Here is a 57,406-nt window from a genome sequence, read left to right as displayed (position 1 = left end):
TCGCCCAGGATCTGCACCTCGATGTGACGCGGCTTGATCACCGCCTGTTCGAGATAGACCGTCGGGTCGCCGAACGCCGACTCGGCCTCACGGCTGGCGGCCTCGATCGCCTCGGTGAGTGCGTCGATGTCGCTGACGCGGCGCATTCCTCGTCCCCCGCCACCGGCGACGGCCTTGACGAACAACGGAAACCGCATGTCCGCTTCCCCGGACTCCAAGGCCGACACCAGCTCGTCGACCGACGCCGACGGAGCCGAGGAGGTGAGCACGGGCAACCCGGCTTCGCGGGCGGCCTCGATTGCCCGTGCCTTATTTCCGGTCAGCTCAAGGATTTCGGCGCTGGGGCCGACGAAGGTGATACCGGCGGCCGCGCAGGCCGCGGCCAATTCGGGGTTTTCCGACAAGAAGCCGTAGCCGGGATAGACCGCGTCGGCGCCGGCCCGGGCGGCCGTTTCGACGATCTCGTCGACGGACAGGTAAGCCCGGACGGGATGACCGACCTCGCCGATCTGATAGGACTCATCGGCCTTGAGCCGGTGCACCGAATTGCGGTCCTCGTACGCGTAGACGGCCACCGTGCCGACGCCCAGTTCGTAGGCCGCGCGGAACGCACGAATCGCGATCTCGCCGCGATTGGCCACCAGCACCTTGGAGAACACTGCGACTCCTTACAGAAGCGTCGACCAATAGTCCCAGAACCGCACCATGATCAGTAGAAACACGGCGGTAAACCATAGCGCGGTGAGCGACCACCGCCATTGATAGAGCAGCCGCACCGCGGTGCTGCCGCCGTCGAGCATCGGGCGAAACGCGATGGACCCGACCACCACCAGCAGCGTGATGATGAGCGACCAGACCACCATGCAGTACGGGCACAACGCCCCGATCCGGTACAGACTCTGGAAGATGAACCAGTGCACAAACCCCGCGCCGACCAGCAGACCGGCTGCCAGCGCAAACCAAAACCATTGGGGTATAGGCACTTTCGTCACCGCCAGGACGCCGACGACCAACACCAGGGTGAAGCCCACGATGCCCAGCAGCGGGTTGGGAAAGCCGAACACCGACTCCTGCGGGGTGGCCATCACCGACCCGCACGAGATGATCGGGTTGATGTTGCACGGCGGCACGTACGACGGGTTCTCCAGAATGTCGATCTTTTCGACGGTCAGGGTCATGGAGGAGAACAGCCCGACCACCCCGGCGATCAGCAGCCACCACGCGCTGAGCGTCGGCACTCGCACGTCACGCGTCGAAGCCGGTGCCGGGTCGCCGGATCGCTCGGCGGGGTCGGCCGACACCGCGACCGTCACGAACCCGCGGGAGGAACGGGTGCGTCGATGCCCGGAACGTCACCGACGATGGTCTTGATCTTGGCGACCAACGCATCCGGTGTCGACGGGTCGTAGTTCTCGCCGTTGATCTTGATCGTCGGGGTCGCGGTGATGCCCGCGTTCGAGGCTTCCCCGGTGACCTTGGACAGGTACTTCCCGCTGTTGATGCAGTCCGGCACCTTGCCGACGACCCCGGCTTCGCGCGCCAGCTCGATCAATTTCGCGTTATCGGGGAACTTGGGGCCCCGCTCGTCCGGCTGGATACCGCTGCTGAACAGCGCGGTGTGGAAACGACGGAACGCATCCATGTTCTCGTCGGCGACGCACAGGGCCGCCGCGCCCGCTCGCGACGAGTAGTTCTGGTTCTTGGAGCTGTCGAGAATGGCCACCATGGCGTAGTCGGCCGCAATGGCGCCGGAGTCGATCAGCTTGGAGACCGTCGGCCCGAAGGTGCGCTCGAAGTTGCCGCAGGCCGGGCACAGGAAGTCCTCGTAGAAGGTCACCACCGCCTTGGGATTGTTGGTCCCGGGTTGGTTGACCACCTTGCTCGACGTCACCCGGACGGTGTCGCCCTGACCGGCGACGCCGCTCTTCTTGTCGTGATGCGACGTCACGATGTAGAACACCAGCGCGACCGCGAAGACGATGATGAACGCGGTCCCCCCGATCTGAATGAGCCGGCCGGACTTTCCGTCTGACGCCTTCAGGTCGAATCGGGGGGGACGTTTCGATTTGTCGGCCACAGGCTCGGTGATCCTTCTGTGTATGGGTCGGCTGGCGGAAGACGGCGCTTCTAGATTACCGGCGAACGCGCTCGAGCAAATCAAGCCCGGCTCAGGTGCGCGCGCAGGGCAGAAATCAGATCGCTGGTTGCGGCCGCGCTGCCGCCCCCGAGCTGAAACAGGCTGGCGAAACCGTGCGTCAGCGAACCCAGGCGCCGCAAATCCACCGCGGTGCCGGCCGCCTGCAGCGCCGTCGCGTAGCGCTCACCTTCGTCGCGCAACGGGTCGAATCCCGCGACGGCGATCAGCGCGGGCGCCAGCCCGGACAGCGACCCGGCCAGCTGCGGCGACACCCGCGGGTCCGACGCGTCGATGCCGGTACCGCGCAGGTACTGGGCGGTGAACCAGTCGATGTCCCGCTTGGTCAACAGGAAACCGCGGGCGAACAGGCTCAGCGACCGGGTCTGCGCGGTGAAGTCGGTGCGCGGATAGATCAACCACTGCAGCAGCGGCGCCGGGCCATCCTCGGCGCGGGTCAGCTGGCACACCAGCGCGGCCAGGTTGCCGCCCGCGCTGTCTCCGCCCACCGCGACACGCCCGGGAGCGGCGCCGAGTTCGCCGGCATGCTCCCAGGCCCACTTGAACGCGGCGTAGGCGTCGTCGATCGCCGCCGGCGCCGGATGCTCGGGGGCCAGCCGGTAGTCGATCGACAACACGTGCACACCGGCGTCACGGCAGGTCAACCGGCACAGCGCGTCGGCGGTGTCCAGGTCGCCGAGCACCCAGCCGCCGCCATGGTAGAAGACCAGCAAATCGGTGGCGTCGCCGCTGGCCGGTCGGTAGTGCCGCGCCCCGATGCCGCCTGCGGGCCCGGGAATCGTCAGGTCGTCGACCATGACGTGAATCTGGGGACCGGGCAGCGACAGCAGCGACTGTCGCATCAGCGCCCGCGACGCCACCGGGTCGCCGTTGACGGCCAAGCCGTCGATACCGCCAAGCCGCAGACCGGACAGCATCAGCTGCAGGGTGGGATCGAGCGTGTTGCCGTCGATGATGATCGACCGGCCGCCGAACATGACCCGCTTGGCGGGGGTCGGGATCCACGGAATGGCCTTGACGCCCACGGTGGTGACCACGTCCTGCATGCGAGTCGCCCAGCGAGTCGATCCACGCTTGGCGTCGACATGCAGGTCCGGTGCGCCTGGCAGACTCTGTGTCATGTCCGGCCCCCTTGAAAAAAACGTAGTCACCCTCAATGACGGTCATGCGATCCCCGCCGTCGGGTTCGGAGTCTTCCAGGTCCCTCCGGCCGAGACCGAGCAGGCGGTGAGTGCAGCGCTGCAAGCCGGGTACCGGCATATCGACACCGCCGCCGCCTACCGCAATGAACGGGAGACCGGGCGTGCGGTTGCCGAATCCGACGTGCCGCGCGATCAACTCTACGTGGTGACCAAACTGTGGAACTCCGAGCAGGGTTACGACAGCACGTTGACGGCCTTCGACGCCAGCATGGACCGGCTGGGCCTCGACTATCTCGATCTCTACCTGGTTCATTGGCCGATGCCGGCGCTGGGAAAGTTCGTCGAAACCTTCAAGGCGTTCGCCCATCTGCGCGACCAGGGCCGGATCCGCTCCATCGGAGTCAGCAATTTCGAGCCCGAACACCTGATGGTTCTGATCGACACCACCGGCATTGTTCCCGCGGTCAATCAGATCGAGCTTCACCCTCGTTTTCCGCAGACGGAATTGCGAAAGGTGCACGCCCAGCACGGAATCGCGACCGAGGCGTGGGCACCGCTGGGGCAGGGGGCGCTGCTGACACATCCGACCGTCACCGGCGTTGCCGAAGGATGTGGGCGGACACCCGCCCAGGTGTTGATCAGATGGCATATTCAGCTCGGTAATATCGTGATCCCCAAGTCGGTGAACCCTGCACGGATTGCGAGCAACTTCGACGTGTTCGATTTCGAACTCAGCGCCAAGGAAATGGCGACGATTTCCTCGCTCGACGACGGAACTCGGCTTGGTCCCGATCCACGAACCTTCAGTTTCACAGGTAGGTGAATGACGTTGACTGGCGACGCGGGCCTCGCCGTGCCCTCGATCACTCTCAATGACGAAAACACGATGCCGGTGCTGGGCCTCGGCGTCGCCGATTTATCGGACGACGAGACCGAACGTGCCATCTCGGCGGCGCTGGCGTCCGGCTGCCGACTGATCGACACCGCCAAGGCGTACGGCAACGAAGCGGCCGTCGGTCGCGCGATCGCGGCCTCGGGGATTCCCCGGGCGGAGCTGTTCGTCACCACCAAGCTCTCCACCGCCGACCAAGGACTCAAGGGCGCACAGGATGCGTGCGAAGCCAGCCTGGAGCGACTGGGCCTGGATTACCTCGACCTGTACCTGATTCACTGGCCGGCCGCTGCGCACGGCAAGTATGTGGATTCCTTCGCCGGGCTGCTCCAGCTCCGCTCGACCGGACACACCCGCTCCATCGGTGTCGCCAACTTCACCGCGGAATACCTGGAGATGGTCATCGACCTGGTCTTCACCACGCCGGCGGTGAATCAGATCGAACTGCACCCGCTGCTCAATCAAGACGACATGCGCAAGACCAACGCTCAGCACACTGTCGTGACGCAGGCCTATACGCCGCTGGCACTGGGCAAGCTGAACGACAACCCGACCGTGACCTCGGTCGCGAGCGAATACGGCAAGACGGCTTCGCAGGTGCTGCTGCGCTGGAACCTGCAATTGGGTAACGCGGCCATCTTCCGCTCGGGCAATCCCGAGCACATCGCTTCCAACTTCGACGTGTTCGATTTCGAATTGGCAGCCGAGCACATGGACGCGATCAACGCGCTCAATGACGGAACCCGGCTACGCCCGGACCCCGAGACCTACGAAGGCATCTAGGCAGTCGGCCGTCACGACCCCGTCGGGCAAGTGGCCGCGGCCTGACGCAGCACACCGGCCGACGCCTGATCCACCGGCAGCTGATAACCCCGCAGCACCGCGATGAACTGCATCGCGTACTGGCAGGCGAAGGCCTTGTTCGGCGGCATCCACGAAGCGGGCGGCAGGTCCCCCTTGTCCTGATTGACCTGACCCTGCACGGCCAGCAGGTTGGCCGGATCGTTGGCGAAGCGCAGCCGCTCGGGATCCGGCCAGCCGAAAGCTCCCATGTCCCAGGCGTAGGCGAGCGGGACGATGTGGTCGATCTGGACCGATTCGCCGACCTTGGCGCCCCGCTGGAACGCGATGGTGGTGTTGGTATAGGGGTCGTGCAGGGTGCCGGTGGCCACGGCGCTGGGGCAGCGCTTGATCGCCACGTAGGTCTTGTCGACGAGGTCGCGGTCGAGGATGTCGTCGCGCGTGTCACATCCGTTGTGGCCGCCCGGCGCGTCGTTGTCGTCGTCCCACGAATCGCCGAAGGCCGCCCGACGGTAGTCGTAGCGGTGCACCCGAAGTGGTGCCACCGCAATGCCGGCCAGCACATCGGTTCCCGGCACCACCGTGGGCACGTCGGCGCGCGCGGCGACCTCCGCGTGCTTGGCGGCCGTGGACCCCAGCGTCTGATAGGCGACCAGTACGGCGAGCAGCGCGGCCGCCGACAACCACAGCAGCACTTTGCGATTCACTTGCGCCACTTCTCCTCATCGCTCCGCTCTGCATCGTCGCTGGCGCGTCACGACTTGTCCAGGTATTCGATGCGATCGGTATCGGTGAACCGCGCTGCCAGCGCAGCCAATCCGGTGTTCTGGCTGTCAGCCTCATACGTCCGGGTGCAGAAGTCCCGCGCCGCTTCGATGTACGCCAGATGGTCGGCCAGCGACAGCAACCGCAGATTGATCGCCCGGCCGGACTGGTTGCGGCCCAGCACATCTCCCTCCCGTCGCTCTTTGAGATCCAGCTCGGAAAGGGCGAAACCATCCAGGGTCCCGGCGACGGCACGCAGGCGCCGGCCGGCGGGCGATTCCGGCGAACTCCAGGTGGCCAGCAGGCACAGGCTCGGATGCCGGCCGCGGCCGATGCGGCCACGCAGCTGATGCAACTGACTGATCCCGAACCGGTCGGCGTCCATCACCAACATGACCGTGGCGTTGGGGACATCGACACCGACCTCGATGACGGTGGTGCACACCAGCACATCGGTCTGGCCGCTGCGGAAAGCCGCCATCGCGGCGTCCTTCTCGTCGGCGGGCAACCGTCCGTGCATCAGCCCCAGCCGCAGGTTCGACAGCTCACCGGAGCGCAACCTCTCGAACAACCCTTCGGCGGTTTCGGTCGGTCGCGCGTTGTCCTCCTTCTTCTCCGGCTCGTCGGTCTCGTCGATGCGGGGCGCCACCACGTAGGCCTGCCGGCCGGCCGCGACCTCCTCACGGATGCGCTGCCAGGCGCGATCGAGCCAGGCGGGTTGGTCCTTGACGAATATGACGTTGCTGGTGATGGGCTGGCGACCGCGCGGCAGCTCGCGCAGCGTCGAGGTTTCCAGGTCGCCGAAGACGGTCAGCGCGACGGTGCGCGGGATCGGCGTCGCCGTCATCACCAGCAGGTGCGGCGTGATGCCCTCGGGGGCCTTGGCGCGCAACTGATCTCGTTGCTCGACACCGAATCGGTGTTGCTCGTCGACGACGACCATGCCCAGGTTCTGAAATTGCACCACGTCCTGCAGCAGGGCATGCGTGCCGATGACGATGCCCACCTCACCACCGGCGATCTCGCGGCGTACCTGGTTCTTCTGCGCGGTCGTCATCGATCCGGTCAGCAGCGCGGCCCGCGTTGCGTTGTCGGCCCCGCCCAGCTGGCCGGCCATCGCGAGCGGGCCGAGCACGTCGTTGATCGACCGAAGATGCTGTGCGGCAAGGACTTCCGTCGGGGCCAGCAGCGCGCACTGGTAACCCGCGTCCACCATCTGCAGCATCGCCAGCACCGCGATGATCGTCTTTCCCGACCCGACCTCGCCCTGCAGCAGCCGGTTCATCGGGCGATTGGCCGCCAGCGCCCCGGATAGCACGTCGAGCGTCTCGCGCTGTCCTGCCGTCAGCTCAAAGGGCAAGCGCTGCAATAGTTCTGCTGCCAAACCGGCTGACTGTCGGGGCGCCGGAGGCCCCGATTGCGACAGCTCGCCGTGCCGACGCGACGCCAGCGCCCATTGCAAGCCGACGGCTTCGTCGAACGTCAACCGCTCGCGCGCACGGCGGCGCGTCGCGTCGTCCTCGGCCAGATGGATCGCGCGCAGCGCATCGTCTTCGGCCATCAGATCGTGTTCGGCGAGCAGCTCGCCGGGCAGCGGGTCGATCACCGGGTCGAGGACCTCGAGCACTTGGCGAATGCAGGCATAGATGTCCCAGCTCTGCAGCTTGGTGCTGGCCGGGTAGATCGGAAAGAAGTGGCCGTCGAACGCCGACATCAGTTCCTCGCCGCGCAGCGCCGGCGCGGTGTCGGCGATGGTTTTCAGCGATTTGCTGCCGCGGTTGCGTCCACTCGCCGAATTCAGGATGAGAAAGTCCGGGTGCGTCAGCTGCATCGCGTTTCTGAAGTAGCCGACTTCACCGGACAGCATCACCCGGGTGCCCTCGGTGAGGCCCTTGCTGATGTAATCCGCGTTGAAGAACGTCGCGGTCACCTTGCTGCGTCCGGAGCCCACGGTGATGCGCAGGCATTTGCGCTTCGGGTTCTTCTTCATCGGGAACGAGTGGGTGCCGGTGATCGTGTCGACGAGGGTGATGTGCTGACCCACTTCCGGCCGCTCGGCCCCACCCTCTCGGGCATCCCATTTCGCGGCGGTCTCGGTGTAGCTGCGCGGGTAGTGGCGCAGCAGGTCGTCGACCGTCCGGATGCCGAACACCTCGTCGAGCGACTTCGCGGCCTTGGCGCCCAGCACGTAGTCCAGCCGATCGCTGCACGACGCCACGGCTACTCGACGCCGATCAGTAGGGCGTCGCCGCGATGGCCGGTGCGGTAGGTCACCAGCTCGGTACCCGGGTGGTGGTCGTGCACGTGCTCGTGCAGCACACCGGTGACCGACGCGTCGTCCAGGCCGGCACCGACCAGCACGGTCACCAGGTCACCGCCGGAAGCCAACAGCAGATCCAGCAAGCCGATCGCGGCGCCCGCCGCGTCGGCGGCCACGATCAGCACCTCGTCTCCCGCGATGCCCAGGCCGTCGCCCGGCTGACAACGACCCGCCCAGGTCAGCGCGCTTTCGGTGGCGATGCGCACCGATCCGTACCGAGCGCTGCCCGCGGCACGGGCCATGGTGTAGCCGTCGTCGACCGCCTGCCGGTCCGTCTCGTGCACGGCCAGCGCGGCCAATCCCTGCACCATCGACGCCGTCGGTATCGGCACCACGTCGATGCCCCAGCCGATGGCCGCGGTACAGCCGGCCACCAATTCCTCGGCGGCCACATAGCCGTTGGGCAGCACCATCACCTGCGCGGCACCGGCGTCGACGACGGCCCGCATCAGCTGGTGGGCGCTGATGCCGGTGGCCTGATCGCCCGCATCCGGGGCGGGCTGCAACACGTGAGCGCCCTCGCCGGCGAACAGCTCGGCGGCCCCGTCCCCGTCCACGACGGCCAGCACCGCCCGTTCCTTGGTCCAGCCGCCCGCGGGCAGCCCGACGACCCCGGAGCTCAGCGCCGAGATCACGATCCGGCTCAGCCGCCCGGCTCCCAGTCCGGCCTCGACCGCGGCGCCGGCGTCGTCGGTGTGCACGTGCACGGAGTAGCTGCCCGACCGCGCGGCGGCGATCGCCACGGATTCGCCCAGTTCCTCGAGCCGCTGTCGCAGACGGTCGGCGGCCGCGGCGTCGCAGCCGTCCAGCCCGTACATCACCTCGAACTGCGGCGCGGGCCGTTCGGTGGCGCCCGGCGTGGGTTGGGCGCGCGGCGAGAGCTCGTAGACCGTGCGGGCGGGCGGCTGACCGCCGACCGTCGAGCGCAGCGCATCGAGCAGGACCAGCAAACCCCGCCCGCCGGCGTCCACGGCACCGGCGTCGGCCAGCACATCCAGCTGCTCCGGGGTCTTTTCCAGCGCGACGACGGCGGCGTCGCCCGCGGCGGTGATCGCCGAGGCCAGCCCGTCGTTCGCGCACTCCTCGACGGCGTCGGCGGCCGCGCGCAGCACCGAGACGATGGTTCCCGGGACTTCCTGTCCGCCCATCGAGGTGATGACCAGCTCGACGGCGCGCTGCAACGCCGCCCCGAGCAGCACCGCGTCCAGGTGCGACAGTTCACCGCCGGACTCGGCCGCCGCGGTCGCGGTGACGTCGGCGATACCGCGCAGGATCTGCGACAGGATCACCCCGGAGTTGCCGCGGGCGCCGTTGAGCGCGCCTGCCGACAGCGCGGACGCCACCCGGGCAACGCATCGCGGGCCGCCGTCGGCACCGATGCCGGCGTTGGCTTCGGCCAGCGCGGACCGCATCGTGAACAGCATGTTTGCCCCGGTGTCGGAGTCGGCGACCGGGAAGACGTTGAGGCGGTTGATCTCGTCGATGTGGGTGATCAGGTCGCTGACCGCGGTGTGCGCCCAGTCCCGCAGGGCCGGTGCGTCGAGCAGACGATCCGAACTGCCCACTTCTGACCCACCTCCTCCGCCGACCGGCCTATTGAGCCTAGCCAGCGGCTGCGACACCGTCAGAGGTAAGCCGACGCTCTGTTGTGGATCGTTTTGGTGGTTGCCCACCACAGTCGGTATCCTGGGCTGTCGCGGCGCGATCTCTACGCGCCGAACCCCGAACATCTGAGGAGCTTGAACGATGGCCGCTGTGTGCGATATCTGCGGGAAAGGCCCCGGCTTCGGTAAGTCGGTGTCGCACTCCCACCGGCGCACCAGCCGGCGCTGGGACCCGAACGTCCAGACGGTGCACGTCGTGGCGCGGCCCGGCGGCAACAAGCAGCGCCTCAATGTCTGCGCGTCCTGCATCAAGGCCGGCAAGGTCGTCCGCGGCTAGCCGCCGCCCTCACATCACGATGTGCCCGGCGTCGACGGGTATCGACACGCCCGTCACGTAGCGCGCCCGGGGACCGGCCAGCCACAGCACCGCTTCGGTCACGTCTTGCGGCTCGACCAGCGGCACGTCGGGCAACAACATCTGGGAGACGGCCGGATTCGGATTCTCCAGCATCCGGTTCACCACGAAGTCGTTGAGGATCATCGGCGTCGTCACACCGGCCGGGTGGACCGAATTGACCCGAATCTTGTGCGGCGCATAGGCATTGGCGGCCGAACGCATCAGCCCCACCACGCCGTGCTTGGACGCGGCGTAGGCGAACATCGCCGCACTCCCGTCACCGCCTTTGCCGGTCAGCCCCTGCGACGAGCTGATCATCACGATCGAGCCGCCGCGGCCCTTGCGGACGATCGACGGCACCGTCGCGAGCAGCGTGTGCCAGACCCCCTTGAGGTTGGTGTCGACGATCGAGTTGAACACCGGCTCGCTGCGGGCTTCGGTGTCGCCGATCGCCACCACCCCCGCGTTGGCGATGACGATGTCCACCTCGCCGAGCTCGTCGACGCCGGCCTGCACCGCGGCCTCCAACTGCGCCAGGTCGCGGACGTCGGCAACGCCGGGAACCGCCCTGCGACCTGCGGCTTCGACCAGCTTTACGGTCTCGTCGAGGTCGGCTTTGGTCCCCAATGGGTAGGGAATCGCGTCGATATCGGCGCAGATGTCCACGGCGATGATGTCGGCGCCCTGCTCGGCGAGCGCCACCGCGTGGCTGCGGCCCTGGCCGCGCGCCGCACCGGTGATGACGGCGACCGAGTGGTCGAGTTCGCCCATGCCTATACCTCCAGCCTGGTTCCGGTCTGTTCTTCGGCGAACGCCACCAGGCGGGCGGCCACGTCGTAGTCGGACGCCAGCGGTGTGCGGCCGATCAGCGCCGGCTCGCCGCGCAGGCCGAACCTGCCGCTGACACCGACGAAGCTACCCGGCGGCACCGGTTCGCTGATGCAGTACAGGGTGGTCGCCGCGCCTTCGTCGATGTCGTTGGCGAACCGGTCGGCCACCACCGTGACACCCTTTTGCACCAACGACATCAACGGCGCGTCCGAGATATTCGACAGGTTCGAGGCCACCCATCCGGGGTGAGTGAGCTGAGTGACGATCGGCGATCCGGCGGCACGCAGCCGCCGGTCAAGCTCGAGCCCCCACAGCATGACCGCGAGCTTGGACTGCGCGTAGGAGCCCAGCCGCGTCCACTTGTTGCGCCGCAGGTGCATGTCGTCGAGTCGCAGGGTGGCCGACTTGTGCGCGTCGGAGCCGACGTTGATGATCTGCGAACGCACCCGGGGCAGCAACAGATTGGTCAATGCGAACGGTCCGAGCAGATTGGTGCCGATCGTCATCTCGAAGCCGTCGACGGTTTCCTTGCGACGGTCGGTGAGCGTGCCGGCGTTGTTGATCAGAATGTCGATGTCCCCGTCGACCTGATCGACGAAAGCGCGCACCGACGACAGGTCCGCGAGATCGAGCTCGATCACCGACGTCAGGCCGTCCATGTTCGCGGCCCGCTGCTTACCCAGCTCGGTGTTGCGCACGGCCAGGATCACGTGGGCGCCGGCCTTGGCCAGCGCGTGCGCGGTGCCCAGCCCGACGCCGTTGGTCGCGCCCGTCACGATGACTCGTTTGCCGGTCAAGTTGCCGAGGCGGCTCGGCGTCCAAGGTATCGTCACGGCGACTAAGAGTAATGGCCGGTTCTATGTAAGTTGGGTCAGTTCTGCCAACATGGTCTGCAAACGGCACAGGAGTGGCTTGGCATGAGCGACAGCGGGCGCGAAATCACCAACCTGATCTACACCTACGCCGAGCTTCTCGACGGCGGTGATCTCGACGGGGTGGCCGGGCTTTTCGAGCATGGGCGCATCTGCGGCGTCCAGGACGGTCCGCCGGAGACGGTGTTCGAGGGGTCCGCGCGGGTGCGGCAGATGTACGAGATGGCCACCCGGATCTACGACGACGGCACCCCGAAAACCAAACACCACACCAGCAATGTGCAGCTGCACATCGACGAGGCCGCGGGCACCGCGCGCAGCACCTCCTACTACTGCGTCACGCAGGCCACCCCCGACCTTCCGCTGCAGGTGATCGTCACCGGCCACTACAAGGACACCTTCCACCGGGTGAACGGCGCCTGGTGGTTCGACAGCCGCATCATGTTCGTCGACCAGATCGGCGACGTCAGCCAGCACCTGAAGTTCTGAACGCGTGGACTCCTCGTTCGACTTCGACACGGTGCTGGGCGATGCCCAGCGCAAGGAAGCGCTAACCGATTGGGGCCCGGGCGAATTCGAGGGCCCGCTGCGGGTACTGCTGGACGACTACGCACGCGCCGACCTCAACACGATCGGCGTGCACATCCTGCGCTCGGGTCTGGTGCACAGCCTGCGGATGCGACTTCGAACCCAGGAGTGGATCCGCCGCCACCCGGAGATCCTCGCCGAGCGGGTCGCCGCGCCGATCGTCGTCGTCGGGATGATGCGCAGCGGCACCACCCTGGTGCAGCGACTGCTGGCCGCCGACCCGCGTTTCGTCTGCGCCTACGGCTGGGAGGTCGTCGAGGTCGCGCCCAAACTCGACTATCAGTTCGGTGCCGCCGCCGATCCGCGCATCGCGATCAGCGAAGCGCGAGAGGCGAAATCGCGTGAGTTGGCGCCGGATCTGTTCGCCATCCACCCGATGTACGCCCGCGAGGCCGAGGAAGAGATCGTGTTTCTGGCCGACGCATTCCTGTCGCATGTCCCCGAATCCGGTGCGCACCTTCCGTATTACCGGTCCTGGCTGGACGAGCAGGACTTCTCCCCCGCCTACGACTACCTGCACCGGATGCTGCAGTTCATCGGTTGGCAGAAGCGGCAGCAAGGCCTGCAGGCACAGCGCTGGGTGCTCAAATCGCCGGCGCATCTGGGTTATCTGGATCTGCTGCGGGCACGGTTTCCCGACCTGCACATCGTGCACATGCACCGCGACCCGCGCACCACGATCGCGTCGGGGGCCAGCCTGAACGCCACCCTGCACGCGATGCACGCCGACACCGTGGACGTGCAACGGGTGGGCGCGCAATGGTTACAGCGGATGGGCTGGACCAATGACCGGGCCATGTCGACCCGCGACGGCTGGGCCTCGGAAACCGGCGGAGAGGCCGCGGTGGTGACCGACATCGGATTCGACGACGCGGTGGCCGATCCGATCGGGCAGGTGGCCCGCGTCTACGACGCGATCGGCCTGCCGCTCGACGCCGCCGCCGAGGACGCGATGCGGGCCTGGCTGCGGGAGCGTCCCCGCGAGGCCGCGCGCCCGCCCTACGGCCTGGCGAACTATGGCCTGCGCCCCGAGCAGGTTGACGAGCGATTCACCTTGTACCACAAACGTTTTGGACAGCACATCGGAGGAACAGCGCATGCCTGACGATCCCGTCGCGACGGTATCCCAGCACGAGCAGGAGCTCGCCGCCCTCGACCTGATCGAACACCCAGTAGTCAAGGCCGCCTATCGAAAGGTGGCCGAAACCTGGCTGGGCCGGGCCAAGGCGTCCGACGCGATGCGCGAGCGCTTCGACGATTCCTTCGCCGAGGTGATGTTCTCCGCGGCGATGTGGTCGTCAAACCAGGACAAGCTGCGGCCCAAGGTCACCTGCATCACCCGGCTGGCACATCCGGTGGGGGGCCGGCGCATTCCCGGATCACGTTGGGGCATCGACAATCCCGACAGTGTGTATCGGGTGATCCCGATCTCCGGCGACGAGCGCTACGAGATCCGCGGCCGCGTCGGCGCGCATCGCATGACCGAGAACTACTTCACGCTGTGGGACGCGCACATGGGCACCGTCAACGTGCTCAACGGCCGCACCATGGCGGTCGATTCCGACGGCAGCTACACGATCACCGTCGACGCCGACCCGGCCAACGGGCGGGAAAACCACGTGCAGACCTCGCCGGAAGCCCACGAGTTCTACATCCGCGACGTGCTACTGGACTGGGCCCGCGACGACCCCAATCATATTGAGGTGCAACGACTCGGCGGCGCACCGACGACTCCGGCGCGCACGCTCGACGAGCAGGCCGAGGCGACCGCGGCGATGATGTCGTATTTTGCGAACTTCACCGGCAAACTCAGCCATGGCGTGTACAAGATGCCGGCCAACCACTTCGACCTGGCCTGGTCGGCGGACAAGGTCGGCGCGATGCGTAACCAGGTCTACGTGATGGGCCGTTTCGAACTCGAGCCCGACGAGGCGTTCGTCGTCGACCTCAGCGACGGTGGCGCCGAATACTTCACGGTTCCGCTGAGCAATATCTGGGGCACCACACTCGATCTCGTCGACCGCACCGGCAGCCTCAACAAGGCGCAGTCGATCCCGAACGAGGACGGCACCTACACCTACGTGATCTCGCCCGTCGACCCCGGCGTCGCGAACTGGATCGACTCCGACGGCCTGCGCGAGGCCATCCTGACCCTGCGCATGGCGGAGTTCGGCGACAACGGCCCGCGCGAGGACCTGGGTGCCCGCGGACGGGTGATCAAGCTGGACCGACTCGACACCGAGGTGCCGCATTTGCCGCGGGTCAGCGCCTCGCAGCGGGCTACCGAACTGGCCGAGCGGCGCAAGGCCTATCTGCGCCGCCTGCCGGAAGGGACGGCCTAGCGATGGCACGCTGGCTGATCACCGGCTGCTCCACCGGCTTCGGCCGCGAAATCGCGCGCGCCGCTTTGGAAGCCGGCCACAGCGTGGTGGTGACCGCGCGCCGGGCCGAGGCGGTGACCGATCTCGCCGACGAATTCGGCGACCGGGCCGTGGCGGTGGCTCTCGACGTCACCGATGCCGCCCAGATCGCCGCCGCGGTGTCGGCCGCCGACGACGCGTTCGGCGGGATCGACGTCCTGGTCAACAACGCCGGTCACGGCTACCTGTCCTCGGTGGAAGAGGGTGAGGACGCCGAGGTGCGAAAGTTGTTCGACGTCAACTACTTCGGGGCCGTCGACATGATCAAGGCGGTATTGCCCGCGATGCGCGCCCGCGGCGCCGGCCACATCATCAACATCTCGTCGATGACCGGCCTGGTGGCCAACCCGCCCAACGCCTATTACTCGTCGACCAAGTTCGCGCTCGAGGCGGTGACCGAGGCGCTGGCCGCCGAGGTGCGGCCGCTGGGCATCAAGGTGACCGCGATCGAGCCGGGCGCCTTCCGCACCGACTGGGCAACGCGGTCGATGAAGGAGTCGGCCAGCCCGATCGCCGCCTACGCCGACGTGGCGGCGCGTAAGGACCTGATCAAGCAGTTCGCCGATCACCTGCCGGGCGACCCGAAGAAGGTGGCCGAGGCGGTGCTGATGGTGACCACGCTGGACGAGCCGCCGCTGCGGCTGCTGCTGGGCCGCGACGTGCTGAAGGCCATGCGCGACAAGATCGCCGCGATGTCGGCGTCGATCGAAGAGTGGAAGGCCGTCACGAAGGACGTCAACTTCCCGGAGTCGTAGGATCCTTGCGGCCCGCTGGCTCGCGACACTCAACCTGCGCACACGACACGCCGCAGGACGTGTACGACGTTTAAGTCTCGCGTAACAGCAGACGGGCGTAGCCTAGGGCAGCCGCCAGTCGACCGGCTCTGCTCCCATCCCGGCGAGTAATTCGTTGGCGCGGCTGAACGGACGCGAGCCGAAGAATCCGCGTGAGGCCGACAGCGGCGAGGGGTGCGGCGACTCGATCGCCACGCAATTGCCCTCTGCCAGCACCGGTTTGAGCGTCGACGCATCGCGACCCCACAGGATCGCCACCATCGGCTGCGACCGCCCGACCAGTGCGCGGATGGCGCACTCGGTGACGGCCTCCCAGCCCTTGCCGCGATGCGACGCCGGGTTGCTCGGCCGCACCGTCAGAACCCTGTTCAACAGCAGCACCCCGCGCTGCGCCCACGGCGTCAGATCGCCGCACGAGGGCTGCGGGTATCCCAGGTCGGCGGAGTATTCGTCGAAGATGTTGGACAGGCTGCGCGGGAGCGGACGCACCTCAGGGGCCACCGAGAAGCTCAGACCCACCGCGTGGCCGGGTGTCGGGTAGGGGTCTTGCCCGACGATCAGCACCCGCACCTGATCGAATGGAAAGGTGAAGGCGCGCAATACGTTCGGCCCTGCGGGCAGATACCTGCGGCCGGCCGCGAGCTCGTCTCGCAGAAACTGCCCCATCTTGGTCACCTGCTCGGCCACCGGCTCGAGTGCGGCCGCCCACCCCTGCTCGACGAGTTCACTCAACGGTCGTGCGGTCACCGCGCAACCCTAACCCGCGAACGACTGCCAGCCCGCGTATCCCTGCCACTCGGCGCCGTCGACGAGCACCCGGGCCGGCCCGTCGAGCACCTGCCCGATGACGCGCCACCCGGACGGCACCGGGCCGGCGAAACAGGCCACCAGGGCGTGATCTTCGCCGCCGCCCAGCACCCACGACCATGGATCGACGCCGGCCGCCGCGGCCGCCGCGCTCAGCGCGTCGCGGTCGGGCTGCAGTGCCGCGGTGGACAAGTCGATACCCGCACCCGAGGAGTCGGCAACGTGCCGCAGATCGGCGACCAGGCCGTCGGAAATGTCGATCATCGCCTGCGCGCCCGCAACCGCGGCCACCGCGCCCTGGCCGTACGGCGGGGCGGGCACCAGATGGCGGGCACGCAGTTCGTCGAATCCACCAATCGCCTTGTGCCACAGCGAGTATCCGGCAGCCGAGCGGCCCAGTTCACCGGCGACGGCAACCACGGCGCCGGGTTTTGCCCCCGCGCGCAACACCGGCGCCCGACCGCCCAGGTCGCCCAGCACCGCCACCGACAGCACCCACAGCGGCGCGCTGACCAGATCGCCGCCGACGATGCCGGCGCCGACTCGCGCCGCCTCGTCCCACATTCCGTCGACCAGCGCGGCCGCGTGCGCCGTCGGCGTATCGGCCGGAGCACCGAAGCCGACGACGAACGCCGTGGGCCGCCCGCCCATCGCCTCGATGTCGGCGGCGTTTTGCGCGATGGCCTTGCGGCCGACATCGTGCGGCGTGGACCAGTCCAGGCGGAAATGCCGGCCTGCCACCAGCATGTCGGTCGACACCACGCTGCGGCCGTCGCCGGCCGACACCACCGCCGCGTCGTCACCGGGCCCGAGCAGCACGGCATCGGGCTGACTGCGGCCACGCACCAGCCGGTCGATGACGCCGAATTCGCCGAGCTGCCCCAAGGTGGGCGACTCCCCGGCAGCGTCTTCGCCCACATCACCTCCTGCACCGCCCAGGTGAGGCTCTCGTACAGCGGTCCCACCTGCGGTAAGTTTGGTCCCTGCCCGCGCGAGCGGACGGCGCCAGTGTATGAGATGGGAGGTGCCCGGGTGGTCGATGCCACGGGCGTCGACGGCCCGGCGATGATGACCGGTTCGGACTCCGACGACCCAGGCGGACCACCGCGGGCACTGTTGATCGCCGCGGTCCTGGTGGCGGTCGTCGCGATCGGAGTGGTGCTCGTCATCGCCGCCACCCGCGAGGCTCCACCGGAGCCGGTCGCCCTGCCCACCGTGCCGGCGCCGCAGGCCGGCAGCTCCGCATGCGACGCGCTGCTGGCGGCCTTGCCGCAGCGGCTCGGCGACTATCAGCGCGCGCCGCTGGCGGCGCCGGCTCCCGAGGGTGCGTCCGCCTGGCGCACCGGAACCGGCGACCAGCCGGTGGTATTGCGCTGCGGACTCGAACGTCCGACCGCCTTCGTGGTGGGATCCGCGATCCAGATCGTCGACCGGGTGCAGTGGTTCGAGGTGGCGGCCGATCAGCAATCCGCCGGTGACGCAGGCAGATCCACCTGGTACACGGTGGACCGGCCGGTGTATCTGGCGCTGACCCTGCCGCCGGGATCCGGGCCGACACCGATCCAGCAGCTCTCCGAGGTGATCGATCGCACCATCACGGCGGTGCCGATCGACCCCGCCCGGCCACCCGAGCGTTAGCGCAGACCCGTGCCCCGGGCGATGGCGGTCTCGACCATGGTCGCCAACAGACTCCGATAGTCGATGCCGCTGGCCGCCCACATCCTCGGGTACATCGAGATCGTGGTGAACCCCGGCATCGTGTTGACCTCGTTGATCACCGGTCCGTCGTCGGTGAGGAAGAAGTCGACGCGGGCCAGGCCCTGGCAGTCGATGGCCTTGAACGCCCGGATGGCCAACTGGCGCACGCCGTCGGCGATGTCGTCGTCGACCTTGGCGGGCACGTCCAATTCGGCTGCGTCGTCGAGGTATTTGGTCTCGAAGTCGTAGAAGCCGTCCTCGCGTCCGCGCACACCGGCCACCCGGATCTCTCCGACCGTGCTGGCTTCTATGCTGCCGTCCGGCATTTCGAGCACACCGCACTCCAGCTCGCGACCGTTGATCGCGGCTTCGACGATCACCTTCGGATCGTGGCGGCGGGCATCGTCCACCGCGGCGGCCAATTCGTCCCAGCTCGTCACCCGGTTCACGCCGATCGACGAACCCCCGCGTGCGGGTTTGACGAACGCCGGCAATCCCAGCCGCTCACGCTCCTCGGGGGGCAGCGTCTGCGCCGACGGGCGCAGCACCGCATACGGCCCGACCGGAATTCCCTCGGCGGCAAGCAGCTTCTTGGTGAATTCCTTGTCCATCCCGACCGCGCTGGACAACACCCCGGCCCCGACGTAGGGCACGCCGGCGAGCTCGAGCAGCCCCTGGATCGTGCCGTCCTCGCCGTAGGGGCCGTGCAGCACCGGGAACACCACGTCGACGGATCCCAGAACCTCGCCGGCGCCCGGCGGCAGCGACACCAACTGGCCACGGCGCCGCGGATCGGCCGGCAGCGCCAGCTCGGTTCCCGACTCGGTGGTCACCCCGGGCAGCCGGCGATTGCTGATCGCCAGCGCATCCGGGTCGCCGTCGGTGAGTACCCAGGACCCTTCGGGGGTGATGCCGATGGCGACCACATCGAACCGTTGCGGGTCCAGGTTGCGCAGGATGCTGCCCGCGGACACGCACGAAATGGCGTGCTCGTTGCTGCGTCCACCGAAGACCACGGCGACGCGCACCCGGCTGCTGGCGTTCACAACCTGGAGAGGCTACCGCCTGGGCCCCCGACGGGTCCGGGCGCCGACCCGGAGCGGGGATTTGCCGAACCGCCGGCCCGCATCGAACTCATTCCGGTTTGGTGCTGCGACCGAGCAGCAGGGCCATCGCCTCGTCGACCGAAAGCCCCCTGTGACAGACCCGGTGCACGGCGTCGGTCAGCGGCATCTCGACGTCGTAGCTGGACGCCAGCGCGAGCACGGATTCGCACGATGTCACGCCCTCGACGACGTGGCCGTCCTTCCCCTCGAGCGCCGACTGCATGCTAGCGCCCCGCCCCAGCCGCTCCCCCATCGAACGGTTGCGCGAATGCGGTGAGGTGCAGGTAGCGACCAGATCGCCCACCCCGGCCAGGCCGGCCAGCGTCGCGCCCTTGGCGCCCAGCGCGATGCCCAGCCGCATGATCTCGGCCAGACCGCGGGTGATGATCGCCGCGGCGGTGTTTTCGCCGAGGCCGACGCCGGCCGCCATCCCGCACGCGAGCGCGATGACGTTCTTGCAGGCTCCGCCGATCTCGGTGCCGACCACATCACTGTTGGTATACGGGCGGAAATAACCGGTGTTCAGCATCCGCTGCAGGGCGACCGCCCGGCCGGAGTCACTGCATGCGACCACGGTGGCGGTCGGTTGACACTCCGCGATTTCACTTGCCAGGTTCGGCCCGGAGATCACCGCGACCTGCGACGTGTCGGCGCCGGTCACCGAGACGATGACCTGGCTCATGCGCATCAGGGTGCCCAGCTCGATGCCCTTGGCCAGGCTGACCAGCGTCGCGCCGTCGGCGATCAGCGGAGCCCACCGCTCGAGGTTGCTGCGCAGGTTCTGGGCCGGGACGCCCAGCAGCACCGTCGTCACACCTCGCAGCGCCTCGCCCGCGTCGGCGGTGGCCCGGATACCGGCAGGCAGCAAGGTGCCGGGCAGGTAGGCGGGGTTGTAGCGGGTGGTGTTGATCTGCTCGGCGACGTCGGATCGCCGGGCCCACAGCCTGATCTCGGCTTCTGGTCCGCCGGCCTCGGCGAGCACCTTGGCCAGCGATGTTCCCCATGCTCCGGCGCCCATCACCGCAATGGCGCCCGCTGTGCCGGCCATTTCCCATCCCGATCTGTCAGTCGCATCCGCAGCCGCTACACCCTAGAACGCCGGACGGGCGGACGCCACCATGTCCCCCGCAAGCGGGGGCGATGCCCCCAGCTCGTGACGGGGTGACATCGCCCGCTGGCAGGATTGACGTCATGAGCGGCACACGAGGGGACGGCGTCGGCGATGTCGCGTTGATCATCGCCGTCAAGCGGCTGGCCGCCGCCAAGACCAGGCTGGCTCCGGTGTTCTCGGCGCAGACCCGCGAGACCGTGGTGCTGGCCATGCTGGTCGACACCGTGACGGCCGCCGCGGGAGTCGGCTCGGTCGGCTCGATCACCGTCATCACGCCCGACGACGCCGCGGCGGCCGCGGCGGCAAGACTCGGAGCGCAAGTGATCGACGACCCGACGCCCGACGGCGACGACGATCCGCTCAACCAAGCGATCGCCACCGCGGAACGTTCGGTCGCTGAATCGTTTCCCAACGTTGTTGCGCTGCAAGGTGATTTGCCCGCACTGCAGACACAGGAGCTGGCCGAGGCGATCACTGCCGCACGCGGTTACCGGCGCAGCTTCGTTGCCGATCGGCTGGCGACCGGCACCGCCGCACTGTGCGCATTCGGCACCGCGCTGGATCCCCAGTTCGGGTCGGATTCGGCGGCGCGGCATCGTCGTTCGGGTGCGATCGAGCTGACGGGTGCGTGGCCCGGGTTGCGCTGTGACGTCGACACCCCCGCCGATTTGGTGGCCGCGCGGCGACTCGGCGTGGGAGCGGCAACCGCTCGCGCGATCGCCCACCCGTGAGAAAGGCAGCGTGGCAAACCTGTCCGGGGGGTAAACGGCATGCCAACGGCGAATGGATCTCTACCGAGCGCTAGCAGCACCGAGGGGTGATGAGCAATGATTCCATCGTGACCGAAATCGAAGCTGAAGCGCGGCTTGACGAAACCGAGTGGCAACCCGGCGACAGCGCCCTGGGAGCGCCTCCCGCGACAACCCCCGCCATGATCGACGATGCGCTGCCGGAGGACCGGTACCTCAACCGTGAACTGAGCTGGCTGGACTTCAATGCGCGGGTGCTGGCGCTGGCCGCCGACACCTCGCTGCCGTTGTTGGAGCGCGCCAAATTCCTGGCGATCTTCGCGTCGAACCTCGACGAGTTTTACATGGTCCGGGTCGCCGGCCTCAAGCGTCGCGACGAGATGGGACTGTCGGTCCGTTCGGCCGACGGCCTTACGCCGCGAGAGCAACTGGCCCGCATCGGTGAGCAGACGCAGCGAATCGCGACCCGGCACGCGCGCGAGTTCCTCGACTCGGTGCGGCCGGCGCTGGCGCAAGAAGGCATCTATATCGTCACGTGGGCCGATTTGGATCAGGCCGAGCGCGACCAACTGTCGACCTATTTCACCGAGCAGGTCTTCCCGGTCCTGACCCCGCTGGCCGTCGACCCGGCGCACCCGTTCCCGTTCGTGAGCGGGCTGAGCCTGAACCTGGCCGTCACGGTCAAGGACGACGGCGGCCAGCACTTCGCCCGAGTCAAGGTGCCCGACAACGTCGATCGCTTCGTCGAACTCGGCAGCGAGGACGGGAACGAGGGGCAGGTCGTGCGCTACCTGCCGACGGAAGAGCTGATCGCGGCGTTCCTGCCGGAGCTGTTCCCGGGCATGGAAATCGTCGAGCACCACGCGTTCCGCATTACCCGCAACGCCGACTACGAAGTGGAAGAGGACCGCGACGAGGACCTGTTGCAGGCGCTGGAGCGGGAATTGGCGCGCCGGCGCTTCGGTTCGCCGGTGCGGCTCGAGGTCGCCGACGACATGACCGAGAGCATGCTGGAGCTGCTGCTGCGCGAACTCGACGTGGATCCCGGCGATGTCATCGAAGTTCCCGGGCTGCTCGACCTTTCGTCGCTGTGGCAGATCTACGGCATCGACCGGCCGGCGCTGAAAGACTGGACGTTTGTTCCGGCCACCAGTCCCGCCTTCGCGGACCGGGAGACACCCAAGAGCATTTTCGCGACGCTGCGCGAAGGCGATGTGCTGCTTCACCATCCGTATGAATCGTTCTCCACGAGCGTGCAGCGATTCATCGAGCAGGCCGCCGCCGACCCCAACGTGCTGGCGATCAAGCAGACGCTGTACCGCACTTCCGGTGACTCGCCGATCGTCCGGGCGCTGATCCAAGCCGCCGAAGCCGGAAAGCAAGTCGTGGCAATGGTGGAGATCAAGGCTCGCTTCGACGAGCAGGCCAACATCCGCTGGGCACGCACCCTCGAGCAATCGGGCGTGCACGTCGTCTACGGCTACGTCGGACTCAAGACACACTGCAAGACCTGCCTGGTGGTGCGTCGCGAAGGTTCAACCATTCGGCGCTACTGCCACATCGGGACCGGCAACTACAACGGGAAGACCGCACGGCTGTACGAAGACGTCGGTCTGCTCACGGCGTCCCCCGATATCGGGGCGGACCTGACGGACTTGTTCAATTCGCTGACCGGCTACTCGCGCAAGGTTTCCTACCGCAATCTCTTGGTTGCCCCGCACAGCATCCGGACCGGCATCATCGAACGTGTCGAGCGCGAGATCGCCGCGCACCGCGAGCACGGCGGCGGCCGGATCCGGATGAAGATGAACGCTCTGGTCGACGAGCAGGTGATCGACGCCCTGTACCGCGCGTCGCGAGCCGGGGTGCGGGTCGAGGTGGTGGTGCGCGGGATCTGCGCGCTGCGCCCTGGCGCGGAAGGCTTCTCGGAGAACATCTCCGTGCGTTCGATCCTCGGCCGGTACCTGGAGCACTCGCGGATCATGCATTTCAGTCGCATCAACGAGTTCTGGATCGGCAGCGCCGACATGATGCACCGCAACCTCGACCGTCGCGTCGAGGCCCTGGTTCAGGTCAAGGATCCGAAGCTGACCGCCTATTTGAACGACTTGTTCGACTCGGCGCTGGACCCGTCCACGAGGTGCTGGGAGCTCGAGTCCGACGGGCAGTGGGTCGCATCGCCGCGGGAAGGTCACTCCGTGCGCGACCACCAGGAATCACTGATGGAGCGCCACCGCGGCGCATAACGCCGTGTGGTAATTTTCCAAGCCACCCCTTGGCCGGCGTGGCGTTGGCCGAATTGACCTGCAGGAGTGAGGTGTCGGACCAGAACTCGTCAGGCGGTCGGCGCTCAGGGAAGCGGATCGTCTACGCCGCGGGCGCGGTGCTGTGGCGACACAGCAGTGCTGATTCGGACAACCCCGAGCTCGAGATCGCTCTCATCCACCGTCCCCGCTACGACGATTGGTCGCTGCCCAAGGGCAAGGTGGACCCGGGCGAAACCGCACCGGTGGCCGCGGTACGCGAGGTGGCCGAAGAGACCGGACACCACGCCATCCTCGGCAGACGCCTGAACAAGGTGAGCTACCCGATCGACCAGGGTGTCAAAAAGGTGTACTACTGGGCGGCGCGCAGCACCGGCGGCAAATTCGTACCGGGCAAAGAGGTCGACGAATTGATCTGGTTGCCCGTCGCCGATGCGATGAAGAAACTCGACTACGCCCAGGATCGAAATGTGTTGCGGCGCTTCACAAAACAACCAGCAGACACCCGTACCGTGTTGGTGGTGCGGCACGGCACCGCGGGCCGGAAGTCGCGCTTTTCCGGGGACGACACCAAACGCCCGCTGGACAAACGAGGACGCGCCCAGGCGGAGGCGTTGGTCGCACAGCTGATGGCGTTCGGTGCCACCGACGTGTATGCCGCCGACCGGGTGCGCTGCCACCAGACGGTCGAACCGCTCGCCGAGGAGCTCGGTGTGCGAATCGAGAACGAGCCCACGCTCACCGAGGAGGCCTACGCCAAGAGCCCCAAACGGGGCCGGCACCGGATGCTGCGCATCGCCGGCCACAAGGGCACACCGGTGATCTGCACGCAGGGCAAGGTGATTCCGGATCTGATCAGCTGGTGGTGCGAACGCGACGGGGTGGACCCGGACAAGTCACGCAACCACAAGGGCAGCACGTGGGTGCTGTCGCTGTCCAAGGGCCGACTGGTGGCCGCCGACCACATCGGCGGTGCGCTGGCCGCCAACGTTCGGGCCTGACACGCGAAATACCCTTCGGGGGCAGGAATGCCGCCGAAGGGTACTCGCGTCTGAACCCGGTTGACTTACTTGCGACCGCGCTTGGCGGCGGCCTTCTTGGCCGGCGCCTTCTTCGCGGCCTTCTTGGCCGGAGCCTTGGTCGCGGCCTTGCGCACCGGAGCCTTGGCCGCGGTCTTCTTCACGGCCTTGACCGCTTTCTTGGCGGGAGCCTTGGTGGCGGCCTTCTTGGCGGGAGCCTTGGTGGCGGCCTTCTTGGCGGGAGCCTTGGTCGCGGCCTTCTTGGCCGGGGCCTTGGTCGCGGCCTTCTTCACCGCGGCCTTCTTGGCGGGAGCCTTCTTGGCAGCCTTCTTGGCTGCGCCTGCAACAACACCACGTTTCACGGCCGGTCCTTCCGACGGGAGGCGCTGTGCGCCAGCAACAACCGCTTTGAATTGAGCACCCGGGCGGAACGCGGGGACGGACGTCGGCTTTACCTTCACCGTCTCACCGGTCCGCGGGTTGCGGGCCACACGCGCTGCGCGGCGCCGTTGTTCGAACACACCGAACCCGGTGATGGTCACGCTGTCGCCCTTGTGCACCGCACGCACAATGGTGTCGACAACATTCTCGACGGCGGCGGTCGCCTGCCGACGGTCCGAGCCCAATTTCTGTGTGAGCACATCTATGAGCTCTGCTTTGTTCATCCAAACCCTCCGAAGCCAGTGGTCCCATTTTGGGAACCGACTAGCGAACACGGTAAACCCTCACCTAGCAAATTTCCAAGCGCCACGCGCAATTTCACGGCCAAGCGACAGGAAATTCCGGAATCTGGTTGCCGCCCTTGGTCGGTGACGCGGGCGAAAAATAAGCCTTGCTACCTAAGGCGATCGGGGTGAATTCCCGCCCCGATCATTCGCTCACGGGGCGGGCAGGGTGCCCGGTTTCCAGTCCGGACGGGCCGCCTCGAAAGATTCGATCTGGTAGAGTTTCTGCAGCGTAAGGGCTATATCGTCGAGTCCTTCGAGCAGTCGCCACGCGGTGTGGTCGTCAATCTTGAACGGCAGCACCGTCGTTCCCGCGGTGATATTTCGATCTTGAAGATTGGCAGTGATTTCCAGTCCTGGACTCTGCTCGATCAGCTTCCAAAGCAGTTCCACACCGTCCTGGCTGACTTCGGCGGCCAGCAGCCCCGCCTTGCCCGCGTTGCCCCGGAAAATGTCACCGAATCGAGACGAGATGACTACCCGGAACCCGTAGTCCATCAACGCCCACACCGCGTGCTCGCGCGACGATCCGGTCCCGAAGTCGGGTCCGGCGACCAAGACCGAGCCTCGGTCAAATGGACTGAGATTGAGCACGAATGACGGATCTGAGCGCCACGTCGCGAACAAGCCGTCCTCGAAACCGGTTCGGGTGACCCGCTTCAAATACACCGCGGGAATGATCTGATCGGTATCGACATTGGACCGCCGCAGCGGCACGCCAATCCCGGTGTGGGTGTGAAAGGCTTCCATCTTCGTCCTCGATTTCGTTTTCAGTTCAAGTCGGCCGGGGTAGACAATGTGCCGCGGACCGCGGTCGCCGCCGCGACGGCCGGTGATACCAAATGCGTACGGCCGCCTTTGCCCTGCCGCCCTTCGAAGTTGCGGTTGGACGTGGCGGCGCAACGCTCGCCGGGCGCAAGCTGATCGGGGTTCATGCCCAGGCACATCGAGCAGCCGGCCTGCCGCCATTCGGCGCCGGCAGCGGTGAATACCTCACCTAGCCCTTCGGCTTCGGCTTGCGCCCGCACCCGCATCGAGCCCGGGACGACCAGCATTCGCACGCCCTGGGCCACTGTGCGACCGCGCAGCACATCGGCAACCACCCGCAGATCTTCGATACGACCGTTGGTACAAGACCCCACGAACACCGCGTCGACGGCGATTTCGCGCATCGGCATACCCGGCCGAAGGTCCATATATGCCAACGCTTTCTCCGCGGCCTGGCGCTCGTCGTCGTTGGTCATCAATTCCGGATCCGGCACGGCCGCACCCAGCGGTACGCCCTGGCCGGGGTTGGTGCCCCAGGTGACGAACGGGGTCAACGACCGCGCATCGAGATAGACCTCGGTGTCGAAGACGGCGCCGTCATCGGTGCGCAGCCGTTGCCAGTACTGCAGCGCGGCGTCCCACTGCGCGCCGGTCGGCGCGTGCGGCCGGCCGCGCAGGAATTCGTACGTCGTCTCGTCCGGTGCCACCATTCCGGCCCGCGCCCCGGCCTCGATACTCATGTTGCAGACCGTCATCCGGCCTTCCATGGATAGCGATTCGATCGCGCTGCCCCGGTATTCGATGACATGGCCCTGCCCCCCGCCGGTGCCGATCTTGGCGATCAGCGCGAGGATGATGTCCTTGGCGCTCACGCCGGGCGGCAGGTCGCCGTCGACATTGACCGCCATTGTCTTGAAGGGCCGCAACGGCAGGGTCTGGGTGGCAAGCACATGCTCGACCTCCGAGGTGCCGATGCCCATCGCCAGTGCGCCGAATGCGCCGTGGGTGGACGTGTGACTGTCCCCACAGACAATCGTCATTCCCGGTTGGGTCAGCCCCAATTGCGGCCCGACGACATGCACGATGCCCTGCTCGATGTCGCCCATCGGATGTAGCCGGACACCGAATTCGGCGCAATTGCGCCGCAATGTCTCGACCTGAGTGCGCGATACCGGGTCGGCGATCGGCTTGTCGATGTCGACGGTGGGCACGTTGTGGTCCTCGGTGGCCAGCGTCAGATCCGGGCGGCGCACCGGGCGGCCGGCCAGGCGCAGGCCGTCGAACGCCTGCGGGCTGGTGACCTCGTGCACCAAATGCAGGTCGATGTAGATCAAGTCGGGCCCGCCGCCCCCCTCGCCTGCCGAGCCGGATACCACAACGTGGTCCTCCCATACCTTTTCGGCCAGGGTGCGCGGCTTACCACCTGGTGCGTCGGTTCCCATCGTGAACTCGCCTCTATTCGCCTCATTCGCGGCTCGCCGATCAATCTTGGCTGTGATCTCAGAATGCGAGACGCTAGTATCTCTTTATGAGACAGCATAGCGGCATCGGCGTGCTGGATAAAGCCGTGGATGTGCTGCACACGATCGCGGAATCTCCCTGCGGGTTAGCCGAACTGTGCGAGCGAACCGGTTTCCCCCGCGCCACCACGTACCGACTTGCCGCCGCGCTGGAGGTACATCGCCTGCTAGCGCGCGACGACGAAGGACGTTGGCAGCTGGGTCCGGCGCTGACCGAACTCGCCGCCCACGTCGACGATCCGTTGCTGGCGGCCGGTGCGGCGGTGCTCCCCCAATTGCGGGAAACCACCGGCGAAAGCGTGCAGCTGTACCGCCGCGAGGGCACCTCGCGGGTCTGCGTGGCCGCCCTGGAACCGGCTGCGGGCCTTCGCGATACGGTTCCGGTCGGCGCGCGGCTGCCGATGACGGCGGGTTCGGGGGCGAAAGTCTTGCTGGCACACAGCGATGTCGCCACGCAAAAAGCGGTGCTGCCGACGGCGAAGTTCACCGACCGGACGCTGGCCGAGGTACGCCGGCGCGGGTGGGCGCAAAGCGTTGCCGAGCGCGAGCCGGGGGTGGCGAGTGTGTCGGCGCCGGTGCGCGATGGCCGCGGAGTGGTCGTCGCGGCCATTTCGGTGTCAGGGCCCATCGACCGGATCGGCCGGCGGCCCGGGGCGCGCTGGGCCGCCGACCTTCTCTCGGCCGCCGACGCCATGGCCCGGCGCTTGTAATCGTCTCGAATGTGTGTCCAGGGCGGCGAGTGTGCGTGTGGGACGCCCATGACTTCGGGTGTGCACCCACGGCTTCGGGTGTGCACGCACGGCTTCGGGTGTGCACCCACGGCTTCGGGTGTGCACCCACGGTGGGCCCGCCCGGCGTGTCGTCGCCGCACGGCGCACACTCAAAGCCACCAGCGCACGGTCACCGCTGGGCATTTGACAGACTGACGCCATGGGAACCAATCAGCGCGCGACCATCGTCATGTCCGACGATGAGATCGCCGATTTCGTCGTCAAGAGCCGCACCGGAACTATGGCCACCATTGGCTCCGACGGCCAGCCGCATTTGACCGCCATGTGGTACGCCGTCGTCGACGGCGAAATCTGGCTGGAGACAAAAGCCAAGTCGCAGAAAGCGGTCAACCTGACCCGCGACCCCCGGGTGACCTTCCTGATCGAGGACGGCGACACCTACGACACGCTGCGCGGGGTTTCCTTCGAGGGCGTCGCGGAGATCGTCGACGACCCCGAGGTCGCGCACCGGGTCGGGGTCAGCGTATGGGAACGCTACACCGGTCCCTACACCGACGAGATGAAGCCCTTCGTCGAGCAGATGATGAACAAGCGGGTCTGCGTCCGGATCGTCGCGCGGCGCACGCGCTCGTGGGATCACCGCAAACTTGGATTGCCGCCGATGCCGGTGGGTGGTTCCACCGCACCGGCAGTGCTGGGGACCGGCCAGTAAATATGTAGCCCCGATGGGATTCGAACCCACGCTACCGCCGTGAGAGGGCGGCGTCCTAGGCCGCTAGACGACGGGGCCAGAACCGATCCGAGCTGCCAGCATAGCTCACCCGACGGGGGCCACCTAATCGCTGACAGCGTGCCGGATTTTGCTGGGGTACCAGGACTCGAACCTAGAATGGCTGAACCAGAATCAGCTGTGTTGCCAATTACACCATACCCCATTGGCTGCCTAAAACCGCTGCTCAGAGCAGTTTTCGCGGGCTAGTGCCAGCGTCTGAAGCCGCTCTGTCAGCCGTTGTGGGCCGACGAGCAGAGTACCAAAGATTTAGACGGCGCCCGCGCGCGCGGCCCGCAACCGCGCCAGGCTGCGGTCGCGGCCGAGCAGCTCCAGCGACTCGAACAGCGGCGGGCTGATCGTCGTCCCGGTCGCGGCGACCCGGATCGGGCCGAACGCCTTGCGCGGTTTGAGCGCCAGACCGTCGATCAGCGCGGCTTTGAGGGCTTCCTCGATCGCGGCGGCGGTCCAGTCCGGCACGCCGTCCAGGGCCGCCACCGCGGCCTCCAGTACCGCGACTCCGTCCGGCCCGAGTTCTTTCGCGGCCGCCTTGGGGTCGATCGCGTATTCGTCGTCGTTGAGGAAGCGCAGCAGGTCCCACGCGTCACCGAGCACCACGATGCGGGTCTGCACCAGCTCGGCGGCCGTCGCGAATCCGGCGTCGTCCAGTCCGGTGTCGTGGCCGTGCACGGCGAAGTAGTCGCGCAGCCTGCCGGTGAAGTCGGCGACGTCGAGCATCCGGATGTGTTCGGCGTTGAGCGCGTCGGCCTTCTTCTGGTCGAAGCGGGCCGGGTTGGAGTTGACGTCGACGACGTCGAACGCGGCCACCATTTCGGCCAGGCTGAACAGATCGTGGTCGTCGGCGATCGCCCAGCCCAGCAGCGCAAGGTAATTCAGCAGGCCCTCGGGGATGAAACCCCGGTCGCGGTGAGCGAACAGATTGGACTGCGGGTCGCGCTTGGACAGCTTTTTGGTGCCCTCCCCCAATACCGTTGGCAGGTGCGCGAATTCCGGAATGCGTTCGGCCACCCCGATCCGGATCAACGCCCGGTACAACGCCAGCTGACGCGGCGTCGACGGCAACAGGTCCTCACCGCGCAGCACGTGGGTGATCTTCATCAACGCGTCGTCACACGGGTTGACCAAGGTATATAAGGGATCTCCGCTGGCGCGGGTCAGCGCGAAATCGGGCACCGAGCCCGCCGCGAAAGTCGTGGTCCCGCGCACCAGGTCATTCCAGGCGAGATCCTCGTCGGGCATCCGCAGCCGCACCACCGGCTTGCGACCCTCGGCCAAAAACGCCGCGCGCTGCTCCTCGGTGAGCTCGCGGTCGAAATTGTCGTAGCCCAATTTGGGATTGCGGCCGGCGGCGACGTGGCGGGCCTCGACCTCCTCCGGCGTCGAAAACGCGTGGTAGGCCTCGCCCGCGGCGAGCAGCTTGTCCACCACCTCGCGGTAGATGTCGCCGCGCTGCGACTGCCGGTACGGGCCATGGGGACCCCCGACCTCGGGCCCCTCGTCCCAATCCAGCCCGAGCCAGCGCAACGCGTCGAGCAGGGCCAGATAGCTTTCCTCGCTGTCCCGCTCGGCGTCGGTGTCCTCGATGCGAAAGACGAAGGTGCCCCCGGTGTGCCGGGCGTAGGCCCAGTTGAACAGCGCGGTGCGAACCATCCCGACGTGCGGGGTGCCGGTGGGCGACGGGCAGAACCGGACCCGAACGGCGCCCGGGGAGGTCACGACTTTCCTTTTCGGACCACGGGATTGGACAGGGTGCCGATGCCCTCGACGGAGATGGCGACGGTGTCGCCGTCCTCGATGGGCCCGACGCCGGCCGGCGTCCCGGTGAGGATGAGATCACCCGGCAGCAGGGTCATCACCGCCGAGATCCATTCCACGATCGCACCGACGTCGTGAATCATCAGCGAGGTGCGGCTGTCCTGTTTGACTTCGCCGTTCACCTCGGTGCGCAATGCGAGGTCGGCCGGGTCGATGTCGGTGACGACCCAGGGCCCGACCGGGCAGAAGGTGTCGTGCCCCTTGGCGCGAGTCCATTGGCCGTCGGCCTGTTGCTGATCGCGCGCCGACACGTCGTTGGCGATCGTGTAGCCCAGGATGTTGTCGGCGGCCTGGGCGGCGGGCACGTCCTTGCACGGCCGGCCGATCACCGCGGCCAGCTCCCCCTCGAAGTGCACCGGTGATGCGTTGGCGGGCAAGCGAATCGGGACGTTCGGCCCGATGATGGCGGTGTTGGGCTTGAGGAAGATGATCGGATCGGCCGCGGCCGGGCCCGTCGCGAAGCTTGCCATCTCCGCGACGTGGTCGGCGTAGTTCTTGCCGACGCACACCACCTTGCCGGCCAGCATCGGGGCCAGCAGCCGGACGTCGGCGACCGGCCAGGAGCGGCCGGTGAACGTCGGGGTGCCGAAGGGGTGCTCGGCGATCTCGCGGGCAGTCATCGCGCCGGGGTCCTCCAGCGGACCCTCGATGCTGACGAAGGAGACACCGTCCGGGCTGGCGATTCGACCTAGGCGCATTCATTTGAGCCTAGTGACGGTCGCGAGCCCGGCAGCAGCCGGGCGCTGCCCGGCACGTGACCGCTGACTCTTACCCGCTTGTGCCGCCACGACCACGGCAGCGGCAATGGCGGCCCGACTCGGCGCGTTGATCACCGCCGCCGGCCTGGAAAGCTAGAGCCCGGCTGCGATCCGTTCGCCGACTTCGGTGGTGGAAAGCCGTTCGTCCCCGCGAGACGCCAGATGCGACTCGACCGCCCGGTCCACCCGGCTGGCAGCCTCGGTCTCACCAAGGTGGGCCAGCAGCAGACCCACCGAGACGATGGCCGCGGTCGGATCGGCGATGCCCTTGCCGGCGATGTCGGGCGCGCTGCCGTGCACGGGCTCGAACATCGACGGGTTCGTCCGGGTGGCGTCGATGTTTCCGCTGGCGGCCAAGCCGATTCCGCCGGACACCGCGGCGGCCAGGTCGGTGATGATGTCGCCGAACAGGTTGTCGGTGACGATCACGTCGAAGCGCCCGGGGTCGGTGACCAGGAAGATGGTGGCGGCGTCGACGTGTTGGTAGGCGACCTCCACGTCGGGATAGTCCGCACCGACCTCGGCGAACACGCGCGACCACAGTTTCCCGGCGAAGGTCAGCACGTTGTTCTTGTGCACCAACGTCAGATGCTTACGACGCCGCTGGGCCCGCTCGAACGCGTCCTTGACCACGCGCCGCACCCCGAACGCGGTGTTGACGCTGACCTCGGTAGCCACCTCGTGGACAGTTCCGACGCGGATCGCGCCACCGTTGCCGGTGTAGGGGCCTTCGGTCCCCTCGCGTACCACCACGAAATCGATCTCGGGATTGCCCGCGAGCGGGCTGCTCACGCCCTTGTACAGCTTGGCCGGCCGCAAGTTGACGTGGTGGTCGAGCTCAAAGCGCAAGCGCAGCAACAGCCCTCGCTCCAGCACGCCGCTGGGCACCGACGGGTCACCGATCGCGCCGAGCAGGATCGCGTCATGCTCGCGCAACTCGGCCAGCGCCGACTCCGGCAGCAGCTCGCCGGTGGCGTGGAAACGCCGTGCGCCCAAATCGTATTCGGTCTTCTCGACGCCCGGCTTGACCGCATCAAGGATCTTGACCGCCTCGGCGACTACCTCCGGCCCGATACCGTCGCCGCCGATGATCGCCAATTTCATGACAGGTCAACCACTTCCAGCTTGTTCGCGCCGACAGCATGCGAGATCGCCGACCGTACGTCGCCGGGCACGTCTTGGTCGAGCCGAAGCAGGATCGTCGCGCTCGGACCCTCGGCGTCCTCGGAGAGTTGCGCGGCTTGGATGTTCACCCCGGCCTCGCCCAGTATGGTGCCGATCTTGCCCAGCGCGCCGGGCGCATCGGCGTAGTTGATCACCAGGTTCGTGCCCTGAGCGCGCAAATCGAAGTTGCGCCCGTTGATCTGAACGACCTTCTCCACCAACTGCGGACCCGACAGCGTGCCGGCGACGTTGACGCTGGAGCCGTCGTGGGCCACGGCGCGCACGTCCAGAACGCTGCGGTGGTTGGGACTCTCGGTGGCCGTGCTGATTTCGGCGGTCACGCCGCGTTCGGCCGCCAGCGCGGGCGCGTTGACGAAGGTGACCGGGTCCTCGATGATCGCCGAGAACAGGCCACGCAGGGCCGAAAGCTTCAGCACCTCAACGTCTTCGGACGCCAGCTCGCCGCGCACCTGCACCGACAGCGACGCGGGCAGACCGTCGGACAGCGCGGCGGCGAGCACGCCGAGTTTGCGCGCCAGGTCCAGCCAGGGCGCCACCTCCTCGTTGACCACGCCGCCACCGACGTTGACCGCGTCCGGCACGAACTCCCCCGCCAGGGCCAGGCGCACACTCTCGGCGACGTCGGTACCGGCCCGGTCCTGCGCCTCGGCCGTGGACGCACCCAGGTGTGGCGTCACCACCACCTGCGGCAACTCGAAAAGCGGGCTGTCGGTGCACGGCTCGGAAGAGAACACGTCGAGGCCGGCCGCGCGCACGTGGCCGCTGGTGATCGCTTCGGCCAGCGCGGCCTCGTCCACCAGGCCGCCGCGCGCGGCGTTGACGATGATGACGCCGGGCTTGGTCTTGGCCAGCGCCTCCTTGTCGATCAGGCCCGCGGTCTCGGCCGTCTTCGGCAGGTGCACCGAGATGAAGTCGGCGCGGGTCAGCAGTTCGTCCAGGGGCAGCAGTTCGATGCCGAGCTGGGCGGCGCGCGCCGGTGCGACGTAGGGGTCGTAGGCGATGATGTGGGTGCCGAACGCCGCGATGCGCGACGCGACCAGCTGGCCGATGCGGCCCAGGCCCACGATGCCGACGGTCTTGTCGAAAAGTTCGGTGCCCGAGAACGACGATCGTTTCCAGGTGCGTTCACGCAGGGTGGCGTCGGCCGCCGCGATCTGGCGCGACGCGGCCAGCAGCAGCGCGATCGCGTGCTCGGCGGCGCTGTGGATGTTCGACGTCGGGGCGTTGACCACCAGGACGCCGCGCTCGGTGGCGGCGTCGACGTCGACGTTGTCCAGTCCGACCCCGGCACGGGCGACGATCTTGAGTTTGGGGGCGGCTGCCAATACCTCGGCGTCGACGGTGGTCGCGGACCGCACCAGCAGCGCGTCGGCCTCTGGCACCGCTGCCAGCAGCTTCTCCCGGTCCGGACCGTCTACCCAGCGCACCTCGACCTGGTCGCCCAGGGCGGCGACAGTTGATTGAGCGAGTTTGTCGGCGATTAACACAACAGGCAAGTTCACCCGACCAGGTTATAGGCCAGCCTCTCCGCTGCAATTGGGCGATGGACGTCACCGTCGTCGGCGGCCGTGATCCGCGCCCGGGTCGGCCTCAAAGTGCAGGTCGCCGAGCCGCAGCCGACGTTGGGCGCGGGCGCCCGCCCTGCTCGCGACATTGAGTTTTCCGGAGTCGAACACCGTGCCCGGCGGCGGCGTTGGCGTCGCCGTTCCTCGCGCGGTTCGACCTGCCCGCGCGCGGCGTGCGACTGGCCGTCGCGGACATCGCCTACAGCAACCGCTGCCGGGCCGACCTGCGCCCGCACGGCGGCGAGGTGACGGCCGGGGTCGAAATCACTTCTCCGCCTGGGCCGCCAAAGCATTGCGCGGCTACCGATCTGGCCCCTGCCGCCAGGGTCGATTTCGTGCTCAGCGACGACACCGGCTCCCAAGGTCGGCGGCCACGCAGCCCGTTGCTTCCGATTTCGGCGTCGACAAAATGCCCGCCCGCCGACCAAGCTAACTGCGTGACCAAACTCGCGATCATCTACTACTCGGCCACCGGCCACGGCACCACGATGGCCAACCGTGCCGCGGCGGCGGCCGCGGCGGCCGGCGCCGAGGTCCGGGTGCGTCCCGTCGCCGAGACCCGCGACCCGGAATCCTTCGCGCAGAACCCGGCCTGGACGGCGAACTACAACGCCACCAAGGATCTGCCCGCGGCCACCGGTGACGACATCGTGTGGGCCGACGCGGTGATCTTCGGCTCGCCCACCCGGTTCGGTTCACCGGCGGCACAGTTGCGCACCTTCCTGGACTCGCTCGGCGGATTATGGGCCGACGGCAAGCTGGCCGACAAGGTGTACGCGGGTTTCACCTCGTCGAACACCGTGCACGGCGGCCAGGAGACCACGCTCGTCGCGCTCTACCTGACGCTGATGCACTTCGGCGGCATCCTGGTGCCGCCGGGGTATACCGATCCGTGCAAGTTCGTCGATGGCAACCCGTACGGCGCCAGCTTGGTCACCACGCACGACAACATCGAAGACATCGGCGACGTCACCGGCAACGCGCTCGAACACTTGGCGCGCCGGGTGGTGACGGTCGCCGACCGCCTGACGGCATAGCGCCCGCCGCGACACTCAAGCCACGCACACGACACGCCGAAAACGATCGCCATGGTTTAAGTTTCGCGGCCGCGACGGGCGGCGAGAGCGAAAAGCGTTATGCCGTCTCGGTGATCGGGCGGTCCACCCAGCTCATCAGGTCGCGCAGCTTCTTGCCGGTGACCTCGATGGGGTGTTCGGCGTTCTCCTTGCGCAACTGCTCGAGCTGCTTGTTGCCGCCCTCGACGTTGGCGACCAGTTTCTTGGTGAACTCGCCATTCTGGATGTCGCGCAGGATCTCTCGCATCCGCTCCTTGGTGCCGGCGTCGATGACCCGCGGGCCGGACAGGTAGCCGCCGAACTCCGCGGTGTCGGACACGGAGTAGTTCATCCGGGCGATGCCACCCTCGTACATCAGGTCGACGATCAGCTTGAGCTCGTGCAGCACCTCGAAGTACGCCATCTCCGGCGGGTAGCCCGCCTCGACCATCACGTCGAAACCGGTCTTCACCAATTCCTCTGTGCCACCGCACAACACGGCCTGCTCGCCGAACAGATCGGTCTCGGTCTCGTCCTTGAAGGTGGTCTTGATGACGCCGGCCCGGGTGCCGCCGATGGCCTTGGCGTAGGACAGCGCCAGCGCCTCGCCCTTGCCGGTCGGGTCCTGGTCGATCGCGATCAGGCAGGGCACGCCCTTGCCGTCGACGAACTGCCGGCGCACCAGGTGCCCGGGGCCCTTCGGGGCGACCATCGCGACCGTGACGTTGCCGGGCGGCTTGATCAGGTCGAAGTGGATGTTGAGGCCGTGTCCGAAGAACAGCGCGTCGCCGTCGTTGAGGTTGGGCTCGATCTCGTTCTTGAAAATGTCGGCCTGCGCGGTGTCGGGCGCCAGCAGCATGATGACGTCGGCCCACTTGGCGACCTCGGCCGGGGTGTCGACGTCCAGACCCTGCTCGGAGACCTTGGGCCGCGACTTCGAGCCCTCCTTCAAGCCCACCTTCACCTGCACGCCGGAGTCGCGCAGGCTCAGCGAATGCGCGTGCCCCTGACTGCCGTATCCGATCACGCCGACCTTGCGACCCTGGATGATCGACAGGTCTGCGTCGTCGTCATAGAACATCTCTAATGCCTCTGGCACGGTGAATCTCTCTTTCTCGTTGGACTTTGCCGAATATGTATCGCTTATTTGGCGGCGCCGATTCCACGCGGGCCGCGGGACAGCGATACCACTCCCGATTGCACGATCTCGCGGATACCGAACGGTTCCAGCACTCGCAGCAGCGCCTCGAGCTTGCCGCGGGTACCGGTCGCCTCGACTGTCAGCGAATCCAGCGATACGTCGACTACCTTGGCGCGGAACAGGTTTGCCGCTTCGATTACCTGGCTGCGGGTAGCGGAATCGGCCCGCACCTTGATCAACGCCAACTCGCGGGACACCGAGTTTTGCTCGTCCTGCTCGACGATCTTGATGACGTTGATCAGCTTGTTGAGCTGCTTGGTGACCTGCTCGAGCGGGGTTTCCTCGCAGGACACCACGATCGTCATCCGCGACATGTCCTTCTGCTCGGTGGCACCCACAGCAAGTGACTCGATGTTGAAACCGCGCCGCGAGAACAGCGCCGCCACGCGCGCGAGCACACCCGGTTTGTCCTCGACCAACACCGACAGGGTGTGCGTCTTGGGCTGCATCACGCGTGCCCCTCGGTTTCGTCGTCGAACAGTGGCCGAATTCCGCGGGCGTGCTGAATCTCGTCGTTGCTCGTCCCGGCGGCGACCATCGGCCACACCTGCGCGTCGGCGCCGACGATGAAGTCGATCACGACGGGGCGATCGTTGATCGCGCGCGCCGCCTTGATCGCCTCGATCACGTCTTCTTCACGCTCACAACGTATTCCGACACAACCCAACGCCTCGGCCAGCTTCACGAAGTCCGGAATGCGGTGGGAGTGCGTGGCCAGATCGGTCTGCGAGTAGCGCTCCTCGTAGAACAGGCTCTGCCACTGCCGCACCATGCCCAGATTGCCATTGTTGATCAGCGCCACCTTGATCGGTATGCCCTCGATCGCGCAGGTGGCCAACTCCTGGTTGGTCATCTGGAAGCACCCATCGCCGTCGATCGCCCAGACCTCGGCCTCGGGGCGAGCGACCTTGGCGCCCATGGCCGCCGGGATCGCGAACCCCATGGTGCCCAGCCCGCCGGAGTTGAGCCAGGTCCGCGGGTTCTCGTAGGAGATGAACTGGGCCGCCCACATCTGGTGCTGACCCACGCCGGCGACGTAGACCGCCTCGGGCCCGGCGATCTTGCCGAGCTGCTCGATCACGTACTCCGGGCTCAGGCTGCCGTCACTCTGCGGGCCGTAGCTCAGCGGATAGGTGGACTGCACCTCGTCCAGGTAGGCCCACCAGGCGGTCATATCGATCTTGCCCGGGGTTTCGTACTGGCGCAGCATCGCGATCAGGTCGGTGATCACGGCCTTGACGTCCCCGACGATCGGCACATCGGCGGCCCGGTTCTTGCCGATCTCGGCCGGGTCGATGTCGGCGTGGATGACCTTCGCCTCGGGCGCAAAGGAATCGAGCTTTCCGGTCACCCGGTCGTCGAAGCGGGTGCCCAGCGCGATCAGTAGGTCGCTGCGTTGCAGCGCCGCCACCGCGGCAACCGTGCCGTGCATGCCCGGCATGCCCAGGTTCTGCCGGTGGCTGTCCGGGAACGCGCCCCGGGCCATCAGCGTGGTGACCACCGGGATCCCGGTCAGCTCGGCCAAATCCCGCAGTTGCTCGGTCGCGTCGCCACGAATGACGCCGCCGCCGACATACAACACCGGTTTGTGCGCCCGCGCGATCAGCTTGGCGGCCTCGCGGACCTGCCGGCTGTGCGGCTTGATGTTCGGCTTGTAGCCCGGCAGATCCATTTTCGGCGGCCAGCTGAAGGTGCACTCGCCCTGCAGCACGTCCTTGGGGATGTCGACGAGCACCGCGCCGGGACGGCCGGAGGCGGCGATGTGGAAGGCCTCGGCCAGCACCCGCGGAATCTCGTCACCGGAGCGGACCAGAAAGTTGTGCTTGGTGATCGGCATTGTGATGCCCGAGATGTCGGCTTCCTGGAAGGCGTCGGTCCCGATCAGCGACCGCCCCACCTGCCCGGTGACGGCGACGACGGGGATCGAGTCCATCTGCGCATCCGCCAGGGGGGTCACCAGATTGGTGGCGCCGGGGCCCGACGTGGCCATCATGACGCCCACCTTGCCGGTGGCGTGCGCGTAGCCGCTTGCCGCGTGGCCGGCACCCTGCTCGTGCCGAACCAGCACGTGCCGCAGCTTTTTCGAGTCGAACAGCGGGTCGTAGACCGGCAGCACGGCACCGCCCGGGATCCCGAAGATGACCTCGACGTCCAGTTCCTCCAGCGATCGGATTACCGACTGAGCACCGGTAAGTTGTTGCGGTGCAACATGTTTGGCTTGCTTGGCCGGAACTTTTGCGGCGTCTTCCGCGGCGCCCGGCGCCCAGTCGTCGCCGTTGTGCGACTTGGGTGTCTGTGACCTGGTGGGTGCGCTCACTCTGGTGATTGTCCTCTTAGTCCTGATTTGGCTGTGGAAGTTTGGTTGATACGCAAGAAAAAACCCCCGTCAGCTCCCGCTGATCGAGGGTTGCGCGTTGGTGCCGGATCGCTTCACATGCTGAAGGAACTAGTCACGCACCAACGCGCGGACTAATTACTACGAGCATCCCGGGCTTTCCGGTGGTCTCCATAGCCTCCGACGGTAGCCTTCGCACTGCTCAACCGTCAAATCCGGTGCGGCGGGCACCAATCGTGGCCGCGCAACCCGGGGTGAAATGATGCTGGGGTGGCTTCCGGTTCCGCTGCCCCGACACCTGCGCCCACAGTGATCAAGATCTCACCGATGGCGCACCTCGCCGTCGGATTTGTGACCCTCGGATTGCTGATCCCGGTGCTCGCCTGGCCGTTGTCGACCCCACTGCTGGGAATCCCGGTGCTGTTGTCCGCATTGATCATCCGGCTGCGCACGGTTGCCGACAACCAGGGTGTGACGGCGCGAAACCTGGTCGGCAGCCGGACGGTCGGCTGGGATGACATCGACGGGCTGCGCTTCCACCGGGGTTCGTGGGCGCGCGCCGCGCTCAAGAACGGAACGGAACTGCGCTTGCCCGCGGTCACTTTCGCGACACTTCCGCAGCTGACGGCCGCCAGTTGCGGGCGAGTGCCCAATCCCTACCGATGACCGGCTAAACGGCCGATTCAGGCGATCGGGTTGACGCCGTTGAGCAGCACCCACACGGCGACACCGGCGGCGATGCCGGCGAGCAGGGCCACGAACGACCCGATGAAAGGCCGGTGCGCCCATCCCCTGTTGGCGTCCAGGCCGTAGCGGCCGGGGCCGGACAGGACGACCGCGACGGCCATGACGATCAGCGTGATCTGGTATTCGTGGCCCTGCGGCAGGAAAAACGCGAATGTGTGCGGCTGGGCCGACACGCTGGCCAGCAGGCCGTTGATCAGGAACGCCAGGGCACCGGCCGCGGCCACCGGGGTGAACAACCCCAGGACCAGCAGCGCGCCCGAGACGATCTCCCCGCCCGCGCTCACGTAGGACAGGATGTCGGCGTGCTGGTAGCCGACGTCGGACAGCGAGTTCTTGAAGCTGGTCAGGCCCTGACCGCCCCACCAGCCGAACAGCTTCTGCAGCCCGTGCGCGCCGAGCACCACCCCGAGCCCGACCCGCAACACCAGCAAACCGAGATTCTGGGTGCCGCGCCGACCGATCGCGCGTTGCCGTTCGTAGTCCTCGCTCGGATCGATCTCGGCCGGTTCGGCCGCCAAATGCCGCGGCGCCGGCTGCGGCTGCACATAGGGCAGCGGCTCCTGCTGATCGAGAACGTTGTAGGACTGCCCGGCGGGGCTGACGACCAGATTCGGGTCTTGGTAGGGGATGACGGTGGTGGTTCCGAAGTCGCCCGGATACCCGACGGGGGTCAGGTCATCTTCGGGGTCGACCAAGCGCGCTGCGGCGGGACGTCCCGGGGCCGGCTCCGGATTTTCGCCGGGGCGCTGCCAAGACGCGTCATTCGATTGACCGGTCACGGGTGTCAGGGTAAGGGCATTTAGTCGTGAATTGGGGATTTGAGCGGCGCTTTCGCGGTGCAATCGGCGCCTAGACCACTAAACGGGCCCGGATTGGCCCGAAATGAGCTTCCCAGCGCCGGAGAAAACCTATAAACGGGCCCCGCCCCGGGCGGCGGCCCGACGCCCCAACGGCACGGGTGTGGCGCGCCTGCCCGCCCTATCCGTAGCCTGTCGATCATGCGTTTGGGGTGGCCGGTTCGCTGCGGGCTCGCTGCGCTGTGCGCGGCGATGCTGGTGGCGACCGGTTGCGCGCGGTTCAACGACGCCGCCTCCGCGCCGTTTACCACCGCCCCCGAACTCAAGCCGCAGCCCAGCTCGACGCCGCCCCCGCCGCCGCCGTTGCCGCCCACCCCGTTCCCCAAAGCCTGCCCCGCTCCCGGGGTGATGCAGGGGTGCCTGGAGAGCACCAGCGGTCTGATCATGGGGCCCGACAGCAAAACCGCATTGGTCGCCGAGCGCACCACCGGCGCGGTCAAGGAGATCTCGGTCAGCGCCGAGCCGAAGGTCAAGCTGGTCATCCCGGTCGACGGGTCCGCGGACGGCGGCTTGATGGATATCGTGCTGTCGCCCACCTACTCCCAGGACCGCCTGATGTACGCCTACATCAGCACGCCGACCGACAACCGGGTCATCCGCATCGCCGACGGCGATATCCCCAAGGACATCCTGACCGGGATTCCCAAGGGCGCCATCGGGAACACCGGTGCGCTGCTGTTCACCAGCCCGACCACGCTGGTGGTGCTGACCGGCGATGCGGGCAACCCGGCGATGGCCGCCGATCCGAAATCGTTGGCCGGCAAGGTGCTGCGCATCGAGCAGCCGACCACCATCGGTCAGGCCCCGCCGACGACCGCGCTGTCCGGTGTCGGCTCGGGCGGCGGATTGTGCGTCGATCCGGTCGACGGCTCGCTGTACGTCGCCGACCGCACCCCGACCGCGGACCGGTTGCAACGCATCACGAAAGCCTCGGAGGTCTCCACGGTGTGGACGTGGCCGGACAAGCCGGGCGTGGCCGGCTGCGCAGCGATGGACGGGACCGTGATGGTCAACCTGGTCAACACCAAATCGACGGTGGCGGTGCGGCTTGAGGCGAAATCGGGTGCGGTCACCGGTGAACCCGACGTCGTCCGCAAGGACACGCACGCCCACGCCTGGGCGCTGCGGATGTCGCCGGACGGAAACGTCTGGGGTGCCACCATCAACAAGACCGCCGGTGACGCCGAAAAGCTTGACGACGTGGTGTTCCCGCTGTTCCCGCAGGGCGGCGGCTTCCCGCGCAACAACGACGACAAGGCCTAAGTACCTTAAGCGCGAGCGTAACCTCACGCTGGTTTTCGGGCCGATGTTTCGCCGTGCGGTTACGCTCGCGCGACCTAAGCCGCTAGGCCTGCCCGCAGGCGGCCAGCACCAGCTCGCGCACCCGGGCCGCGTCGGCCTGACCGCGGGTGGCCTTCATCACCGCGCCCACGATCGCACCGGCGGCCTGAATTTTGCCGCCGCGAATCTTTTCGGCCACATCGGGATTGGCGGCCAAGGCCTCGTCCACGGCGGCCTGGGTGACCGAGTCGTCGCGCACCAGCGCCAGACCACGGTCGGTCATCACCCGTTCGGGTTCGCCCTCTCCGGCGAGCACACCTTCGACGACCTGGCGGGCCAGCTTGTTGGACAGCTTGCCCTCGTCGACCAGTGCGATCACCGCGGCGACCTGAGCGGGCGTGATGGCCAGCTGGTCCAATTCGATGTTGGCCTCATTCGCCTTCTGCACCAAGAAGTTTCCCCACCAGGAGCGCGCCTGGGTGCTCGAGGCGCCGTGCTTGATGGTGGCGGTGACCAATTCGACCGCGCCGGCGTTGACGAGATCGCGCATCACCTCGTCGGAAACACCCCACTCTTCCTGAATCCGCTTGCGGCTCAACCAGGGAAGCTCGGGGATGGTCTGGCGCAATTGCTCGACGAGTTCGCGGCTGGGCGCGACGGGCTCCAGGTCGGGCTCGGGGAAATAGCGGTAGTCCTGTGCTGTCTCCTTGGCGCGGCCCGCGCTGGTGTAGCCGCCGGCCTCCTGAAAGTGCCGGGTTTCCTGGATGATTGAGCCGCCGGCAACCAGAACGGCGGCCTGCCGCTGCATTTCGTAGCGCACCGCGACCTCGACGCTTTTCAGCGAGTTGACGTTCTTGGTCTCGGTCCGGGTGCCGAACTCGGCCGCACCGGTCGGCTTCAGCGAGACATTGGCATCACAACGCATCGAGCCCTGGTCCATCCGGACGTCGGATACTTCCAACGCGCGCAACAGGTCTCGCAACGCCGTCACGTAAGCCCGGGCGATCTGAGGTGCGCGGGCCCCGGCTCCCTCGATGGGCTTGGTGACGATTTCGATCAGGGGCACGCCGGCCCGGTTGTAGTCGATCAGCGACGTCGTCGCGCCGTGGATACGTCCCGTCTCGCTGCCCAGGTGGGTGAGCTTGCCGGTGTCCTCTTCCATGTGGGCGCGTTCGATCTCGACCCGCCAGGTGGTGCCGTCTTCCAGCGGCGCGTCCAGGTAGCCGTTGATGGCGATCGGCTCGTCGTACTGCGAGATCTGGTAGTTCTTCGGCATGTCCGGATAGAAGTAGTTCTTCCGGGCGAAGCGGCACCACGGCACGATCTCGCAATTCAGTGCCAGCCCGATGCGGATCGCCGACTCCACCGCCTTCTGGTTGAGCACGGGCAAAGAACCGGGCAGCCCCAGGCACACCGGGCACACCTGGGTGTTGGGCTCGGCGCCGAATGTGGTGGAGCAGCCGCAGAACATCTTCGTCGCGGTGGACAGCTCGACGTGTACTTCCAGCCCGAGGACGGGGTCGAAACGTGCGATGACGTCGTCGTAATCCAGCAGCTCAGCCGCACCGGAAGTAACAGTCATGGCAACGATCCTAATGGTGGCGCGGCCGACCGCGGCACGACCGCCCGGGCTCAGGACGAGCGGGGTTCCCGCCAGGACCGCAGCGGCCCATCCTGTCCCACGGGCCGGCCGGCGGCGATGTCGCCGATGGCGGCGGCCATCTCCAGATAGGCACGCCGGCTTTCCCTGCTCAACCGGTCCAGCCCGAGCTCGGTGCCCTCGTGCACGTGCCGATCGAAGGGCAGGACCACCGTGGCGGCGACGCGAGCCGACAGGGACTCGAATTCCTTGGTGACCACGCCGTCCAGCTTGGCCGGTTCGGTGTAGTTCATGGCAAGCACGGTCGAACCCATCAAGCGGCGATATCCGTTGTTGGACAACCACTCCAGCGTCGTCCTGGTCTTGCGCACCGCATCGATCGAGGTGCCGCTGACCACCACCAGGGCTCGCGCCTCGGGCAGAACGGCGTCCATCACATGAGAGTTGATCGCCTTGACGCAATCCACCAGCACCACCGAATAGTGTTTCCGCAGAATCGAAAACGCCTTGGCGATGTCCTGGCGCTCCAGCCGCCAGTCGGTGCGGCCGTAGTCGGGCAACCCGAGCACTTCCAGGCCGAAGCTGTTCATGTGGGTGTGCGCCCGCACCTGGGCGTACTGCGTCACCGAATCGCGGGCGAGCAGGTCGGCCAGGCTCAGCGGGTTGCGTCGACCGTGACGCTCGGCGAGGTCGCCGGCGTCGATGTCGACGGCGATGACCCGGTCGCCGCGCGCCTCGGCCAGCGTCGAGCCGAGCGCTTCGACCACGGCGGTCTTGCCGACGCCGCCTTTGAGGTTCAGCACCGCGATCGGAAAGGCGCCGCCGACGACGGCCGTGGCGCGCTCCCGCAGCCTCCGCTCGTCCTCGGCGTCCTTGCCCGGGCCGAGGTCGATTCCGGTGATCCGGTGAATCACCTCTCGCCAGCCGGACCTGCTCGGTCCCGCCGGCGCCCGGGAGTCCACGCCGTCGAGGGCGGTCCCGCCCAGCGTCAGCTCACGCCGGTACGGCGCGGCGGTCCGCCGTGCCCGCGCCAGCCGGTTGGGTGTGGCCGGCCCGGCGGGTTTCTCCGGCGGGCGGTGGCGCGGTTCGGGCACGGTGGCCGCCGTCGGGTCGGCTTCGGCGCGCCAGCGCGGCACCGAAGACCCAGGCGGGCCGGAATTCGACGGATACGCCGGAGCGGCGGAAAGGGCATTGACTCCGCGAAACCCCTCGCGGTTACTCATGGCCGCTGGGATAGCCGTTTCGACCTGGTGGTTAAACCAGAAGCCGGTGCTTGCCGGGTGCGCTGGCTAATCGGGCGGCAAATTCGGGCAATAGTTCAGGCTGCTGCCACCCGTTGTTTGCCTTCCCGGGGTCAGAGCCGGTGCGCTTGCCGCAGGCTCTGCGCCGCCCGTTCCCCGATGACCACACACGGCGCCATGGTGTTGGTGGCGGTGATCCGCGGCATGATCGAGGCGTCGGCCACCCGCAGATTCTCGATTCCGTAGACCTTGAGGCTGCCATCGACCACGGACATCACGTCGCGGCCCATTTTGGCCGTGCCGACCTGGTGAAAAAACGTCGTCGCCGCATCCCGAACGAACTCTTCCAGCGCTGCTTCGCCCAAGTTTCCCGGCATGACCTCGCGTTTGACATACGGTCGCAGCGGCGCACTGTTGGCGATGTCCCGGCACCACCGCACGCACGCGATCGCCTTTTGCACATCGTCGGGATCGGCCAAGGTGTTGTCGTCGATGCGCAGCGGATCGGCCGGGTCGTTGCCGCCCAGCCGTACCCGGCCCCGGCTCTTCGGATGGGCGATCGCGGCGTGGAAGGTCCATCCGGCGTCGGGAAGGCCAAACCGGGCCGCCGTCTCGTCGGTCGCATAGGGCAGTTCCACCTGCCAGGCGAAGACGTCCGGGTGGGTGAGCCCCGACGTGGTCTCGCCGAGCACGACGACTTCGGCCGCATTGTTGCGCGGTAGTTGGGGCTCGCGGTATTCCCAGATGCAATCGAAGGCGACGTGGTCTTGAAGGTTGCGACCCACGCCGGGCAGGTGTTTGCGCACGGGAATCCCGACGCGGCTCAGCTCGTCTTGGTCACCGACACCGGAGAGCATCAGCACCTTGGGCGTATTGTTCGCACCCAGCGACAGAACGACTTCGGCGTCGACATCGATGCGTCGGGTCGCCCCGTGATGACGAATTTCGACGCCGACGGCCTTGCCGCCCTCGACGACGACCCGCTGCACGACCGCATGGGTGAGGACGGTGAGGTTGGGCCGGTCCATCAGCGGGAAGACGTATGAGCGAAAGACGGACTGCCGCTGGCCATTTCGGATCCGGACATCACCGAGCGCCACACCCGCGGTAGCCTCCATCAGCCGCCCATTGGCGGACGGGTACACCTTGGTGCCCATGGCCGACGCGGCATCCACCGTCGCCAGGGCGAGCGGGTTGGGGTCGGGTGCCGGTTGCACGAAAACCGGTCCGCCGCTTCCCCGGTACACCGGATCCGGGGCGCCATGCCAGTCTTCGATGCCTCGATAGATGTCGAGGACGGATTCGTAGTTCCACGCCGGGTCGCCCGCTTCGGCGGCGAAATGGTTCCAGTCGTCACGGTGGCCCCGGATCCAGGCCATCACGTTGATGCTCGAGCTGCCGCCCAGCACCTTGCCCGTCGAGTACATGATCGAGCGGTTGTTGAGGTGGGGGTTCGGCTCACCGCGAAATCCCCAGTCGCGTTCGGAACCCAAGTTGGCGGTCCATTGACCCGGGGCCACGACTTCGGCGACGTTGTCGTCGCCGCCGGCCTCGACCAGCAGCACGTCGACGCCCGCGTTTTCGGCCAGCCTGCGCGCGACGACCGAGCCCGAGGAACCCGAACCGCACACGATGAAGTCGTAGCGCGGCTTGAGTGTCGCGGTCAGCGCGGCCTGATTCGCGGCCACCCGCTCGGCGAATTTCTGGTCCACATCGAATTCGTCTGCCGTGTCCTGCATCTCGCCTCCGTACCTGGGCGGTCACCTGTCGCTACCCACTATTGGGGCGGCCGAGATGCACGTCTTGCGCGCACGCGCCAGGATCTTGCCGGGTTGCGCAAACGTCAGCTCAACGCCCAGGAGCGATACTCCCGCGGTGACAGACCATGTGCGGCTTTGAAGAGTCGAGAGAAATGCGCGGCGTTGACCAGTCCCCACCGTGCGCCGATCGCACCCACCGGCACCGCCACCAGCTCCGCATTCGCCAGGTCCTTGCGGCAGTGCTCGATCCTGCGGCTCCTGATCCACTCGGTGACTGTGTGACCATCGAATTCCAGCATCCGTTGCAGCTGTCGAATCGAAATATGGTGTGCTGTTGCGACTTTCATGCCATCTAGGTCGGGGTCACCGAGGTTTCGTTCGATGAAACCGAATATTCGCAACAGCAAGTCGGCCTGGACCGGGCTGCGGCCCTCCGGGCGATCACAGGCCAACTGCTCGCAGAACGCCGCCTCCAGCATGTCGAACATCGCATCGGCCAATCGGATATTGGTCGGCCGAGCTTCTTTGGTTGTCTGTCGCGCAAGCTCGACCAGGAACGGGGCCAACAGCGCCCCCATTCCCTGCCGGCCGTCGAAGCTGCGAGCCGTGAGCAGAGACAGTTGTGCCGTCGGGATGCGCAGCAATTCGCGCGGAATAAGCGCACTGAACATCTGGAATTTCCCGTCGACCGCGAATTCGAACGGTCGCGTCGTTTCGTATACGACGTAATCCCCGGGCGACAACTTTGCTTCGCGGCCATCTTGACGGACCACGCAGCTGCCCGCGATGTGGACACCGACCTTCAAATAGTCGGCACTGTGGTGCTCGATCAGCTGAGGCGTGCCGCGCCGCAGCTGTCGTGGCGTTCGGCGCATCACCACCCCACCGCTGAACTGCAGGCGGTTAATCCGCATGGTGCCCAGGCTGGACGTGTGCAGCTTTGCCTGGAAGGAGTCGGCGTCGTCCATCGACAGCGCGACCGGGACGAACGTGTCCCCCACGAGCTGGTGAAACGCCTCGAAGCGCTCCGCGCCGCCGCGCGGCTCGGATTTGCTGTCGGTCATGATCGTTGACAACGCTTCCGCCGCGATATTTGTTCACCGCGACGGTTGTTTGCCGGCCGGGTCGACCACCACGTCAGGATGGCGACCAGCATTTGTGCCGGAATTCGGGCGGCGACCAGTTTTGGGTCCAGGCCGAGCGCTCGCATCTCGTCAGGACGTCGCGTTTGACCGACCGCCGCCGGCAAGGTCGGCAGCGGCATCGCGAGATTTGTCCAGCGAGCAACCCGCCGCAGCCGCGGGAAGAACATGCGGATGCCCCCGACGAGCCGGATCGCCGCGGTGACCGCGCTGACCGGCTCACGCCACGCGGCCACGGCGTCAGGAACGAGTCGTTCGAACCACTCGTGTTTGACCACGTGCGCGATGCCTGCACCGGTGAAAGTCGCACCGAGCAAGTTCGGCGACTTTGCGGGTGGGATCGGGAGTGGTCATCGTGCCCTCCGTCGTCCAGGCGACGTGGTGACTGCGCGCAGAAACGTGTCGGTGAAGGTGTCGCAGACGTTGTCCAAGTCCGGTAATTCCAAACCTGGAAGTTGCGGCACGGCGGGCCGCACCAGCATGTGGACGGCAATCGGGGCGATCAATTGCTGGATCAGCAGTGACAGCGGCAGGTCGCGGATCCGTCCGGCCTGGATTTCGTTGGTCAGCCAGCCCCCGAGCGAAGCCAGAATCCGAGGAGCGTTGTGCCCCAACAGGTTCTGAATAGCGGGGCTGCCAGGGCGCGCCAACGTCTCAGCCAAAAGCGCCGGGGCCACGCGGGGCTCGCGGTCGAGGGTGTGGACGATCAGACCGTACAGGCTGCGCACTGTGGTGGCCAGATCGCCGTCGGCGCCGTCGATGAAGTCTTCGATCTGCAGCAGCGGGCTGTGGCGCTCGAACAGCGCCCGCAGCAGCTCGTCGCGCCCCCCGAACGACGCGTAGAGGCTGTGCACCGAGCACTGCGCGCGCGCCGCGATCGCTTCCAAGGTCGCCGCGGCCAGGCCCGAGGTGCTGATCAGCTCGGCGGCGGCGTCCAGGGCCCGGGTACGAACCGGCGCTTGACCGCCCGGATCCACCCCGGCCGCGCGGACCGCTTCGTCGAGCGCGGCGCGAGAACCGCCGAGCCGCCGGATCAGCGTGCTGCGGGAGATCCCGGCTTCGCGCGCGATCGCGATCACCGGCACGTCGGCCACGTCCTTACCCAGGGCGCGGCCGGCCCGCAGCGCCGCCTGCACCAGATCCTCGCCGACCGCGGCCGACGCCGATGTGGTGGTGTATGTCGACACGGCCGGCCCTAGCGCAGGCTTTGGGCGCCGTCGACGATCAGGTTGGCCCCGCTGACGTAACTCCCGAGGTCGGAGGCCAAAAACAGCACGGCCTTGGCGATTTCGTCGGGCCAGCCCGGTCGCCCGAGCGGCATCATCGTGGTCAGCATCTGGGCAAACCCACCGGATTCGACTGCGGACTGCAACATCTGGCGGGTCTTGGCCGCCTCGGCAGGCACCTGCTGCGAGGCGAACGTTCCGTCCCGGAACATCGCCAGCCGCTCCTCGGTGATCGTCGAACCCGGAGTGACGGCATTGACCAGAATCTGGTGGGGCGCCAATTCTTTGGCCAGATTCTGGGTGGCTGCCCACAGCCCGGCCTTGGCCGACGCGTAGGCCGCCAAGGGGCCCATCGGCCGGAACGCGTCGACGGACAACAGGTTGATGATGCGGCCCCCACGCCCGGCGTCGATCATCGCTTTCGCGGCGTACTGCGCCAGGAAAAACGCACCCTTGAGGTCGGCGCCGACGACGTCGTCGAATAACGCCTCGGTGGTGTCCAGCGCGAACGAGGGCGTATAAAGCGCGGCGTTGTTGACCAGGATGTCCAGCCGGCCGAAACGCTGCACCGCAAGGTCGACGACTCGCTGCGAATCCTCGAGCGCGGCGATATCGGCCTGGACACCGAGCGCGGTCGCCCCGGCTTCGGCAACTTCGTCCTGCACATGTCGTAACGCGTCGGGCCCGCGCCCAGTGAACACCACAGACGCTCCGGCCTGCGCCAACCGATGGACGGTCGCCTGGCCAAGACCACGGCTGCCGCCGGTGACCACCGCACATTTGCCGGCCAGAGAAAGCAGATCGGCTTGGGCAGTGGGTTCGGGGATGGTCGGCAAGGGCGCATCCATCGCAGGCTCCTTTTCGAATGTGCGGTGACGCAACGCGACGATACAATCAATAACGTACTCCGTAATCGAGTGTCAACCAGCGGTCGCCGTGGGCACGTTCGCCTGAGTGGCGACGACCGGGCGGACGCTAGCCGAAGAAGGCGGCGGCCTCGTCGTGGCGCGCGTCGGGCACCAGTTTCAGCTGGCGCGTCGCGTCGGCCAGCGAGACCCGGCCGATGTCCTGCCCGCGCAGCGAAACCATCTGACCGTATTCGCCGGCATGCGCGGCGTCGGCGGCGTTGACGCCGAACCGGGTCGCCAGCACGCGGTCGTAGGCCGTCGGTGTACCGCCGCGCTGGACGTGGCCCAGCACGGTCACTCGCACGTCCTTGTTGATCCGCTTCTCCACCGCCACGCCCAGCTGCTGGGCAACACCGGTGAATTTCTCGTGGCCGAATTCGTCAATCCCGCCCTCCCGCAACGGGATCGATCCGGGGATCGGTTTGGCCCCCTCGGCCACCACGCAGATGAAGTGCGAATCCCCGCGCTGGAAGCGGCGTTTGACGAGCCGGCAGACATCCTCGATGTCGAACGGCTGCTCGGGAATCAGCGTCATGTGCGCCCCGGACGCCAGCCCGGCGTTCAGCGCGATCCAGCCGGCGTGGCGGCCCATCACCTCCACCAGCATGACTCGCTGGTGGGATTCGGCGGTGCTGTGTAAGCGGTCGATGGCGTCGGTGGCCACGGTCAGCGCGGTGTCGTGACCGAAAGTGACGTCGGTGCAGTCGATGTCGTTGTCGATCGTCTTCGGCACGCCGACGACGGGAACGTTCTCCTCCGACAGCCAGTGCGCGGCCGTCAGCGTGCCCTCGCCGCCGATCGGGATCAGCACATCGATGCCGTTGTCGTCCAGGGTCTGCTTGATCTGATCCAGCCCGGCCCGCAGCTTGTCGGGGTGCACGCGCGCGGTGCCCAGCACCGTCCCGCCCTTGGCCAGCAGTCGGTCATTGCGATCGTCGTTCTGCAGCTGGATGCGCCGGTTTTCCAGCAGCCCGCGCCACCCGTCCTGGAAGCCGACCACCGACGAGCCGTACCGGGCGTCGCAGGTGCGTACCACTGCCCGGATGACGGCGTTGAGCCCTGGACAGTCGCCGCCCCCGGTGAGAATTCCGATCCGCATCCCTTCATCTTGCCCGCAACGGCTGCCGCCGGGGCAAATTGGGGCGCCGGCCGGCTACACGGTCGGCGGCGCCGGTAACGGTCCGCGCGCCGCCTCGTAGGCGGCACCGACGCGGTACAGGCGGTCGTCGGCCAGCGCCGGCGCCATGATCTGCAGACCCACCGGCAGCTGGTCGTCCGGGGACAGCCCGGACGGCACCGACATCCCGCAGTGCCCGGCCAGGTTCAGCGGCAGCGTGCACAAGTCGAACAGATACATCGCCAGCGGGTCGTCGACCTTCTCCCCCAGCCGGAACGCGGTGGTCGGGGTCGCCGGCGACACCAGCACGTCGACGGATTTGTAGGCCTCGTCGAGATCGCGGGCGATCAGGGTGCGCACCTTCTGCGCCTGGTTGTAGTAGGCGTCGTAGTAGCCGGCCGAGAGCGCGTAAGCACCAATCATGATGCGGCGCTTGACTTCTGGTCCGAAGCCGGCGGCCCGCGTCAGCGCCATCACTTCCTCGGCGCTGTGGCTGCCGTCGTCTCCGACCCGCAGTCCGTAACGCATCGCGTCGAAGCGGGCCAGGTTGCTCGACACCTCCGACGGCAGGATCAGGTAGTAGGCCGACAACGCGTAATCGAAGTGCGGGCAATCGACTTCGCTGACCCGCGCACCCAGCTCGGTCAGTTGCCGCACCGCGGCCTCGAACGACGACAGCACTCCGGGCTGGTAGCCCTCGCCGCGCAGCTGGGAGACCACACCGATCCGCACCCCGCTCAGATCGCCCGCCGCACCGGCCTTGGCGGCGCCGACCACATCGGGCACCGCGGCGTCGATGGAGGTGGAGTCCATCCGGTCGTGGCCGGCGATCACCTGATGCAGCAGCGCGGTGTCCAGCACGGTGCGCGCGCACGGGCCGCCCTGATCCAGCGACGACGCGCAGGCCACCAGGCCGTAGCGGGACACCGTGCCGTAGGTGGGCTTGACCCCGACGGTCGCGGTCAGCGCGGCGGGCTGGCGAATCGAGCCCCCCGTGTCGGTGCCGATGGCCAGCGGGGCCTGGAAGGAGGCCAGCGCCGCCGCGCTGCCGCCCCCGGAGCCGCCGGGCACCCGCTCGAGGTCCCACGGGTTGCGGGTGGGGCCATACGCCGAGTTCTCCGTCGATGAGCCCATCGCGAACTCGTCCATGTTGGTCTTGCCCAGGATCGGGATGCCGGCCGCGCGCAGCCGCGCGGTGACGCTGGCGTCATATGGCGAGCGCCAGCCCTCGAGGATCTTGGATCCGCAGGTGGTGGGCATGTCGACGGTGGTGAACACGTCTTTGAGGGCCAACGGAACGCCGGCCAGCGCCGAGGGCAGCCGCTCCCCGGCGGCCACGGCCTCGTCGACCGCGGCCGCCGCCGAGAGCGCCTCGTCGGCCGCGACGTGCAAAAACGCGCCGTAGCGGTCGTCGGTCGCCGCGATCTGGTCGAGGCAGGCCTGGGTGATCTCGACCGACGACACCTCCTTGGCGGCGACCCGGGCGGCCAGCGTCGCGGCGTCGGATCGGATGATCTCGTTCACTCGCTGTCCCCCAGGATCTGCGGGACCGCGAAGCGGCCGTCGACGGCTTCGGGCGCCGCGGCCAGCGCCTGCTGCTGCGTCAGGCACGGCCTGGTCTCGTCCGGGCGGGTGCCAGTGACGTCTTTCAAGACGTCTCTGAGCGGATTGTCGGTCGCCTCGACGCCGGTGACGTCGACCGCCTGGATCTGGCTCACGTGGGTCAGGATGGCGTCGAGTTGGCCGGCGTAGCTGTCCAGCTCGGTATCGGTCAACGCCAACCGGGCCAGCCTGGCCAGGTGCGCGACCTCGTCGCGGGAGATCTGGGACACGAGCGAAAAGCCTATCTGTGCAGTGGCGGCCGGCGTGCAGCTGGCACCCACCCTGCGGAAATGCCGTACGCGCGGCTCTGTGCGACAGTGGGCGCGTGCCGTCGTATCTGTTGCGCATCGAGCTGGTCGACCGCCCGGGAAGCCTGGGCGCGCTGGCGGTTGCGCTGGGTTCGGTGGGCGGGGACATCCTGTCGCTCGACGTCGTGGACCGCAGCGCGGGGTATGCGACCGACGACCTGGTCATCGAACTGCCTGCCGGGGCGATGCCCGACACGCTGATCACTGCGGCCGAGTCGCTGAACGGCGTGCGGGTGGACAGCGTGCGTCCGCACACCGGTCTGCTGGAGGCACACCGCGAGCTGGAACTGCTCGACCACGTCGCCGCGGCCAAGGACAAGGCGGCGCGGCTGCAGGTCCTGGCCGACGAGGCGCCCCGGGTGCTGCGGGTCAGCTGGTGCACGGTGTTGCGCGGTTCCGACGGGCAGGTGCAACGCCTCGCGGCCAGTCCGGGCGCACCGGAAACCCGCGCGGTGTCGGCTCCCTGGCTGCCGATCCACGAGGCCGCGACGCTGGACGGCAGCGCCGACTGGGTGCCGCAGGCCTGGCGCGACATGGACATCACGATGGTCGCCGCGCCGCTGGGCGACCCGCACACCGCGGTGGTGCTGGGCCGGCCCGGCCCGGAGTTCCGGCCCTCGGAGGTGGCCCGGCTCGGCTACCTGGCCGGGATCGTGGCCACCATGCTGCGCTGAATCAGCGTGCCGCCGCAGTCGTTTTCGGCGCCACCGCGTCGCCGTCTTCCCACAACAGCAATTGACGAACCGCCGGACGCGGACCGTAGGGCCGCAGCATCGTGCTGGCCGGACGCGGCCGCACCACTTGGGGCCACCAGAACCAGCGCCCGAGAAGTCTCGCGATAGAAGGCGTCAAGAACGAGCGCACGATCAGCGTGTCGAACATCAGGCCCAGCCCGATCGTCGTCCCGATCTGACCGAGAACCTGAAAGCCGCTGAAGACGAACGCACACATGGTGACGGCGAAGACGATGCCCGCCGAGGTGACCACCGAACCCGAGCCGGCCATCGCCCGGATGATGCCGGTATTCAGGCCGGCATGGATCTCCTCCTTGAATCGGGAGATCAACAGCAGGTTGTAGTCGGACCCGACCGCCAGCAGCAGGATCACCGCCAGCGCCAGCACCACCCAGTACAACTCGATGCCGAACAGGTACTGCCACACCAGAACCGACAATCCGAACGAGGCTCCCAGGGAGAGCGCGACCGTGCCGACGATAACCAGCGCGGCTATCAGACTGCGCGTGATGATCATCATGATCAGCAGGATGAGGCTCAGTGCGGCGAACGCGACGATCATCAGGTCGTACTTGGCACCCTCCTGGATGTCCTTGTACGTCGCCGCGGTCCCGCCGAGATAGATTCCCGCGTTCGCCATCGGGGTGCCCTTCAGTGCCTCGTGCGCCGCCTTGGCGATCGGGTCGATGTGCGAAATGCCTTCCGTGGTAGCGGGATCACCGTCGTGCGTGACGATCATCCGAGCGGCCTTGCCGTCGGGCGACAGGAACAGTTTCAGCCCGCGTTTGAAGTCGGGGTTGTCGAACACCTCCGGCGGCAGATAGAACGTGTCGTCGTTCTTGGCCGCATCGAACGCCTGCCCCAACGCCGTCGAGTTTTCCAGCGCCCGCGCGTTCTGGGCGTAGATGCCGGACAGCGTGGCGTAATTCGCCAGGGTCAGATCGCGATTGGTCTCCTGGCTTTGAATCTGGGGCGGTATCAACGCCACCAGCTTCGGTTGCAGCGCGTCGAGCTTGTCCAGCGACGCCGTCAGGTTTTCGAATTTTTCGGTGAGCTGGTCGATGCCGTCCAGCGCGTCGAACAGCGACCTGAACGCGTAGCAGGCGGGGATGTCGTAACAGTGCTTCTCCCAATAGAAATAGCTGCGAATCGGGCGGAAGAAGTCATCGAAATTCGCGATCTTGTCGCGCAGGTCTTTGATCGTGGCAAGCGTGTCGCGAAAGCTCTCGGTCTCGTCGTGGGTGGTGCCGGCCAACTGCTGCTGCAGCACCAACTGCTGTCGCAAAATGTCGATCGTCTTGGACAGCTCGTTGGCTTGCTTGAGCGCGTCGTCGGCCCGATCCCGTTGGTAAGTCAGGTTTTGCTGCTGGGCAGCGCTGGAATTGCTGACCACGAACGCCAGCGAGCTGTGGACCAGCGGGGTTCCCAACGGCCGGGTGATGGTCTGCACCTGCGCGACCCCGGGGACGTGAAACACGGCCTTGGCCACCTTGTCCAGGATCAGCATGCTGGCCGGGTTACGCATGTCGTGATCCGATTCGACCATCAGCAATTCCGGCTCCAGCCGGGCCCGCGAGAAGTGTTTCTCGGCAGCCGTGTAGCCGACATTGGCCGGCGCGTCGGCGGGCATGTAGGGACGAGTGTCGTAACTGGTCTTGTACCCGGGCAACGCGATCAGGCCCACCAGGGCCAGCGCGCTCGCGGCCGCGAGGACCGCGCCGGGCCAGCGAACGATGGCGGTGCCGATTCGCCGCCAGCCACGGGTCCGCATCGCCCGTTTCGGGTCGAAGATACCTGCCTTGGCGCCCAGCACGAGGATCGCGGGGCCCAGCGTCAGCGCGGCGAACAAAGCGACGATGACACCCAAAGCGGCTGGGATACCTAGACTTTGGAAGTACGGAAGCCGGGTGAAGCTCAGGCAGGCCACCGCGCCGGCAACGGTGAGCCCGGAGCCCAACACGACATGGGTGGTGCCGTGATACATGGTGTAGAACGCCTTTTCGCGGTCTTCGCCGGTCCCGCGTGCTTCTTGGTAGCGGCCGACGAAGAATATCGCGTAGTCCGTTCCGGCGGCGATCACCAACAGCGTCAAGATATTCGTCGCGTAGGTCGACAGGTCGATGATTCCCTCGTTTCCGAGGAAGGCGACAAGTCCTCGGGCCGCCGACATTTCGATCAGGACCGTGGCGAGAACCAGCAACGTGGTCAGCACCGAGCGGTAGACGAAGAACAACATCAACGCGATCACCCCGATGGTGATCGTGGTGACCTTCGCGGTCCCTTTGCTGCCGACGTCGAACTGATCGGAGATCAGCGGTGCCGCGCCGGTCACATACGTCTTGACGCCCGGCGGCGGCTTCAGGTGGTCGATGAGGTCGCGCAGCGCGCCGACACCCTCGTTGGCCAATGCGGAGCCCTGATTACCGGCGAGGTTCACCTGAACGTAAGCGGCCTTGCCGTCGCTGCTTTGCGATCCCGCCGCGGTCAGGGTGTCGCCCCAGTAGTCCTGGACGTGCTCGACGTGCTTTTTGTCCTGCTCGAGCTTGCGGATCATCTCGTCGTAGAAGCGGTGGGCGTCCGCGCCGAGCGGCTTGTCGCCTTCCAGCACGATCATGGCCGAGCTGTCGGTGTCGAACTCTCCGAACTTCTGGCCGATGCGCTTGATTGCCTTGAGCGACGGGGCATCCGGCGAGTTCAGCGCCACATTGTGGGTCTTGCCCACCTCCTCCAGCTGCGGCACCGCGATGTTGGTGATGGCGGCCAGCGCCACCCAGAAAAGCAGGATCGGCAGCGCGAGCCGACGGATGTTGCGCGGCACGAATGGCCGCGTCTGCTGTTCGTTGGTTTGGTTGCTCATCCCGACTTATCCAGACAGAAGGTGTAGGCGTCGACCTTGTTGACGGTGCGTTCGTCTTTGACTTGACCGTTGACGGTGATGCGGCAACCGAGGGTGTCTCCGTTGCCTTGTGCCACCACGTTGCCGATGACCGCGGGCTCCGTCGTGGTGATCGTGAACGACCACGGCAGGGGCGCGTTCTTGACTTGCTGCGGCTGGGCGTTGACGTCCAGGTAGTTGATCGTCGCCACCGCACCGGGTGCGCCGAAGACCTCGAGCACGACCTGCTTGGGGTTGAACGGGACGATCTCGTTGGACAGGCCGCTGTTGGCGGAGGTCTTGTTGTTCGACCCGAAGATTCCGTGCAGGCGATAGATGCCGAATCCCGCGACGGCGACGACGAGTAACGCGACCACCACTATCCAGCCCTGCCTGAGCAAGGAGGACATTGACGTCGCCTTCACCCTCGGCCTTTCGATGGTCGGCGTTCTCGATCACTGTATGACTGCTACCGTCGCCGTGCGCGGCGCGAACGACGGAATTCACGGTACGGTACTGGACCGTACTGCACAAGAGACGTGGCCGTACACATTTCGCACCGGGCGACCGGGTGGCGGCGGTGTTACCCGGCGGTCCTGGTCAGGCCCGGGATCAGGAACTGGTCGACGAGAAGCTCCACCGTGTGACGGGTGGGCGGTCGGTCGGGGATGATGCACCGGAAGATGAGATAGCCGGGCAGCAGGTCCCAAAGTTCGTCGGTGAAGGCATCTTTGGCGATCTCGCCGCGGTCGACGGCCCGTTGCAACACGTGCTGAACCAGGGCCTTGCGTTGTTTGAGGAATTGATCCTGCAGTGCTTCGTTGAGCGCGGGATGCCGCGACACCTCGACCATCACCGCACGGATGGTGCTGGCGTGCTGTCGTCCGTGCTCGCCGCAGACCTCGCCGAGACTGATCAAATCGCCGCGCAAGGTCCCGGTATTGGGCGCGACCGCGACCTGGCGGACGCCTTCGATGAAGGCGGCCAGCACCAGTTCGGCTTTCGAGGGCCAGCGCCGGTACACCGTGGCCTTGCTGGCGTGAGCGGCACCGGCGACCGCGTCGATGGTCAACTGGTCATAGCCGTGTTCCTGCAGTAGCTCCAGCGTCACCGCCAGCAGTTCGGCCTCCCGCGGAGACCACGGCGATGGCTCCGTGTACTGATCGGCCGTCTGGGTCATAGCGCCCACGATAGAGCCGCAACCACAGTACGGACCAGTACCGCG

The 57,406-nt window shown here is 67.1% G+C and carries 54 protein-coding genes and 2 tRNA genes (1 of these 56 cut by a window edge); 17 read left to right on the top strand and 39 right to left on the bottom strand.

Translation table 11 applies throughout. The features are described from left to right. From BN973_RS10605 to BN973_RS10590, 4 genes are all read right to left on the bottom strand, one after another. Nucleotides 1–659 carry the 5' end (the start) of a pyruvate carboxylase gene (locus BN973_RS10605; protein WP_036467969.1) on the bottom strand. The gene continues 2,737 nt to the left of window position 1, outside the view, so only the first 659 of its 3,396 coding nucleotides appear in the window; it begins with the start codon at nt 657–659; its stop codon lies off the left edge, out of view. A gap of 9 nt (nt 660–668) precedes the next feature. Next, entirely contained in the window at nt 669–1,313 is a 645-nt protein-coding gene (locus tag BN973_RS10600; protein ID WP_036467968.1) for a vitamin K epoxide reductase family protein, read from the bottom strand. Beyond that, nucleotides 1,310–2,077: a DsbA family protein gene (locus tag BN973_RS10595; protein ID WP_036467967.1), complete on the bottom strand. Its 768-nt coding sequence runs from the start codon at nt 2,075–2,077 to the stop codon at nt 1,310–1,312. The genes BN973_RS10600 and BN973_RS10595 overlap by 4 nt, the downstream gene beginning before the upstream one ends. Nucleotides 2,078–2,157: 80 nt before the next feature. Next, nucleotides 2,158–3,276 (bottom strand): alpha/beta hydrolase, encoded by a 1,119-nt coding sequence (locus BN973_RS10590; RefSeq protein WP_036467966.1) that lies wholly within the window; start codon nt 3,274–3,276, stop codon nt 2,158–2,160. Between BN973_RS10590 and BN973_RS10585 the strand changes: the two genes are divergently transcribed. Together BN973_RS10585 and BN973_RS10580 are read left to right on the top strand one after the other, a co-directional pair. Next, nucleotides 3,275–4,120, top strand: coding sequence for an aldo/keto reductase (locus BN973_RS10585; RefSeq protein WP_036467964.1), 846 nt, complete (start codon nt 3,275–3,277; stop codon nt 4,118–4,120). The two genes, BN973_RS10590 and BN973_RS10585, sit on opposite strands and share 2 nt — an antisense overlap. Beyond that, on the top strand, nt 4,121–4,972 hold the full coding sequence (locus BN973_RS10580; protein WP_036467963.1) for an aldo/keto reductase: 852 nt from the start codon (nt 4,121–4,123) through the stop codon (nt 4,970–4,972). It begins immediately after the preceding gene. An 11-nt stretch (nt 4,973–4,983) separates the two neighbouring features. On the opposite strand, the gene BN973_RS10575 is transcribed toward BN973_RS10580, so the two are convergent. The 3 genes from BN973_RS10575 to BN973_RS10565 are packed head-to-tail and all read right to left on the bottom strand — an operon-like array spanning nt 4,984 to nt 9,640. Next, on the bottom strand, nt 4,984–5,697 hold the full coding sequence (locus BN973_RS10575; protein ID WP_036472262.1) for an HNH endonuclease family protein: 714 nt from the start codon (nt 5,695–5,697) through the stop codon (nt 4,984–4,986). 47 nt (nt 5,698–5,744) lie between these two features. After that, entirely contained in the window at nt 5,745–7,973 is a 2,229-nt protein-coding gene (gene recG, locus BN973_RS10570; protein ID WP_036467961.1) for an ATP-dependent DNA helicase RecG, read from the bottom strand. A gap of 2 nt (nt 7,974–7,975) precedes the next feature. Beyond that, entirely contained in the window at nt 7,976–9,640 is a 1,665-nt protein-coding gene (locus BN973_RS10565; protein ID WP_036467960.1) for a DAK2 domain-containing protein, read from the bottom strand. Between the two features lie 181 nt (nt 9,641–9,821). On the opposite strand from BN973_RS10565, the gene rpmB reads away from it, so the two are divergent. Beyond that, the gene (gene rpmB / locus BN973_RS10560; RefSeq protein ID WP_036467958.1) at nt 9,822–10,016 is read left to right on the top strand and encodes a 50S ribosomal protein L28; all 195 of its coding nucleotides are present in this window, start codon (nt 9,822–9,824) and stop codon (nt 10,014–10,016) included. Nucleotides 10,017–10,025: 9 nt separating this feature from the next. On the opposite strand, the gene BN973_RS10555 is transcribed toward rpmB, so the two are convergent. After that, on the bottom strand, nt 10,026–10,847 hold the full coding sequence (locus BN973_RS10555; protein WP_036467957.1) for a mycofactocin-coupled SDR family oxidoreductase: 822 nt from the start codon (nt 10,845–10,847) through the stop codon (nt 10,026–10,028). Between the two features lie 2 nt (nt 10,848–10,849). Continuing rightward, the gene (locus tag BN973_RS10550; protein WP_036467956.1) at nt 10,850–11,740 is read right to left on the bottom strand and encodes an SDR family NAD(P)-dependent oxidoreductase; all 891 of its coding nucleotides are present in this window, start codon (nt 11,738–11,740) and stop codon (nt 10,850–10,852) included. Between the two features lie 84 nt (nt 11,741–11,824). Here BN973_RS10550 and BN973_RS10545 point away from each other — a divergent pair, with 84 nt between their 5' ends. The 4 genes from BN973_RS10545 to BN973_RS10530 are packed head-to-tail and all read left to right on the top strand — an operon-like array spanning nt 11,825 to nt 15,542. Beyond that, nucleotides 11,825–12,268 carry a nuclear transport factor 2 family protein gene (locus tag BN973_RS10545; protein ID WP_036467955.1) on the top strand — a complete coding sequence of 148 codons (444 nt, stop codon included), beginning with the start codon at nt 11,825–11,827 and terminating at the stop codon, nt 12,266–12,268. A 4-nt stretch (nt 12,269–12,272) separates the two neighbouring features. Further along, a complete protein-coding gene (locus tag BN973_RS10540; RefSeq protein ID WP_036467954.1) occupies nt 12,273–13,472 on the top strand; it encodes a sulfotransferase family protein in 1,200 nt (399 codons plus the stop codon). Beyond that, a complete protein-coding gene (locus tag BN973_RS10535; protein ID WP_036467953.1) occupies nt 13,465–14,709 on the top strand; it encodes a hypothetical protein in 1,245 nt (414 codons plus the stop codon). Before BN973_RS10540 ends, BN973_RS10535 begins: the two co-directional genes overlap by 8 nt. Before the next feature lie 2 nt (nt 14,710–14,711). Continuing rightward, complete coding sequence (locus tag BN973_RS10530; RefSeq protein WP_036467952.1) at nt 14,712–15,542, top strand: oxidoreductase; 831 nt, start codon at nt 14,712–14,714, stop codon at nt 15,540–15,542. Nucleotides 15,543–15,644: 102 nt separating this feature from the next. Here BN973_RS10530 and BN973_RS10525 read toward each other — a convergent pair whose 3' ends face one another. Further along, nucleotides 15,645–16,328 (bottom strand): uracil-DNA glycosylase, encoded by a 684-nt coding sequence (locus BN973_RS10525; protein WP_036467951.1) that lies wholly within the window; start codon nt 16,326–16,328, stop codon nt 15,645–15,647. Between the two features lie 9 nt (nt 16,329–16,337). Further along, nucleotides 16,338–17,306 (bottom strand): thiamine-phosphate kinase, encoded by a 969-nt coding sequence (locus tag BN973_RS10520; protein ID WP_036467950.1) that lies wholly within the window; start codon nt 17,304–17,306, stop codon nt 16,338–16,340. Between the two features lie 147 nt (nt 17,307–17,453). On the opposite strand from BN973_RS10520, the gene BN973_RS10515 reads away from it, so the two are divergent. Beyond that, nucleotides 17,454–18,026: a DUF3515 domain-containing protein gene (locus BN973_RS10515; RefSeq protein WP_036472261.1), complete on the top strand. Its 573-nt coding sequence runs from the start codon at nt 17,454–17,456 to the stop codon at nt 18,024–18,026. On the opposite strand, the gene BN973_RS10510 is transcribed toward BN973_RS10515, so the two are convergent. Both BN973_RS10510 and BN973_RS10505 read right to left on the bottom strand, forming a co-directional pair. Next, on the bottom strand, nt 18,023–19,132 hold the full coding sequence (locus BN973_RS10510; RefSeq protein WP_036467949.1) for a D-alanine--D-alanine ligase family protein: 1,110 nt from the start codon (nt 19,130–19,132) through the stop codon (nt 18,023–18,025). The two genes, BN973_RS10515 and BN973_RS10510, sit on opposite strands and share 4 nt — an antisense overlap. Nucleotides 19,133–19,220: 88 nt before the next feature. Continuing rightward, nucleotides 19,221–20,240: an NAD(P)H-dependent glycerol-3-phosphate dehydrogenase gene (locus BN973_RS10505; RefSeq protein ID WP_036467948.1), complete on the bottom strand. Its 1,020-nt coding sequence runs from the start codon at nt 20,238–20,240 to the stop codon at nt 19,221–19,223. 143 nt (nt 20,241–20,383) lie between these two features. On the opposite strand from BN973_RS10505, the gene cofC reads away from it, so the two are divergent. The 3 genes from cofC to mutT1 all read left to right on the top strand — a co-directional run bounded on the left by cofC (nt 20,384) and on the right by mutT1 (nt 24,317). After that, on the top strand, nt 20,384–21,034 hold the full coding sequence (cofC, locus tag BN973_RS10500) for a 2-phospho-L-lactate guanylyltransferase (protein ID WP_036467947.1): 651 nt from the start codon (nt 20,384–20,386) through the stop codon (nt 21,032–21,034). An 86-nt stretch (nt 21,035–21,120) separates the two neighbouring features. Further along, the gene (locus tag BN973_RS10495) at nt 21,121–23,298 is read left to right on the top strand and encodes an RNA degradosome polyphosphate kinase (protein WP_036467946.1); all 2,178 of its coding nucleotides are present in this window, start codon (nt 21,121–21,123) and stop codon (nt 23,296–23,298) included. A gap of 71 nt (nt 23,299–23,369) precedes the next feature. Then, the gene (gene mutT1, locus BN973_RS10490; protein WP_036467945.1) at nt 23,370–24,317 is read left to right on the top strand and encodes an 8-oxo-(d)GTP phosphatase MutT1; all 948 of its coding nucleotides are present in this window, start codon (nt 23,370–23,372) and stop codon (nt 24,315–24,317) included. Nucleotides 24,318–24,382: 65 nt separating this feature from the next. Here mutT1 and BN973_RS10485 read toward each other — a convergent pair whose 3' ends face one another. The 3 genes from BN973_RS10485 to leuC all read right to left on the bottom strand — a co-directional run bounded on the left by BN973_RS10485 (nt 24,383) and on the right by leuC (nt 27,270). After that, on the bottom strand, nt 24,383–25,000 hold the full coding sequence (locus BN973_RS10485) for an HU family DNA-binding protein (RefSeq protein WP_036467944.1): 618 nt from the start codon (nt 24,998–25,000) through the stop codon (nt 24,383–24,385). Nucleotides 25,001–25,213: 213 nt separating this feature from the next. Next, nucleotides 25,214–25,810, bottom strand: coding sequence for a 3-isopropylmalate dehydratase small subunit (leuD, locus tag BN973_RS10480; RefSeq protein ID WP_036467943.1), 597 nt, complete (start codon nt 25,808–25,810; stop codon nt 25,214–25,216). A gap of 20 nt (nt 25,811–25,830) precedes the next feature. Next, complete coding sequence (gene leuC, locus BN973_RS10475; protein WP_036467942.1) at nt 25,831–27,270, bottom strand: 3-isopropylmalate dehydratase large subunit; 1,440 nt, start codon at nt 27,268–27,270, stop codon at nt 25,831–25,833. Between the two features lie 86 nt (nt 27,271–27,356). Between leuC and BN973_RS10470 the strand changes: the two genes are divergently transcribed. Together BN973_RS10470 and BN973_RS10465 are read left to right on the top strand one after the other, a co-directional pair. After that, the gene (locus tag BN973_RS10470) at nt 27,357–28,058 is read left to right on the top strand and encodes an IclR family transcriptional regulator (RefSeq protein WP_036467941.1); all 702 of its coding nucleotides are present in this window, start codon (nt 27,357–27,359) and stop codon (nt 28,056–28,058) included. 220 nt (nt 28,059–28,278) lie between these two features. Beyond that, on the top strand, nt 28,279–28,791 hold the full coding sequence (locus tag BN973_RS10465) for a pyridoxamine 5'-phosphate oxidase family protein (protein ID WP_036467940.1): 513 nt from the start codon (nt 28,279–28,281) through the stop codon (nt 28,789–28,791). 5 nt (nt 28,792–28,796) lie between these two features. Here BN973_RS10465 and BN973_RS10460 read toward each other — a convergent pair. The 6 genes from BN973_RS10460 to serA form a co-directional block, all read right to left on the bottom strand. Next, nucleotides 28,797–28,869, bottom strand: a tRNA-Glu gene (locus BN973_RS10460). A gap of 73 nt (nt 28,870–28,942) precedes the next feature. Further along, a tRNA-Gln gene (locus BN973_RS10455) sits at nt 28,943–29,014 on the bottom strand. Nucleotides 29,015–29,118: 104 nt separating this feature from the next. Further along, nucleotides 29,119–30,585 (bottom strand): glutamate--tRNA ligase, encoded by a 1,467-nt coding sequence (gene gltX, locus BN973_RS10450; protein WP_084163362.1) that lies wholly within the window; start codon nt 30,583–30,585, stop codon nt 29,119–29,121. Then, nucleotides 30,582–31,382 carry a fumarylacetoacetate hydrolase family protein gene (locus BN973_RS10445; RefSeq protein WP_036467938.1) on the bottom strand — a complete coding sequence of 267 codons (801 nt, stop codon included), beginning with the start codon at nt 31,380–31,382 and terminating at the stop codon, nt 30,582–30,584. Before BN973_RS10445 ends, gltX begins: the two co-directional genes overlap by 4 nt. Before the next feature lie 153 nt (nt 31,383–31,535). Then, nucleotides 31,536–32,546 (bottom strand): 3-isopropylmalate dehydrogenase, encoded by a 1,011-nt coding sequence (locus BN973_RS10440; RefSeq protein ID WP_036467937.1) that lies wholly within the window; start codon nt 32,544–32,546, stop codon nt 31,536–31,538. After that, nucleotides 32,543–34,129, bottom strand: a complete 1,587-nt coding sequence (gene serA, locus BN973_RS10435) for a phosphoglycerate dehydrogenase (protein ID WP_036467936.1) — start codon at nt 34,127–34,129, stop codon at nt 32,543–32,545. Before serA ends, BN973_RS10440 begins: the two co-directional genes overlap by 4 nt. Before the next feature lie 500 nt (nt 34,130–34,629). Here serA and wrbA point away from each other — a divergent pair, with 500 nt between their 5' ends. After that, nucleotides 34,630–35,229 (top strand): NAD(P)H:quinone oxidoreductase, encoded by a 600-nt coding sequence (gene wrbA / locus BN973_RS10430; protein WP_036472260.1) that lies wholly within the window; start codon nt 34,630–34,632, stop codon nt 35,227–35,229. 97 nt (nt 35,230–35,326) lie between these two features. Here wrbA and ilvC read toward each other — a convergent pair whose 3' ends face one another. The 3 genes from ilvC to BN973_RS10415 form a co-directional block, all read right to left on the bottom strand. Further along, a complete protein-coding gene (gene ilvC / locus BN973_RS10425) occupies nt 35,327–36,328 on the bottom strand; it encodes a ketol-acid reductoisomerase (RefSeq protein WP_036467935.1) in 1,002 nt (333 codons plus the stop codon). Nucleotides 36,329–36,390: 62 nt separating this feature from the next. Beyond that, nucleotides 36,391–36,897, bottom strand: a complete 507-nt coding sequence (gene ilvN / locus BN973_RS10420) for an acetolactate synthase small subunit (RefSeq protein ID WP_036467934.1) — start codon at nt 36,895–36,897, stop codon at nt 36,391–36,393. Beyond that, nucleotides 36,897–38,765, bottom strand: a complete 1,869-nt coding sequence (locus BN973_RS10415) for an acetolactate synthase large subunit (RefSeq protein ID WP_036467933.1) — start codon at nt 38,763–38,765, stop codon at nt 36,897–36,899. The genes ilvN and BN973_RS10415 overlap by 1 nt, the downstream gene beginning before the upstream one ends. A 345-nt stretch (nt 38,766–39,110) precedes the next feature. Between BN973_RS10415 and BN973_RS10410 the strand changes: the two genes are divergently transcribed. After that, complete coding sequence (locus BN973_RS10410) at nt 39,111–39,449, top strand: PH domain-containing protein (protein WP_051641566.1); 339 nt, start codon at nt 39,111–39,113, stop codon at nt 39,447–39,449. Between the two features lie 17 nt (nt 39,450–39,466). Here BN973_RS10410 and BN973_RS10405 read toward each other — a convergent pair whose 3' ends face one another. After that, entirely contained in the window at nt 39,467–40,309 is an 843-nt protein-coding gene (locus BN973_RS10405) for a DoxX family protein (RefSeq protein ID WP_036467927.1), read from the bottom strand. A 219-nt stretch (nt 40,310–40,528) separates the two neighbouring features. Between BN973_RS10405 and BN973_RS10400 the strand changes: the two genes are divergently transcribed. Continuing rightward, entirely contained in the window at nt 40,529–41,650 is a 1,122-nt protein-coding gene (locus tag BN973_RS10400) for a PQQ-dependent sugar dehydrogenase (protein ID WP_084163361.1), read from the top strand. A gap of 82 nt (nt 41,651–41,732) precedes the next feature. On the opposite strand, the gene gatB is transcribed toward BN973_RS10400, so the two are convergent. The 10 genes from gatB to gatC form a co-directional block, all read right to left on the bottom strand. Beyond that, the gene (gatB, locus tag BN973_RS10395) at nt 41,733–43,250 is read right to left on the bottom strand and encodes an Asp-tRNA(Asn)/Glu-tRNA(Gln) amidotransferase subunit GatB (RefSeq protein ID WP_036467924.1); all 1,518 of its coding nucleotides are present in this window, start codon (nt 43,248–43,250) and stop codon (nt 41,733–41,735) included. A gap of 50 nt (nt 43,251–43,300) precedes the next feature. Further along, a complete protein-coding gene (locus tag BN973_RS10390; RefSeq protein ID WP_084163360.1) occupies nt 43,301–44,491 on the bottom strand; it encodes a MinD/ParA family ATP-binding protein in 1,191 nt (396 codons plus the stop codon). Between the two features lie 131 nt (nt 44,492–44,622). Continuing rightward, a complete protein-coding gene (locus BN973_RS10385; protein WP_036472255.1) occupies nt 44,623–46,176 on the bottom strand; it encodes a GMC family oxidoreductase in 1,554 nt (517 codons plus the stop codon). 176 nt (nt 46,177–46,352) lie between these two features. Further along, nucleotides 46,353–47,333 carry an AraC-like ligand-binding domain-containing protein gene (locus BN973_RS10380; RefSeq protein ID WP_036467922.1) on the bottom strand — a complete coding sequence of 327 codons (981 nt, stop codon included), beginning with the start codon at nt 47,331–47,333 and terminating at the stop codon, nt 46,353–46,355. Then, nucleotides 47,330–47,728 (bottom strand): DoxX family protein, encoded by a 399-nt coding sequence (locus BN973_RS10375; RefSeq protein WP_036467920.1) that lies wholly within the window; start codon nt 47,726–47,728, stop codon nt 47,330–47,332. Before BN973_RS10375 ends, BN973_RS10380 begins: the two co-directional genes overlap by 4 nt. 33 nt (nt 47,729–47,761) lie before the next feature. Then, the gene (locus BN973_RS10370) at nt 47,762–48,598 is read right to left on the bottom strand and encodes a TetR/AcrR family transcriptional regulator (protein ID WP_051641209.1); all 837 of its coding nucleotides are present in this window, start codon (nt 48,596–48,598) and stop codon (nt 47,762–47,764) included. 8 nt (nt 48,599–48,606) lie between these two features. Next, nucleotides 48,607–49,485, bottom strand: a complete 879-nt coding sequence (locus BN973_RS10365) for an SDR family NAD(P)-dependent oxidoreductase (protein WP_051641208.1) — start codon at nt 49,483–49,485, stop codon at nt 48,607–48,609. Between the two features lie 127 nt (nt 49,486–49,612). Further along, nucleotides 49,613–50,644 carry an ATP-dependent 6-phosphofructokinase gene (locus BN973_RS10360; RefSeq protein ID WP_036467917.1) on the bottom strand — a complete coding sequence of 344 codons (1,032 nt, stop codon included), beginning with the start codon at nt 50,642–50,644 and terminating at the stop codon, nt 49,613–49,615. A gap of 54 nt (nt 50,645–50,698) precedes the next feature. Then, nucleotides 50,699–52,186 (bottom strand): Asp-tRNA(Asn)/Glu-tRNA(Gln) amidotransferase subunit GatA, encoded by a 1,488-nt coding sequence (gene gatA, locus BN973_RS10355; protein ID WP_036467916.1) that lies wholly within the window; start codon nt 52,184–52,186, stop codon nt 50,699–50,701. Next, nucleotides 52,183–52,494, bottom strand: a complete 312-nt coding sequence (gene gatC, locus BN973_RS10350; protein ID WP_036467914.1) for an Asp-tRNA(Asn)/Glu-tRNA(Gln) amidotransferase subunit GatC — start codon at nt 52,492–52,494, stop codon at nt 52,183–52,185. Before gatC ends, gatA begins: the two co-directional genes overlap by 4 nt. Nucleotides 52,495–52,589: 95 nt before the next feature. On the opposite strand from gatC, the gene BN973_RS10345 reads away from it, so the two are divergent. Then, nucleotides 52,590–53,246, top strand: coding sequence for an ACT domain-containing protein (locus BN973_RS10345; RefSeq protein WP_036467913.1), 657 nt, complete (start codon nt 52,590–52,592; stop codon nt 53,244–53,246). A 1-nt stretch (nt 53,247) separates the two neighbouring features. On the opposite strand, the gene BN973_RS10340 is transcribed toward BN973_RS10345, so the two are convergent. From BN973_RS10340 to BN973_RS10330, 3 genes are all read right to left on the bottom strand, one after another. Beyond that, nucleotides 53,248–56,163, bottom strand: coding sequence for an MMPL/RND family transporter (locus BN973_RS10340; RefSeq protein WP_036467911.1), 2,916 nt, complete (start codon nt 56,161–56,163; stop codon nt 53,248–53,250). Further along, on the bottom strand, nt 56,160–56,591 hold the full coding sequence (locus tag BN973_RS10335; protein WP_198048909.1) for an MmpS family transport accessory protein: 432 nt from the start codon (nt 56,589–56,591) through the stop codon (nt 56,160–56,162). The genes BN973_RS10340 and BN973_RS10335 overlap by 4 nt, the downstream gene beginning before the upstream one ends. 173 nt (nt 56,592–56,764) lie before the next feature. Then, nucleotides 56,765–57,361 carry a TetR/AcrR family transcriptional regulator gene (locus BN973_RS10330; RefSeq protein ID WP_036467909.1) on the bottom strand — a complete coding sequence of 199 codons (597 nt, stop codon included), beginning with the start codon at nt 57,359–57,361 and terminating at the stop codon, nt 56,765–56,767. Nucleotides 57,362–57,406: the final 45 nt, after the last annotated feature.

The organism is Mycobacterium triplex (genome assembly GCF_000689255.1).
Classification (GTDB): domain Bacteria; phylum Actinomycetota; class Actinomycetes; order Mycobacteriales; family Mycobacteriaceae; genus Mycobacterium; species Mycobacterium triplex.
Note: the sequence above shows the minus strand (reverse complement) of the source record. Positions and strands in the feature narration are given on the sequence as shown.

What these genes read in the sequence shown, in the direction of transcription:
- BN973_RS10585 (WP_036467964.1), top strand. Translation starts at nt 3,275, where the DNA reads ATGTCCGGCCCCCTTGAAAAAAACGTAGTCACCCTCAATGACGGTCAT.
- BN973_RS10590 (WP_036467966.1), bottom strand. Translation starts at nt 3,276, where the DNA reads ATGACACAGAGTCTGCCAGGCGCACCGGACCTGCATGTCGACGCCAAG.
- BN973_RS10580 (WP_036467963.1), top strand. Translation starts at nt 4,121, where the DNA reads ATGACGTTGACTGGCGACGCGGGCCTCGCCGTGCCCTCGATCACTCTC.
- rpmB (WP_036467958.1), top strand. Translation starts at nt 9,822, where the DNA reads ATGGCCGCTGTGTGCGATATCTGCGGGAAAGGCCCCGGCTTCGGTAAG.
- BN973_RS10555 (WP_036467957.1), bottom strand. Translation starts at nt 10,847, where the DNA reads ATGGGCGAACTCGACCACTCGGTCGCCGTCATCACCGGTGCGGCGCGC.
- BN973_RS10545 (WP_036467955.1), top strand. Translation starts at nt 11,825, where the DNA reads ATGAGCGACAGCGGGCGCGAAATCACCAACCTGATCTACACCTACGCC.
- BN973_RS10535 (WP_036467953.1), top strand. Translation starts at nt 13,465, where the DNA reads ATGCCTGACGATCCCGTCGCGACGGTATCCCAGCACGAGCAGGAGCTC.
- BN973_RS10530 (WP_036467952.1), top strand. Translation starts at nt 14,712, where the DNA reads ATGGCACGCTGGCTGATCACCGGCTGCTCCACCGGCTTCGGCCGCGAA.
- BN973_RS10515 (WP_036472261.1), top strand. Translation starts at nt 17,454, where the DNA reads ATGATGACCGGTTCGGACTCCGACGACCCAGGCGGACCACCGCGGGCA.
- BN973_RS10505 (WP_036467948.1), bottom strand. Translation starts at nt 20,240, where the DNA reads ATGGCCGGCACAGCGGGCGCCATTGCGGTGATGGGCGCCGGAGCATGG.
- cofC (WP_036467947.1), top strand. Translation starts at nt 20,384, where the DNA reads ATGAGCGGCACACGAGGGGACGGCGTCGGCGATGTCGCGTTGATCATC.
- BN973_RS10485 (WP_036467944.1), bottom strand. Translation starts at nt 25,000, where the DNA reads ATGAACAAAGCAGAGCTCATAGATGTGCTCACACAGAAATTGGGCTCG.
- leuD (WP_036467943.1), bottom strand. Translation starts at nt 25,810, where the DNA reads ATGGAAGCCTTTCACACCCACACCGGGATTGGCGTGCCGCTGCGGCGG.
- leuC (WP_036467942.1), bottom strand. Translation starts at nt 27,270, where the DNA reads ATGGGAACCGACGCACCAGGTGGTAAGCCGCGCACCCTGGCCGAAAAG.
- BN973_RS10470 (WP_036467941.1), top strand. Translation starts at nt 27,357, where the DNA reads ATGAGACAGCATAGCGGCATCGGCGTGCTGGATAAAGCCGTGGATGTG.
- BN973_RS10465 (WP_036467940.1), top strand. Translation starts at nt 28,279, where the DNA reads ATGGGAACCAATCAGCGCGCGACCATCGTCATGTCCGACGATGAGATC.
- BN973_RS10445 (WP_036467938.1), bottom strand. Translation starts at nt 31,382, where the DNA reads ATGCGCCTAGGTCGAATCGCCAGCCCGGACGGTGTCTCCTTCGTCAGC.
- BN973_RS10440 (WP_036467937.1), bottom strand. Translation starts at nt 32,546, where the DNA reads ATGAAATTGGCGATCATCGGCGGCGACGGTATCGGGCCGGAGGTAGTC.
- ilvC (WP_036467935.1), bottom strand. Translation starts at nt 36,328, where the DNA reads ATGTTCTATGACGACGACGCAGACCTGTCGATCATCCAGGGTCGCAAG.
- ilvN (WP_036467934.1), bottom strand. Translation starts at nt 36,897, where the DNA reads ATGCAGCCCAAGACGCACACCCTGTCGGTGTTGGTCGAGGACAAACCG.
- BN973_RS10410 (WP_051641566.1), top strand. Translation starts at nt 39,111, where the DNA reads ATGGCGCACCTCGCCGTCGGATTTGTGACCCTCGGATTGCTGATCCCG.
- BN973_RS10400 (WP_084163361.1), top strand. Translation starts at nt 40,529, where the DNA reads ATGCGTTTGGGGTGGCCGGTTCGCTGCGGGCTCGCTGCGCTGTGCGCG.
- gatB (WP_036467924.1), bottom strand. Translation starts at nt 43,250, where the DNA reads ATGACTGTTACTTCCGGTGCGGCTGAGCTGCTGGATTACGACGACGTC.
- BN973_RS10390 (WP_084163360.1), bottom strand. Translation starts at nt 44,491, where the DNA reads ATGAGTAACCGCGAGGGGTTTCGCGGAGTCAATGCCCTTTCCGCCGCT.
- BN973_RS10380 (WP_036467922.1), bottom strand. Translation starts at nt 47,333, where the DNA reads ATGACCGACAGCAAATCCGAGCCGCGCGGCGGCGCGGAGCGCTTCGAG.
- BN973_RS10365 (WP_051641208.1), bottom strand. Translation starts at nt 49,485, where the DNA reads ATGGATGCGCCCTTGCCGACCATCCCCGAACCCACTGCCCAAGCCGAT.
- BN973_RS10360 (WP_036467917.1), bottom strand. Translation starts at nt 50,644, where the DNA reads ATGCGGATCGGAATTCTCACCGGGGGCGGCGACTGTCCAGGGCTCAAC.
- BN973_RS10340 (WP_036467911.1), bottom strand. Translation starts at nt 56,163, where the DNA reads ATGAGCAACCAAACCAACGAACAGCAGACGCGGCCATTCGTGCCGCGC.
- BN973_RS10335 (WP_198048909.1), bottom strand. Translation starts at nt 56,591, where the DNA reads ATGTCCTCCTTGCTCAGGCAGGGCTGGATAGTGGTGGTCGCGTTACTC.
- BN973_RS10330 (WP_036467909.1), bottom strand. Translation starts at nt 57,361, where the DNA reads ATGACCCAGACGGCCGATCAGTACACGGAGCCATCGCCGTGGTCTCCG.